The 57,671-nt window shown below is 46.6% G+C and carries 44 protein-coding genes; 20 read left to right on the top strand and 24 right to left on the bottom strand.

Annotated features, from left to right (window positions below; all coding sequences use genetic code 11):
• Positions 1 to 179: 179 nt before the first annotated feature.
• The 8 genes from ACWB0I_RS10645 to ACWB0I_RS10610 all read left to right on the top strand — a co-directional run bounded on the left by ACWB0I_RS10645 (position 180) and on the right by ACWB0I_RS10610 (position 9,376).
• Positions 180 to 1,052, top strand: coding sequence for a hypothetical protein (locus ACWB0I_RS10645; RefSeq protein WP_479388042.1), 873 nt, complete (start codon positions 180 to 182; stop codon positions 1,050 to 1,052).
• The gene (locus ACWB0I_RS10640) at positions 1,049 to 2,149 is read left to right on the top strand and encodes a hypothetical protein (protein WP_479388041.1); all 1,101 of its coding nucleotides are present in this window, start codon (positions 1,049 to 1,051) and stop codon (positions 2,147 to 2,149) included. The genes ACWB0I_RS10645 and ACWB0I_RS10640 overlap by 4 nt, the downstream gene beginning before the upstream one ends.
• On the top strand, positions 2,146 to 3,093 hold the full coding sequence (locus ACWB0I_RS10635; protein WP_479388040.1) for a hypothetical protein: 948 nt from the start codon (positions 2,146 to 2,148) through the stop codon (positions 3,091 to 3,093). Before ACWB0I_RS10640 ends, ACWB0I_RS10635 begins: the two co-directional genes overlap by 4 nt.
• Positions 3,090 to 4,577: an ATP-binding cassette domain-containing protein gene (locus ACWB0I_RS10630; protein ID WP_479388039.1), complete on the top strand. Its 1,488-nt coding sequence runs from the start codon at positions 3,090 to 3,092 to the stop codon at positions 4,575 to 4,577. Before ACWB0I_RS10635 ends, ACWB0I_RS10630 begins: the two co-directional genes overlap by 4 nt.
• Positions 4,578 to 4,579: 2 nt before the next feature.
• The gene (locus ACWB0I_RS10625) at positions 4,580 to 5,410 is read left to right on the top strand and encodes a glycoside hydrolase family 16 protein (protein WP_479388038.1); all 831 of its coding nucleotides are present in this window, start codon (positions 4,580 to 4,582) and stop codon (positions 5,408 to 5,410) included.
• An 869-nt stretch (positions 5,411 to 6,279) separates the two neighbouring features.
• The gene (locus tag ACWB0I_RS10620; RefSeq protein WP_479388037.1) at positions 6,280 to 7,632 is read left to right on the top strand and encodes an alpha/beta hydrolase; all 1,353 of its coding nucleotides are present in this window, start codon (positions 6,280 to 6,282) and stop codon (positions 7,630 to 7,632) included.
• Between the two features lie 247 nt (positions 7,633 to 7,879).
• Positions 7,880 to 8,581 carry a DNA/RNA nuclease SfsA gene (sfsA, locus tag ACWB0I_RS10615; RefSeq protein WP_479388036.1) on the top strand — a complete coding sequence of 234 codons (702 nt, stop codon included), beginning with the start codon at positions 7,880 to 7,882 and terminating at the stop codon, positions 8,579 to 8,581.
• 3 nt (positions 8,582 to 8,584) lie between these two features.
• Positions 8,585 to 9,376, top strand: coding sequence for an RNA methyltransferase (locus ACWB0I_RS10610; RefSeq protein WP_479388035.1), 792 nt, complete (start codon positions 8,585 to 8,587; stop codon positions 9,374 to 9,376).
• Between the two features lie 354 nt (positions 9,377 to 9,730).
• On the opposite strand, the gene ACWB0I_RS10605 is transcribed toward ACWB0I_RS10610, so the two are convergent.
• Both ACWB0I_RS10605 and ACWB0I_RS10600 read right to left on the bottom strand, forming a co-directional pair.
• A complete protein-coding gene (locus ACWB0I_RS10605) occupies positions 9,731 to 11,503 on the bottom strand; it encodes a choline/carnitine O-acyltransferase (protein ID WP_479388034.1) in 1,773 nt (590 codons plus the stop codon).
• Between the two features lie 57 nt (positions 11,504 to 11,560).
• The gene (locus ACWB0I_RS10600) at positions 11,561 to 12,907 is read right to left on the bottom strand and encodes a sodium-dependent transporter (RefSeq protein ID WP_479388033.1); all 1,347 of its coding nucleotides are present in this window, start codon (positions 12,905 to 12,907) and stop codon (positions 11,561 to 11,563) included.
• A gap of 1,189 nt (positions 12,908 to 14,096) precedes the next feature.
• On the opposite strand from ACWB0I_RS10600, the gene ACWB0I_RS10595 reads away from it, so the two are divergent.
• Positions 14,097 to 15,005 (top strand): proline dehydrogenase family protein, encoded by a 909-nt coding sequence (locus tag ACWB0I_RS10595; RefSeq protein WP_479388032.1) that lies wholly within the window; start codon positions 14,097 to 14,099, stop codon positions 15,003 to 15,005.
• Between the two features lie 40 nt (positions 15,006 to 15,045).
• Complete coding sequence (locus ACWB0I_RS10590; protein ID WP_479388031.1) at positions 15,046 to 15,570, top strand: NADPH-dependent FMN reductase; 525 nt, start codon at positions 15,046 to 15,048, stop codon at positions 15,568 to 15,570.
• 604 nt (positions 15,571 to 16,174) lie between these two features.
• Here ACWB0I_RS10590 and ACWB0I_RS10585 read toward each other — a convergent pair.
• Positions 16,175 to 17,986, bottom strand: a complete 1,812-nt coding sequence (locus tag ACWB0I_RS10585; RefSeq protein WP_479388030.1) for a TonB-dependent receptor plug domain-containing protein — start codon at positions 17,984 to 17,986, stop codon at positions 16,175 to 16,177.
• A 200-nt stretch (positions 17,987 to 18,186) separates the two neighbouring features.
• Between ACWB0I_RS10585 and ACWB0I_RS10580 the strand changes: the two genes are divergently transcribed.
• From ACWB0I_RS10580 to mnmL, 3 genes are read left to right on the top strand one after another with little or no spacing between them, the layout of a single operon-like run.
• Entirely contained in the window at positions 18,187 to 19,035 is an 849-nt protein-coding gene (locus tag ACWB0I_RS10580; RefSeq protein ID WP_479388029.1) for an EamA family transporter, read from the top strand.
• A gap of 37 nt (positions 19,036 to 19,072) precedes the next feature.
• Complete coding sequence (locus ACWB0I_RS10575) at positions 19,073 to 19,261, top strand: hypothetical protein (RefSeq protein WP_479388028.1); 189 nt, start codon at positions 19,073 to 19,075, stop codon at positions 19,259 to 19,261.
• A gap of 26 nt (positions 19,262 to 19,287) precedes the next feature.
• Positions 19,288 to 20,253, top strand: a complete 966-nt coding sequence (gene mnmL, locus ACWB0I_RS10570) for a tRNA modification radical SAM protein MnmL/YtqA (RefSeq protein WP_479388027.1) — start codon at positions 19,288 to 19,290, stop codon at positions 20,251 to 20,253.
• A 674-nt stretch (positions 20,254 to 20,927) separates the two neighbouring features.
• Here the strand turns inward: mnmL and lpdA are convergent.
• The 6 genes from lpdA to alaS all read right to left on the bottom strand — a co-directional run bounded on the left by lpdA (position 20,928) and on the right by alaS (position 29,754).
• Positions 20,928 to 22,319 carry a dihydrolipoyl dehydrogenase gene (lpdA, locus tag ACWB0I_RS10565; RefSeq protein ID WP_479388026.1) on the bottom strand — a complete coding sequence of 464 codons (1,392 nt, stop codon included), beginning with the start codon at positions 22,317 to 22,319 and terminating at the stop codon, positions 20,928 to 20,930.
• Positions 22,320 to 22,848: 529 nt separating this feature from the next.
• The gene (locus ACWB0I_RS10560) at positions 22,849 to 23,484 is read right to left on the bottom strand and encodes an NUDIX hydrolase (RefSeq protein WP_479388025.1); all 636 of its coding nucleotides are present in this window, start codon (positions 23,482 to 23,484) and stop codon (positions 22,849 to 22,851) included.
• 9 nt (positions 23,485 to 23,493) lie between these two features.
• On the bottom strand, positions 23,494 to 24,870 hold the full coding sequence (locus ACWB0I_RS10555; RefSeq protein WP_479388024.1) for a sigma-54-dependent transcriptional regulator: 1,377 nt from the start codon (positions 24,868 to 24,870) through the stop codon (positions 23,494 to 23,496).
• A gap of 150 nt (positions 24,871 to 25,020) precedes the next feature.
• Entirely contained in the window at positions 25,021 to 25,674 is a 654-nt protein-coding gene (locus ACWB0I_RS10550) for a class I SAM-dependent methyltransferase (protein ID WP_479388023.1), read from the bottom strand.
• Positions 25,675 to 25,763: 89 nt separating this feature from the next.
• Positions 25,764 to 26,753: a UDP-glucose 4-epimerase GalE gene (gene galE, locus ACWB0I_RS10545; protein ID WP_479388022.1), complete on the bottom strand. Its 990-nt coding sequence runs from the start codon at positions 26,751 to 26,753 to the stop codon at positions 25,764 to 25,766.
• 388 nt (positions 26,754 to 27,141) lie between these two features.
• Positions 27,142 to 29,754, bottom strand: a complete 2,613-nt coding sequence (alaS, locus tag ACWB0I_RS10540) for an alanine--tRNA ligase (protein ID WP_479388021.1) — start codon at positions 29,752 to 29,754, stop codon at positions 27,142 to 27,144.
• Positions 29,755 to 29,892: 138 nt separating this feature from the next.
• On the opposite strand from alaS, the gene ACWB0I_RS10535 reads away from it, so the two are divergent.
• Complete coding sequence (locus ACWB0I_RS10535) at positions 29,893 to 30,252, top strand: response regulator (RefSeq protein ID WP_479388020.1); 360 nt, start codon at positions 29,893 to 29,895, stop codon at positions 30,250 to 30,252.
• Between the two features lie 9 nt (positions 30,253 to 30,261).
• Positions 30,262 to 30,471, top strand: a complete 210-nt coding sequence (locus ACWB0I_RS10530; protein WP_479388019.1) for a DUF2905 domain-containing protein — start codon at positions 30,262 to 30,264, stop codon at positions 30,469 to 30,471.
• 25 nt (positions 30,472 to 30,496) lie between these two features.
• On the opposite strand, the gene ACWB0I_RS10525 is transcribed toward ACWB0I_RS10530, so the two are convergent.
• The 7 genes from ACWB0I_RS10525 to lpxB form a co-directional block, all read right to left on the bottom strand.
• Positions 30,497 to 31,123, bottom strand: coding sequence for a regulatory protein RecX (locus ACWB0I_RS10525; RefSeq protein WP_479388018.1), 627 nt, complete (start codon positions 31,121 to 31,123; stop codon positions 30,497 to 30,499).
• A gap of 43 nt (positions 31,124 to 31,166) precedes the next feature.
• Positions 31,167 to 32,198, bottom strand: coding sequence for a recombinase RecA (gene recA / locus ACWB0I_RS10520; RefSeq protein WP_479388017.1), 1,032 nt, complete (start codon positions 32,196 to 32,198; stop codon positions 31,167 to 31,169).
• A 133-nt stretch (positions 32,199 to 32,331) separates the two neighbouring features.
• Positions 32,332 to 32,901, bottom strand: coding sequence for an RNA 2',3'-cyclic phosphodiesterase (gene thpR / locus ACWB0I_RS10515; protein WP_479388016.1), 570 nt, complete (start codon positions 32,899 to 32,901; stop codon positions 32,332 to 32,334).
• Between the two features lie 31 nt (positions 32,902 to 32,932).
• The gene (locus tag ACWB0I_RS10510; protein WP_479388015.1) at positions 32,933 to 34,180 is read right to left on the bottom strand and encodes a competence/damage-inducible protein A; all 1,248 of its coding nucleotides are present in this window, start codon (positions 34,178 to 34,180) and stop codon (positions 32,933 to 32,935) included.
• On the bottom strand, positions 34,180 to 34,635 hold the full coding sequence (locus ACWB0I_RS10505) for a phosphatidylglycerophosphatase A family protein (RefSeq protein ID WP_479388014.1): 456 nt from the start codon (positions 34,633 to 34,635) through the stop codon (positions 34,180 to 34,182). The genes ACWB0I_RS10510 and ACWB0I_RS10505 overlap by 1 nt, the downstream gene beginning before the upstream one ends.
• Before the next feature lie 2 nt (positions 34,636 to 34,637).
• A complete protein-coding gene (gene pgsA / locus ACWB0I_RS10500; protein ID WP_479388013.1) occupies positions 34,638 to 35,264 on the bottom strand; it encodes a CDP-diacylglycerol--glycerol-3-phosphate 3-phosphatidyltransferase in 627 nt (208 codons plus the stop codon).
• A gap of 176 nt (positions 35,265 to 35,440) precedes the next feature.
• Positions 35,441 to 36,574, bottom strand: coding sequence for a lipid-A-disaccharide synthase (gene lpxB, locus ACWB0I_RS10495; RefSeq protein WP_479388012.1), 1,134 nt, complete (start codon positions 36,572 to 36,574; stop codon positions 35,441 to 35,443).
• Positions 36,575 to 37,087: 513 nt separating this feature from the next.
• Between lpxB and ACWB0I_RS10490 the strand changes: the two genes are divergently transcribed.
• Positions 37,088 to 39,163, top strand: a complete 2,076-nt coding sequence (locus ACWB0I_RS10490) for a thioredoxin domain-containing protein (RefSeq protein WP_479388011.1) — start codon at positions 37,088 to 37,090, stop codon at positions 39,161 to 39,163.
• Positions 39,164 to 39,918: 755 nt separating this feature from the next.
• On the opposite strand, the gene ACWB0I_RS10485 is transcribed toward ACWB0I_RS10490, so the two are convergent.
• The 7 genes from ACWB0I_RS10485 to ACWB0I_RS10455 form a co-directional block, all read right to left on the bottom strand.
• Positions 39,919 to 41,295 (bottom strand): sigma-54-dependent transcriptional regulator, encoded by a 1,377-nt coding sequence (locus ACWB0I_RS10485; RefSeq protein ID WP_479388010.1) that lies wholly within the window; start codon positions 41,293 to 41,295, stop codon positions 39,919 to 39,921.
• A complete protein-coding gene (locus tag ACWB0I_RS10480) occupies positions 41,292 to 43,295 on the bottom strand; it encodes a sensor histidine kinase (RefSeq protein WP_479388009.1) in 2,004 nt (667 codons plus the stop codon). Before ACWB0I_RS10480 ends, ACWB0I_RS10485 begins: the two co-directional genes overlap by 4 nt.
• 959 nt (positions 43,296 to 44,254) lie before the next feature.
• The gene (locus ACWB0I_RS10475) at positions 44,255 to 45,241 is read right to left on the bottom strand and encodes a hypothetical protein (RefSeq protein ID WP_479388008.1); all 987 of its coding nucleotides are present in this window, start codon (positions 45,239 to 45,241) and stop codon (positions 44,255 to 44,257) included.
• A 59-nt stretch (positions 45,242 to 45,300) separates the two neighbouring features.
• Positions 45,301 to 47,097, bottom strand: a complete 1,797-nt coding sequence (locus ACWB0I_RS10470) for an ABC transporter ATP-binding protein (protein WP_479388007.1) — start codon at positions 47,095 to 47,097, stop codon at positions 45,301 to 45,303.
• Positions 47,098 to 47,300: 203 nt separating this feature from the next.
• Positions 47,301 to 48,560: an ABC transporter permease gene (locus ACWB0I_RS10465; RefSeq protein ID WP_479388006.1), complete on the bottom strand. Its 1,260-nt coding sequence runs from the start codon at positions 48,558 to 48,560 to the stop codon at positions 47,301 to 47,303.
• Positions 48,561 to 48,583: 23 nt separating this feature from the next.
• A complete protein-coding gene (locus ACWB0I_RS10460) occupies positions 48,584 to 49,861 on the bottom strand; it encodes an efflux RND transporter periplasmic adaptor subunit (RefSeq protein WP_479388005.1) in 1,278 nt (425 codons plus the stop codon).
• Positions 49,854 to 50,966 (bottom strand): HlyD family secretion protein, encoded by a 1,113-nt coding sequence (locus ACWB0I_RS10455; protein WP_479388004.1) that lies wholly within the window; start codon positions 50,964 to 50,966, stop codon positions 49,854 to 49,856. The genes ACWB0I_RS10460 and ACWB0I_RS10455 overlap by 8 nt, the downstream gene beginning before the upstream one ends.
• A gap of 375 nt (positions 50,967 to 51,341) precedes the next feature.
• Here ACWB0I_RS10455 and acs point away from each other — a divergent pair, with 375 nt between their 5' ends.
• On the top strand, positions 51,342 to 53,243 hold the full coding sequence (gene acs, locus ACWB0I_RS10450; protein WP_479388003.1) for an acetate--CoA ligase: 1,902 nt from the start codon (positions 51,342 to 51,344) through the stop codon (positions 53,241 to 53,243).
• Between the two features lie 270 nt (positions 53,244 to 53,513).
• Here the strand turns inward: acs and ACWB0I_RS10445 are convergent, their stop codons facing one another.
• Positions 53,514 to 54,500, bottom strand: a complete 987-nt coding sequence (locus ACWB0I_RS10445; protein WP_479388002.1) for an AAA family ATPase — start codon at positions 54,498 to 54,500, stop codon at positions 53,514 to 53,516.
• A 459-nt stretch (positions 54,501 to 54,959) separates the two neighbouring features.
• Here ACWB0I_RS10445 and ACWB0I_RS10440 point away from each other — a divergent pair, with 459 nt between their 5' ends.
• The 3 genes from ACWB0I_RS10440 (at position 54,960) to ACWB0I_RS10430 (ending at position 57,580) form a co-directional block, all read left to right on the top strand.
• A complete protein-coding gene (locus tag ACWB0I_RS10440; RefSeq protein ID WP_479388001.1) occupies positions 54,960 to 55,091 on the top strand; it encodes a hypothetical protein in 132 nt (43 codons plus the stop codon).
• Between the two features lie 58 nt (positions 55,092 to 55,149).
• On the top strand, positions 55,150 to 56,205 hold the full coding sequence (rlmN, locus tag ACWB0I_RS10435) for a dual-specificity RNA methyltransferase RlmN (RefSeq protein ID WP_479388000.1): 1,056 nt from the start codon (positions 55,150 to 55,152) through the stop codon (positions 56,203 to 56,205).
• Positions 56,206 to 56,482: 277 nt separating this feature from the next.
• Complete coding sequence (locus tag ACWB0I_RS10430) at positions 56,483 to 57,580, top strand: glycosyltransferase (RefSeq protein ID WP_479387999.1); 1,098 nt, start codon at positions 56,483 to 56,485, stop codon at positions 57,578 to 57,580.
• Positions 57,581 to 57,671: the final 91 nt, after the last annotated feature.

Raw genomic sequence — 57,671 nt, 5'->3', positions numbered from 1 at the left:
GCTTCTTTAAAAAGAACTTAAGGCCCTTGGGAACCGTCTGGCTTGTTTTGCGGTTAAGCATTTTAAGTCCAGAAAAAAATAGAACGTTTTCTATTCATTCAAAATTTACTTTCGCGAAATTATTAGTCGATTTCGCTCTTGAATGCAATGTTTAAAATGATTAATCTTTCTCGGAACGGATGCGTGAAAAGGTACAAATGAAAAGTAAAATCATTTTATGTTTAAATTTTTTGCTGGCCTTAAGCTGGGCGCAAAAAGTGAATTTTTTGATTGTCCAAAGCCCGCGGGCTTTAACCTTGCTCAATTCCTATCGCCAGGAGTTGACGGTCGCCGAAAAGCGGACTCTTGGGCAATGGACGCCTTTTCAGTTGCAACAGGTTGTGACCCTTTCTGATAACGTGACACACGCTTACCGTGTAAAAGTATTGGATAGGGACTATCTGCTTTTGCTGGACAGCGAAGGGCAGCCCTTAAATTTGCATGAAGCAGGATTTAGCACCTATGTTTCCCGTGTTTCATTGATCATGGACACAGTGCGCATTCGACCAGATGCCTCGCTGGAATTGTTGAATCCACAAAGCAAACAGAGAATGCGCCATTTAACCTCGGGTCAAAAGTTGGTGCGCGTTTTTCGCAAAGGCAACGATTACTACGTTGCCGTGCAGGCCAATCCGCCCCTTTTTGGTTGGGTAAAAAACCGTTCGAATCGCGTCTGGGAGGTGGTACGTCAGCGGCACCAGGTCCCACAAAGAGGAAATAATGATTTTCTGGAAAAGCTACAATTTCTGGTGCAAAACAAAAACCAGACCTACCAGCAATTGTATGTCTATTTTAAAGGCCAGCAGACCGGGCAGGATGTTCCGCAATGGAAGATCGTATCTGACCGGAGGAGCATTGTTCTCACCTTCTCCCAGCCGCAATTGCTTAAAAACTGGCCGCAAAGCACCCGGCAGTTTATTGGCGAGGTGCGCGAACTTGCGCGTATCAACGGTTTTGCGCTTACGGTGCAAAACGGCTTTACACTTCACCTGACAAAACGGAGAAAGCCGTGAAGCGGATTTTGACTTTCCATGGTTACAGCGCTTTGCTGGTCAGCGTAATCATTTTAATTCTGGCTCTGGCCTTAAAACCCCGCAACACGGGCCAGCAAAAAATAGCCAGCCAGGTTTTAGCCCTGCAAAAACTTAATTTAAATCCCCACGATGCTTTTCAATCCAGCCTGTTCAAAGAAATGGCCCGGACCTTTGCCGGGGCTGACTCGGCTTATTACCTGTCTTTGTGGAAGCAGTACGCTTCCCTTGGTCAGGAAGATGTCATGGCACAAAAAGAAAGCGCGCAGCGCCGGGCCTACCGAAAACCATTGACCACTCTGCTGTGGATGTACATTAAGTTTTTTCTGCTGTTTTTGATAGTCATGGCCCTGTCTTATTATGGAGTGCAAACCCTGGGCCTCTACCTTTTTATTCGCCACCGTCAATTTAAATCGCCCCAACTTTATCATCTGCTGTTCCTGCTTCTGCGTTTGCTTAAAGCGCCAGACAGGACCCTGTTATTGAACCTATTAAAAACCGGGGGCTTTTTGATCGGTAAAGCCTTGCTGTATTTGCTCTTTTTTGCTCCAGCTTATGTGGTAGCCTATTCCATTAAGTCGGATTTTTCTTCGCAATCTCTGCTTTTTCTCATCCTGCTGGGCGTGTTGACCAATGGCCTGTTGATTACCTACGCCTTCAAGTTTTACCACTTTCTATTACATGAGAGCGAAAAGGGCTACGTGCGCACGGCAATCGTTAAAAACCTGAACAACGAATATGAATTCAAGAGAAGAGGAGGCATTCGCTGGCGTCAACTTCTGGCCTTCAAAAAACGGTTCGATGGCCATGTGCTGCAACACATTTACGTCAATAGTACATTTCAGTATCTGGCTACCTTCAAGGAACAGGCTGCATTTGTCATCAGTAGTCTGGTGATCATCGAAATGGCGCTCAATATTCATGGCCATTTGAGCTATGAATTGTTGCAGCAACTGCTTTACCGGAATTTTGATCTGGCCTTGCTGATCGTGCTTGGCCTGTACCTGATCGTCAAAACTACAGAGTGTGTGACCGATGTGCTGCTTTTTAAACAACAACAAAAACTGGACGCCTTATGAAAGGTAAGCTGAACATGTGCGCCTATTTTGAGGCAGGAGGACAAAGTTTGCGTCAGGGTACGCTGCACCTGCTGCGCAGACTGGATCGCATGGCTATTCTGGCTCAAATGCGCCCCACCGAGAGCTGGTTCATCTTCTGGCTGGCCGGGCTGTCCGCGCTCTGGTTGTGGGATTTCTTTTTCCTTAACCGGCCTGCTTTTCAAAGCTTGAACCAGGCCTTTTTCAATTCGCTCTTTGTCGCCTTTTGTGTGGTTCTTTTTTCTTTTTTGCAGGCCTGGGGCTGGACCCTGCTGATCCATTACCTGCAAGAGAATGAGTGGCCCAGAGTGCTGGCCGGCATCCATTTTTTCCTCAATGTGATCCGTTCTGTGCCGCAAATTGTCGGGATTTTATTGGGATATGTGTTGCTGACCATCTGGATTGAGCAAGAGGCGCTCAGCGCTGAACTGTGGATTCTGGTGTTAATGGCCTTTTTAATCAGTTTGTTTATTTTTTTAGAGGTGTTCGATTTATTACAGGATCGAATACACTACTTTCAGCGTCTCGATTTTTACAATGCCATGCGTGTTTGTGGCATCTCTACCTGGCGGATCATTAATTACGACATCATCTGGAAAAATAGTCTGGCCTACCTGCTGAACAAAGCGGTCGGTGTTTTTGCCTCGGCCATTTTTTTACAATGTAGCGTGGATTTTATTATTTCCGTAGGTTTGTCTTCGCGTGTCAATGCCGTTAATTTACCGGTAACCCTGGGCAGTTTATTAGCCAATATTGACAGCAAGCAGGATATTTTAGCCATCGGTTACACCCTGGGGCATCTGGGCTACTGGCCCAACCTGCTCTTCAGACATTTGCAGGGGATTAGCGTGGCATTTGTGATTATTTTTTCTCTGATCTGTTTGTTTAAAATTACCAATTCCATTGCCAGGCGGATCGAACAATGATTGACCATTACCAGATATCCATCCGAACGTTAAAAGCGCCATTGGTGTACATCGATGATTTTATCATTGAACGGCAGCAAATAACTTTTTTGTTCGGCGAGTCGGGCATTGGCAAAACCCTGCTGGCTCAAACTCTCTTTGGTTTGGTCAGTCCAGATAGCCTGCACATCCGGATTAATGACAGAAGCTATTACCAATATCTCCATTCTCAGAAATTGAAGCAGCTACAACGCGATGGATTTTTTGTATTCCAGGAGCCTTCCACGCATTTAAATCCTTTAATGACCATTGAACAACAGTTGAATGAAGGGAGCCTGGCCCGGAACAGTGACAATCGTTCGCTTCTGGAAAGCTTGTGGGCTGCGCCTTTTGAAGAAAAGATTCAGCCGCTTTTGCACGTCTACCCCAGGCCCTACCGGCCAAGCGGCGGAGAGAAACAGCGCTTTTTACTGGCCATGGCTTTGAAAAAAATGGATCTGCAAAGCAATGGCTCAGGACTTTTTATTTTTGATGAACCCAGCGGTAGCCTGGACAATTATTTTCGTAATATTTTTTTACAGCAATTGTTTCGGCGTTACAGACAGCAGGCGCGCACCATTTTGTTCATCACCCATGATTATTCGATCATCAGCGAAATTGGGGCGCAGCATACCGATTTGCTGCCACACATCCGTTTTCTTGAACTGCGACGCCGGAATGACCATCAGGTGCAACTCTTCCCTTTCCGGCCTGAAGACTATTTGAGCTGGCTGGAAAAACAGCAGCCTCCAAAACCATTGAAAGCCAAGAGGAAAGATATTGTTTTACGTGTCAAAAGCCCGTTCGCCGTATTTGGTAAACATTTCGCTTTTTTTAAAGGCGCCGGACGCCGGTCTACGGAGCTGTTGGTGAAAAAGGGGCGGCTAACCTACCTTAAAGCGCCCAGCGGTCTGGGCAAAACCACGTTGGCCAAGATCATCTCCGGGTTACAAAAGGCTGAAAGCGTGCGCTTTGAACTGGGCGGCATGGCTTTCAACGAACAAACGGCGCCGCGTGTCTGGCGTCAGAACGTCTGGGGCAAAAAGCTGAGTATGGTGTTTCAGCATGCCGATGAAGCGCTAAACCTAAAGGCCAGTGTCCTGCAGGTCTTCAAAGGATTGCCCCTGAGCGAAGAACTTTCCGAAGCCCGATTAAAATCGCTTTTGCAAGATATTTTTGATCAGCCCATTTCATCGCGCTTTTTACACAAAAAGGTTGCCTGGTTAAGCGGTGGACAAAAGCAGCGTTTGAATCTGTTGCGCGCCTTGCTGCTGCATCCGGAGCTGATCATTTTGGACGAACCGTTGAATGGGCTGGATTTTCACAGCATTCAGCGCGTGTTGAAATTGATTGAAGAGAAAATGGTGGCCGGCAGCGGCATTTTGTTGATTTCGCACAATGAGGAAATTTTTGATAGGATCATTCCCAAAGAAGACGTGTACTATTTAAAAAGGATGAACGGGTGAGAATGAAAGGCTGGCATCTGTTGTTGATCTTTGTCCTGGCTGGCGGAATGCTGCCGGGTTGTAATAAAAAAAGCATGGAGGGTACATCGGCTAATCTCCCGGGCTGGGAACTCATCTGGCAGGATGAATTCAACTACCAGGGGCTACCCGATTCTACCAGATGGTCCTACGATGTCGGTGGCCATGGCTGGGGCAATGACGAGCTGCAATATTACACCGAACGTCGGCTGGAAAATGCCCGGGTGGAAGATGGCGTTCTGATCATTGAAGCGCGGCGCGATTTCTGGCAGGGCCATGAGTACACCTCAGCGCGTTTGGTCACGCGCGGTCGGGCCGATTGGGTGTACGGCCGGTTTGAAATTAAGGCAAAATTACCCGCCGGACGAGGAACCTGGCCGGCCATCTGGATGCTTCCCTCGCGAAACATTTATGGCAATGGTTCCTGGCCAGACAACGGCGAAATTGACATCATGGAGCACGTGGGGTACGATCCGGGTAAAATTTACGGAACCATTCATTGCCACAATTACAACCACAACCTGGGTACGCAAAAAGGGGGATCGATTACATTCTCCGATGTGTCCGTTCATTTTCATGTCTATACTCTGGAATGGAGTCCGGAAAAACTGGATTTTTTTGTGGATGACAAGCGCTATTTTTCCTTTGAGAATGAAAATAAAGGCTGGCAAAGCTGGCCCTTTAATCAAAAATTTTATCTGATTTTGAATTTAGCCGTTGGCGGTAGCTGGGGAGGAGCGAAGGGCGTTGACCCACAGATATTCCCACAACAACTGGTAGTGGATTATGTGCGTGTTTACCGGGCCAAACTCTAAGGCAGCTAAGCCGCAACCTATAAAAAACCACAGAAAGCACTGAGGAGTCACAAAGGACGCCCGTCTGGTCGAGGCAGCCGGACAGGCAAAAAATTAATTTTAATCAAAAATTACGAATTATTTTTTAAGAAAGGGCAAGGAGATGGGTATGAACAAGGCGCAGCCTGTTGTAGCGAAGCAAAAATCCCTATTCTCGGGGAGAGGCCATTAAACAATTCAACAATTTTTTTTCTCACACAGCAAAAGAATTTTCGCCACCCGCCATGGCATGACAGATCCTTTGAGGGAGGTATTCTAAAACGGAATAGGTGTAAATGAATTACCTACTTAGGATTTGGTTTGTTCTGTAATCTTACTTAGAATACTTCCTTCAAAACATCTAATGCTTTAGCGTGCGAAAATTTTATGTAGTGTGAAGAAGCAAAACTGTTGAATTGTTGAATTGTTGAATGGTTTGATGTCCCGTCCCAGAGAATCGCAATTTCCGCTGCGCTCCAACAGGCTAAAGCGGCCGGACAATTAAGAAAATTTCCCACACAAGTCTTCCCCCTCTCCCAGATTTTTATTCTGGGAGAGGGGGATCGAGGGGGTGAGGGCTAATTCGTGAAATAACTTCTGCTGTTGGAGAAGTAAAGTTAAGAGTATATGAGTGTAAGATTTAAAGGGTTCCGAGGCACCCGCCTGTCATTTTTTAAAGAAGTTTTTTGGTTGCGGCTCTGCTGCCTTAGAGAACTTGCTCTGTGAATCTTCTTTACCTACTTTTTACAAAACATTCTCCTCATTTTTTGAATAAAAATCAGCTAAGGTGATATTTAAAGTAGATATTGTTTTTTGTGGAAGAATTTTACATCTTTATTCTGAAAGGAGGAATGATGAACAAACTTATTTTGTTTTTAATTGCCTGGTTGATGGTCGGCGCAAACGTAGACGCTCAAAAAGTCGAACCGAGCGTTGAATGGCAAAAACCTGTGGCCCTGGCCCAACAATTTGTCGATTTCCTGGCCCAGGCGCAATTTGACAGTGCAGTCAGTTATTTCGATGCCACCATGAGTAAAGCGCTACCAGCAGAAAAACTTAGAAGCACCTGGCAGTCGCTACAGCAACAAATGGGCCCATTTAAGTCGCGTGCTGGTCTGCGCACAGAAACCATTCAAACCTACCGCGTGGTTTACATCACCTGCAACTTTGAAAAAGGTAAGCTGGACGCTAAAATTGTTTTTGATCAGCAGAACAGGATAGCAGGTTTGTTTTTTGTACCTCACCAGCAGGCACAGGGCTGGCAACCTCCGGATTACGTGGATGCAGAGGCCTTCACAGAAATCGATACTTTAGTCATTCCAACGACCTGGCGATTGCCAGCCAGTTTAAGTTTACCCAACGGTCCAGGACCTTTCCCGGCCGTTGTTTTAGTTCATGGTTCCGGTCCCAATGACCGCGACGAAACCATTGGCCCAAACAAGCCCTTTCGCGATTTAGCCTGGGGACTGGCCTCTAAGGGGATTGCTGTACTGCGCTACGAAAAACGTACGCATAAGTATCCTGATATTGTCGATTCTCTTAAAGGCCAGTTTACCCTAATCGAAGAAACAGTGGAAGACGCTCTCTCCGGCGTTTCTTTCTTGCGGGATATTGCCGAAATTGATCCCGAGCAAATCATTGTGCTTGGTCACAGTTTGGGCGGCTATGCCATTCCCCGCATTGCCCGATATTACCCCAGACTGTCCGGGTTTATCATCATGGCCGGTTCCGCCCGACCGCTCACCGATTTATTGCAGGAACAATACCGCTACATCTTTAATCTCGACGGACAAATTACGTCTCCGGAACAGCTCCAACTGCAAAAGATTGATTCACTGATTGCCCTGACAAAAAACCAGAGCTTTTTGAAACAGGCGGAGCCAACTCAACTCATTCTCGGCGCGCCGCCGGCCTATTGGTTGGATCTGAATCAATACGACCCCTTAAAACTGGCCGAACGTCTGCGCAAACCGATTCTGGTTTTGCAGGGGGGACGGGATTACCAGGTGACCAAACGGGATTTCGATTTGTGGAAAGAACATCTGAAACATAATCCCGGCGCCACCTTCAAATATTATTACAATTTGAACCATCTCTTCATGCCAGGCAAGGGTATGGCCACCCCCCAGGAATACGAGGTACCGGGGCACGTCGCCAGACAGGTGATTGAAGACATTGCAGCCTGGATTAAAAAGAATTTCTAACGGGTTGTTGTAAAAAGCGCTCCCCAAAAACACCCCCTTTTTGTTCTCAGCTTCTATTTGCTAATGACCTGGAAATTCTTAAATTCCCTTCTTTAATTAAGTTCAATAGGGCCAGTAAATTTGGCCATCGCCGGCGTTAGTTACTGGAAATCACTCCTCTTGTTTGATCAAAGTGGTTTGTTCCGGTAAAGCGGGCCGGTATGAACATGAAGTTCGTTGTGCAGCAAGCTAAAAAAGAGAAGGGACAATGAAATTTGAACAATCCTTAATAGCAGGGAAATTGATCCGGCGCTACAAGCGTTTTCTGGCTGATATCGAATTGGAAGATGGGCGTGCAATTACCGCGCATTGTCCCAATTCGGGCAGTATGAAATCGTGCGATCAACCAGGCTGGGAAGTGCGCCTCAGTCAGTCGGACAATCCCAAACGCAAATATAAATACACCTGGGAAATGATCCACAATGGCACATGCTGGATTGGCATTAACACCATTCTGGCCAACAAGATCGCTGTGGAAGGTGTGCAAACAGGCGTGATTGAGGAATTACAGGGGTACAGCGCTTGGCGAACCGAAGTGAAATATGGCCAGAATAGTCGCGTTGATCTGTGGTTGTCCAAAAACAGCAAGCAGTGTTTTGTAGAGATCAAAAATGTCACCCTGGTAGAAGAGGATGGCTACTACTACTTTCCGGATGCTGTGACCACGCGCGGTCAAAAACATTTAAAGGAATTGGCCGAAATGGTCAACCAGGGCCACCGGGCAGTCATGCTCTTCCTCATCCAGCGTAGCGATGGCACTGTGTTTAAGCCGGCCGATCACATCGACCCTCAATATGGTCGTTTGTTACGGGAGGTGTACAAACAGGGGGTAGAAATTTTGCCCTACCGGGCCGAAGTTTCACCAAAAGAAATAAAGGTAACACAAAAAATTGATTTTGATCTGGAGTAATCGATGACACAACGGATGCCGCTCAATGAAAAATTTAAGGTCATTCGTCAAAATCTACACTTTGTTCTGGTGGAGCCTGAATCGCCGGGGAATATTGGCTCCGTAGCCCGCGCTCTGAAAACGATGGGTTTTGAAAAGTTGATTTTAATCAATCCCTGCAATCTGAACAACGACGAAGTAAAAATGATGGCCCACCGATCGCTGGACATCGTTCGCCAGGCAAACATCTTTTCCGATTTTGAATCGGCCATCAAAGATATGCGACTGACCGTAGCCACTACCATGCGTAAGCGCCATTTTAAGTTTCCCTTTTTTTCTCCAGAACAAATCGCTGATCGGCTGCTAACGGCTGCCCTGCAACATCCTGTAGCCATTGTCTTTGGCCGGGAGAGTTCCGGATTAACCAACGAAGAAATTTTAAAGTGCCAACTGCACTCTACCATTCCAACGGCCACGCAAAACCCGGCTTTAAATCTCTCCCAGGCCGTAATGATCTATTCTTACACCTTTTTCCAGCACATTCAAAAAACAGAGTTGCAATACGAATACGATCTGGCGTCGCAATACGAACTGGAAAAATTTTACGAACACCTGTCCCGGGCAATTGAGCTGGTAAAGTTTGTTCCACGCGACGGGGTAGATAACTTTGTAACGCGTTTCCGACGTTTAATCGGTCGCTCCATGGCCGAACACCGCGATGTACGTTTGCTGCACAAATTGCTGCAGATTTTCGAAACGCGCATTCAGGATCTGGAAAAAATGAGCGGAAATCCACCCAAACGCAACATTTATTAGAACCACTTTTTACAGTACCCTCCCCTGGATTAAGCTTCGGTAGCTATCCCCTAGTGCATTGTCGGATGGGAAATACAGTGAGTGTGTTGAATATTTCGTTTTCTTAAGATTAGAATACTTAACCTTAAAAGATATAATGCATTAGCGTGCTAAAATTTTTGTGCTGGAGATCCTAACCCCCCGGCCCCCTTCCCTTCTTTTAATAAAGGGAAGGGGGAGCAAATTGTGCCGCTTTTCTGAGTTTTCGCCTTTCATGTCAATAAATTTCATTTTTTTTCGAAATCTTTGTGCTCTCTGTGGTTGATTTTGGTTGCGGCTTTGCTGCCTTAGATTTTTAGGAGAAAAAACATTTTTTTAAACGTTTGATGTAGCAGGATGGCTTTGCTCAATAAACTGCTTTAATTTAAACAGGTTTTCCTTTAAATGACGAGTAATTGTTTCATTTGGGATTTTCCAGCGCAGAGCCGGCATGTAAGTGATTACAATGTGCTCTGGCCAGATTTGATAATGTAAGCCCAAATAGCTCACATAGGGTAAACGAACGCCTGGCCGCCCTACCAGCGGTACCTCGAGATAAATGGCGGGATGGGAGATGAGCACCTGGCGATTTTCCATTGTAATAAGATGAAATTTTCTCAAAAGACGCAACATGGGGAAGATTAAGGTCTGGGCCCACATTCTTTTGATTCGCGTGCTGTTTAAAAAAAAGAGTGTGAGAATATCTGACAAAGCTAATTTTTCACGCGCTTTTTTAACGACCTCTTTTTGCGATTGCAGGGCCTGTAAAAATAGCTGCGCCAGGTTCTGGTCAAATGAAGTAGAGCTTAAAAACTGATCAACAAACCGCTTAACAGGTTCTGTGGAAACAACGGCCGTAGTCAGATCCATGTAACGGTAGTGGGCTAGAGAGACAAATTGATGGATGGCCGGATATTTGTCCAAAAGCTGTTTCATGGTCATTTGCAGAGCAAGCACAAAAACAGGCACGGCGCTCATTCGGTGTGCTTTAAAAAATTGGCGGCCTAATTCTTCGATGACAAAGGTAGCCGGCTGATCCCTATCTTTAATTCGTTCCAGATCATTCTTGCCCATGGTAAAAAGTTTGGGGGGAATGGTCCATTCTAACTTCCTGCACGGTAACCTGCGCTCTTTGGTTTGCTGTTTCATGTTCAGCCCAATCCGGGCTGCTCTCCTCTGAATTTCTGCGCTGCCGCGCATCATTACATTGCCGTCTAAATAAGCGCTGAAATTGCCAATAGCGCAGGCCAGCCCATTGCTGTAAATAACAAGTTGCAGGCTGCTAAACCACCAGCGATTGGCAAATTGGCTATGAGCCCATAAAAATCCCTGTTGCAGTGATGAAGGCGCCGCATCCGGCTCCAGGCAAAGAGTAACAAAGGTGTGTTTCAGCTGGTCCAGATTGGCGGCGTTTTGAGGAGAACGTCTTAAAATTTTGAAAATTTTGCGTTGTAGTGGAGCCGAGGGAGCGCTTAACAAGCCAACAGGGGCTCCTTTTATTTTGCTCTGATCTAAAACATATTGCAAGGTGCTGGCCAAACGCGCATCGAAATCGGGCGCCTGCCAGTCTTCCACCTCAACCAGGTAAAAGTGATTTCGACACAAAACCAGAATTTGATTTTCCTGCGTACTTTTAAAAAGTTCTACGCGTTTGGCCTCAATGACCACGTTAGTGGAAAAAAAGTTGGCATATTGCCCCATTTCCAGGGGCTGGTCGTGCCAGTAATCCTGTTTTAGACGGCCCTGTTTAATATCGATGTAAAATGAGCGGCAGGCTTTGATCAAAGCGATGCTGCGTTGAATGAGATCGTTCTTTTGCGGATCATTTTGTAAAGCCAGGGTGGCAGACACAACAGGGAAAAACAGAGCGCGGCTACGCATATCTGTATGTTGCAGGTAATCTTCCAGATTGCGTTTAAGTTTTTGATAAAATGACAGGAATCCGGTGAGCTTTAATATCGAACGTACAACAACCTGAGCCAGAGCGTTTTGTTTAAGATTTACACTTTCCAGCGAGATCAATTCTTCGCCTGTGGGCAAAGGGATTAGAGGCGGTTTTTTGTAATCAGGATGTTGCTCATAAATATTTTTTGAGCGTACAGAGGCCATGATTTCCCCACGCTCCTAAAATAAACTAATAGAAGATAATACGATCGTGTTACAAAATCAATTAAAAATTCCAAAGAGATTCAGTAAAATAATGAAGATTGACAGGGGGATGATGTAACGCATCATGAAAACCCATAGGTTGAAAAATTTTTTAAAGTTTTGGGAGCCGAGTACCAATTCCTGTCCGGCAATTCTGGCCCCCCAAACCCAGCCAATAAAAATAGAAAGCAAAAGCGCACCAAAAGCCAGTGAGAAATCGCCAAACACAAAACTCATCTGGCTGAGAAAGTCAGGGTCTGCCAGACGTTGTGGAATGATCCCAAAATGGCTAAAGAAATCGTTGGCCCCCTGAGAAAGGGCAGAAGGCAGACCGAGTAAAAAGGCAATGCCGGCTACAATCCAAACAATCTGTTTGCGGTGGGCTCTTTTCTCGTCAACCATAAAAGCAACGGGCACTTCTAATAATGAAATGGTGGAAGTAAGGGCTGCCACAGAGAGTAAAATAAAGAATGCCCCTCCAATTAGCCTACCGGCAGGCATATTCATGAACAATTCGGGTAAAACAACAAAAACCAGCTTCGCTCCGACTTCCGGGTCCTGCCCATTGGCAAACAAGGCCGGAAAAATAATCAGACCCGCCATAAAGGCGATTAACGAATCAAAAAAGACGATGTAGCCGGCAGAGGTGAACAAATCTTCACTTTTGGAAACGTAACTCCCATAGGTAATCATCAAACCCATTCCTAAACTTAAAGAAAAGAAGGCCTGGCCCAGGGCAGCCAGAATAACCGATCCATCAATCTTGGTAAAATCGGGCATTAAATAGAACTTTAGCCCGGCGCCGGAACCGGGTAATGACACGGCATAGACGATTAAGATTAACATTAAAATAAACAAAATGGGCATCAAAATCTTTGACCAGCGCTCAATGCCGCCAGAAACGCCCCCATGGACAATGGCCGCTGTGATTAAAATAAAAAAAGCAAAAAGCAGAGTAACCTGAAGAGGATCAGAAATAAAAGAGAGGAAGTCCCCTGGATTTCCGGCTAACATTTTAAAAATATAGCCTACTGTCCATCCGGCAATCACCCCGTAAAAAGAAAGAATGCCCAGTCCGGTCAGCACTCCTAAATAGCCAACCCCTTTCCAGAGAGATTGGGGTTTGATAGCATCGATGGCGCCCACCGGGTTTTTTTGAGCCGAGCGTCCAAGAGCCAGTTCACCCAACATGTAGGGAAGACCAATTACCACAACAATGAAGAGGTAAATAAGCACAAAAGCAGCGCCGCCATTTTTACCAACAATGTAGGGATAGCGCCAGATATTGCCCAATCCAATGGCCGAACCCGAAGCAGCTAAAATAAAACCAAGTTTGGAACTCCATTCGCCTCTTTGTTGTTGCATAACGGTCCTCCCGATCAACAAGGTTTAAAATGAATGCTTAAATATAAAAAAAATGCCAATTTAATTACAAAATAATATTTGTTCGGTTTTTTTGCCTGGCAGGTAAGCCAATTCCGGGGGATTCTGCAACATTATTAGTTTATGCCTGTAGAGTTCTACAAATCGCGCCTACATGCTATTTTTAATCCTAATTCATCGCGATGAGAAATTTTCTACGCCGTCAAGTTGAATTTCCCCCTCTCCCGATTTTCGCCAGAGGGTGAGGGCTAATTTAAGAAATCCTTATCCCTGGCAGGCAATTTGCAGGCGCAACGTAACTCGAGCTTCAGCTCGAGACTTTGGTAAGGGCAAAGCATTCACAAAGTGCACAAAGATTGCAAATAGAAAATCGCAAAATATCTTAACATATCAGAGTAGAAATCAGCAAAGCTGCACAATTTGCTCCCCCCTTCCCTTTATTAAAAGAAGGGAAGCAGGCGGGGGGATTAGAATACTTCCTTCAAAAGATCTAACGCTTTAGCGTGAGAAAATTTTAATGCTGTTTTAGGGAGGACGTGTTGAAGAGTTGGTTTAAATTATTTTTGCGAATATCTGCGAAATCTGCGTGAAAGATAATTGTGATTAAAACAGTTTCTTGCACTTTTGGTTGCGGCTCTACTGCCTTAGGATCTTCAGCACACAAATTTTCGCATCCCGCTGTGGCGGGACTAGATCTTTTGAGGAAAGTATTCTAAAAAGGTCTGCTTTTCACTTATTTTGTGAAAAAGGTACCGATTTGGTTGAATCTATTATTTTAACCCATTAAATTAGCAGAGCATGGTTTTTTCTTCTGGAAGAGAAAGAAACAATCGTGCAACAGCTTAGGCCTAAAAAGGGGTGTGTCCGGTTTTTTTTACTTTTAGCACCCGGTTTAAAATGAAAGGAAGGCTGGCAGCAGGCCTTTTATTGTCATCAGATAAAATGACAATTTAGGGCCATTACGGCGGGAAGCAGCCAAAGGTCTTTGAGATTAACGCATTTTCTTCCAAAAAAGAACATGACGTTGAATAAAATGTTGAGTTCGGTTTGCAGTTCTCATTTTAATCATGCTGTAGTTTTATTAAATCATGATTTTGATCGAAAATTCAGCCTTATGCAAAAAGAGGAATGAATTAAGAACGGATTAAGTTAAAAACCTGGTGAGGTGCTTATGAAATGGTTAGATCAAATGATCGTCTGGAGTTTACCTTTGGTCCCCAGGCCAATCGTAAAATTCTTTTCCAGAATTTACATTGCTGGTTCCACTTTGGAAGATGGCGTAAGAAAAGTTAAGCAGTTAAATGCTCAGGGAATCATGGCCACCATGGACCTGTTAGGCGAATTTAGTACAGATGAAAAAACCTGTCTGCAGGCAGCCGATTCCTATATTGAGATGTTGCAGACCATCCAGAAAAAGCAATTGGATTCCAATGTTTCGTTAAAGCCCACGCACATGGGCCTGCTCATCAGCGAAGATTTTTGTTATCAGAACATTCGGCGCGTAGTGCAGGAAGCACAAAAGTTGGGCAATTTTGTCCGCATTGATATGGAAGATCATACCACAACTTCGGCCACCATAGAAATGTATTTGAAGCTCAAGGAAGAATTTGGCAGCCAGCATGTTGGCACTGTGATTCAGGCCTATTTGAGAAGAACCATCGATGATATTAATCATTTGATTGAACACAAAGCCAATTTGAGACTGTGTAAGGGGATTTATGTTGAACCCCGAGAAATTGCCTTTAAAGACATGGCGATTATTAATGAGAGTTACAAATACAATCTGGATAAACTACTTTCCAATGGCTGTTACACGGGCATTGCCACCCATGATGAAAAGTTAATCTACCATGCCCTTACTGTGATAGATCGCCTCAAACTGAAAAAAGAAGATTATGAGTTTCAAATGCTTTTAGGCGTCCAGGAAGATTTACGCGATATTCTGGTTAAGGCGGGCCATCGCCTGCGCGTGTACGTTCCATTTGGTAAGGACTGGTACGGTTATTCCACGCGTCGCCTTAAAGAGAATCCACGCATGGCCGGCTATGTTTTTAAACGGATTTTTGGTTTAGGAAAGTAAGGAGCGAAAACTGTCATTGAAGTCAATCAGGAAAGCTTGAATGGATATTCTGATCATTAGCGCCAGCCTGAACAAGAAGAGCCGCAGTTATGTCTTAGCCAGGGCCGCCCATGAGCTTTTTCTCGCTCAAAAGCAAAGGGTTAAGCTCATTGATTTACGCGACTACCAGTTGCCCCTATGTGATGCTGGCGCTTCTTTTGCCCATCCTCAGGTAAAGCAGATACGCCAGAACATTGAGCAGGCAAAGGCGCTAATTGTGGCCGTGCCTATCTACAACTATGATGTCAATGCTGCTTTAAAAAATCTTTTTGATCTGACCGGTTCGGCCTGGGAAAACAAACTGGTCGGCCTGATGGCCGTTGGCGGGGGAAAAGGTAGCTACATGGCGCCCATGAATTTTTTAAATGATTTAATGTTGAATGCCCGTTGTCTGATCATTCCCAGGTACGTTTACGCCCTGGAAAGCGACATCGCCGGAGAAAGCCTTCAAAATGCAGACCTTGAACAGCGCATTGCCGAACTGGTAAATACAACCATCCATCTGGTCGGGCGCCTTTACACATGAGCCGATGGCTTTTTCATCGAACCAACAAGTGCTTCAATCCTTAAAAATCAAGAAAGATTAAAAATAGGCAACTCCTGGGCAGCAGAGCCGCAACCAAAAGACATTTTCACAGGAATTTATGTAACCACAGAGCGCACAGAGAAGCATTTTTAAATTAAAAATTACTAATTAATTTGCGAAGGGGCAACTTATGCCCAGGCGGTGAGGAACCGTGCCGGCATGTCATTCTGAGAATCCCATACATTGGCAGACCATTCGAAAGAGCAATGTAACTCGTGCTTCAATCCGCGACTTTGTACGGGCGAAGCATTTATGGCGAGCTTTTGTTTTAAAACCCATCCCCCCGGCCCTGTTCCCTTTAAAAAAGGGAAGGGGGCTGGGGGGTTAGGATCTTCAGCATAAAAATTTTCGCACGCTAAAGCATTAGATGTTTTGAAGGAAATATTCTAAATTCCAGCCTTTAAAAGAAATTAACCGCATCATCATTTACCCCATCCGAAGTCCAAACCCTGGCTACCCGCGATATCTCTCTACTTTCTAATTGATTGCAAAAACATTCTGACCAATTTGTCTTACCGAAAGTTCGGTCGCTCTCTGAAAACAGTTAAAAGACCTTGAATTGCAGGCCCAGTTTAAACCACCTGCCCGGCTGGGGAATTGAAACAAAATCCTGATACGTTTGATCCAGTAGATTGGTAATCTGGCCAATACATTTTAGTTTATTGAATTGCCAGCTAAATTGCACATCGGCTAAAAGATAATCCGAATAATTAACGCGATTTTCATAGCGCACTTTCCATGACAGGGTAAACATAGGTTTTAAAATGTACTGATCCAGGCTAACAATGAACTGCTGACGTAGATAATTGAACGCATATTTCGACACACGGGCCTGACGAGCTTTGTCAGAATTCAGGTAGCAAAAATCAAAGCGAATCTGTTTGAGCCATCGACTACCTGTGGCCATTTGCGATGAGATTTCCAGGCCTCTGGTTGTTACTTCTAAAACATTTTCAGCCTGCCAGTACGCACCGTCTTCTTCAAACAACCAATCGATCCAATTGGAACCAGAACGGCGAAAGAGCGACAGGGTGCTAAAAGTTCGCTGGGTACGAAAACGGGCGCCAATTTCCGCGTCCCGGCTACGCTCGGGTTTGAGTTGCGGATTGCCCCGGTTGGCCGGACTGGAATAATACAATTCGGTAAACGTTGGCGGTCTAAAACCTGTTGACGCTGAAATGTAAAACGTAAAACGGGGATTAAATTGAAAGCTAACATCCAGGCTGGGATTGATCTGCCATCCCCAGCGGTTAAAGTAGTAAAAAGAACTTCCGAAAACGATGAGCCAGCGCCGGAGAGTAAACTGATGCTCTGCAGAAAAGCCGGCCATATTTCGCTGGTGATTGTTCAAATTGTTGCTGCGAATTGCATTCCACTGCAATTCGGCCTGCAACGCCGTGTGGCCCAGACGACTGGTAAACCGATCGAGCAGCTCAGCGCCCAGAACATCGGTTACATGGTTGTTATGGTACCAGTCAGGCTGTTTGTAATCCAGCCAGAAGTCATCTGTATGGCGCCGCCAGTAGATTTTTGGGGAAAGTGTTGAACATCCCGCGGGCCAGTTAAACTGACCTGCCGCGCTCAAAAAAAGGGTCCTGGTTTTTTCCTGCTGGTTAGGATACGCCGGGTGGTAAAAACGGCTAGCCCCAAAATCTTTAGCCTGGTACGCAGCGGTAACCAAAAAGTCATTTTGCGCCATCTCAACACGGTTTTGGTAGGTCAATGTGCTGATGGTAAAGCTGGTGTTGGGCCGATAACCGGCGCTGTTGGAACGGCTCAGGCTCAACTTGTGTATGGCTTTTAAGGCCTGAAAGTTGTAATTCATGTTCAATTCATTGTAGCGGAAGTCGCCCCCAAACAGCGAAAATTCAAGCCGCTTCTTTGCCGGTTTTTTGGTAACGACATTAATCACCCCGCCCATGGCGCCCGGTCCGTACAGGCGTGAAGCAGCACCCTTTAAGACTTCAATGCGCTCCACATCCTGCAAAGAGATGGCAAGATTCAGGTTGTGATGACCGGTCTGCGGGTCGTTGACCTTTACGCCGTCAATCAAGATGAGGGCCTGTTCGTAACCCGCGCCACGTAGATTGACATCGGCCTGAACGCCCTGGCTGCCGCGTTGTTGCAAATCGACTCCACCGATGTAAGCCAGGGCTTCCTGCACAGAATGCACCGGCATTTGGGCAAGGGCACCCGAATCCAGAACAGAAACCGTACGGGCCGCAAGCATCAGCCTGGAAGGCGTTCTGGAAGCGGTGACCACAATCGGGAATTGCAGTGCAAAAACAATAGAATCATTCTCCTGACTAAACAGGACTGAAATCACCGTAAACAGTAAAAATACCAATCGTTTCATAAAGGACAATCCCCTTTTATTCTAAAAACCAAGATTCTTCGTCGTCCCAATGTTGTTGTCTCCTTACCTTGACAGACAAGTCGTAATTTTGCGGAACTCTATTAAAGGCTGCGAAAGTAAGCAAAAGTAGAGCGCGAATCAATTTTTTTGATTGTAAGCCTAAAAGTTTTAAATTCTGCCCTTTTAATCGTGGGTGAGCTATGATCTATTTGTTTTTGGTTTCATTACTCTGGGCTTTTTCGTTCGGTTTAATTAAAGGGCAGTTAACCTCGCTCGACCCGATTTTTGTGGCTTTCGTCCGTTTACTGCTCTCTTTCTTCGTCTTTTTGCCCTTCTACCACTGGCGACGCATGAAACAGCACATGCCATTAATCCTGATTGGCGCTGTCCAATTCGGATTGATGTACATTTTTTACATCTACTCCTATCAGTGGTTGATGGCCTATCAGGTGGCTTTGTTTACTATTTTTACACCCATTTACGTCACTTTGTTAGCCGATCTTTTTCAAAAGCGATTTCAGATGGTCCATTTTCTGGCGGCCTTACTCTCTGTAATAGGAACCGGGGTCATTTTCTGGCGGGACCTGGGTCAGAATCACTTTTTTGCAGGTTTTGTGCTGGTGCAGCTCTCCAATCTTTGTTTTGCCCTGGGGCAAATTCTTTACAAAAAAATGCGTTCAAAAAGCCAGCATCTTTCTCAGGAAGCTGGCATCTTTGCTGCCCTCTATCTGGGCGCCGTGTTGATCACTGGTCTGTCCAGCGCCTGGAGTACAGACTGGGCCCATCTTTTGCTAACAAAATTTCAAATTCTGACGTTAATATATCTGGGAATAATAGCCTCCGGATTGGGGTTTTTTCTTTGGAACGTCGGAACATTAAAAGTTAACGCCGGAACTCTGGCTGTTTTTAACAATTTAAAAATACCCCTGGCCATCCTAATTGCTGTTTTGATATTTGGAGAAGCAGCCAACTGGGTGCGTTTAGCAATCGGAGGCAGCTTAATCGGCCTGGCTTTATGGTTTAATGAACGATTTGCCAGCGGTAATTAAATAAAGACTGAACGGTTTAATCTAAAAGGATGGGGTAATGCGCTACTATCTTACCTTTAAGCGGCGTTGTCCAAAATGTAAGCGGAATTCTCTGACACGTATTAAACGCCATCAATGGATGCGTTATTTACCGAACAGCAAACATTACGAGTGTGATTTTTGCCGGAGTAATATCGTGTTTCTGGATATTTTCAAAAAATACGCCAAAGAACCGGCTGATTACTAAATTAACCCATAGCATTTGCGAGTTTCATGAACATCAAGATAAACAACAATACCAAAAACGTCTTTCCCTGGGGCACAACCTATCGCTACAATCGATTTGTCGATTTTCAGCGTAGATTGTACGGTCAGCGCGTACAAAAAGTAACGGTTGATGCAGGCTTTACCTGTCCCAATCGCGATGGCACGGTAGCCAGAGGCGGATGCATTTATTGCAACAACGAAAGTTTCAATCCCGGTTACAATTCGGCTTCCAAATCCATTCGGCAACAAATTGAAGAAGGCATCGCCTTCTTGAAGCGGCGCTACAAAAATGTGCAGAAATTTATCGTTTACTTCCAGCCTTACAGCAACACCTACGCTCCGCTCGAAACGCTGCGTCGTTATTACGAAGAGGCCTTAAGCCATCCGGAAGTCATTGGTTTAACCATTGGCACGCGTCCGGATTGCGTGGATGAAGCTAAAATCGCTTACCTGGAGAGCCTGGCCAGAGAATATGACATCACCATTGAATATGGGCTGGAATCCATTTCTGATGAAACCTTAAAAAAGATCAACCGCGGTCACGACGTTCAGTGTTATCTGGACGCTTTAGAATTGACTAAAGACCGGGGGATCAAAATATGCACACACATGATTTTTGGGTTTCCCTGGGAGGATGAGACACTCTGGCTCCAAACGGCTAACTGGCTTTCAGACAAACCGTTTGACTTTTTAAAGATTCATCAGTTGCATGTGGTAAGGGACACTGCCCTGGAAAAGATGTACCGCAAAAATCCGTTTCCGTTGATGGGAGCGGAAGCGTACATCGACTTAATCATCCGCTTTCTGGAAAGACTGAATCCGCGCATCATTATTCAACGCCTGTTTGGAGAGGCTCCGCCCCACACTCTAATCGCTCCCCATTGGGGTGTGCGTAACACCCAGCTTACACAAATGCTGGAGGCCGAAATGGAAAAGCGCAACACCTGGCAGGGTAAACATTGGAACAGTTAAGCTTAAACTTCAATTTTTTTGATGAAGATCCTAAGGCAGCGCAGCCGCAACCAAAAACATTTACGGAGGGATTTAATCAACCACAGAGGGCCCAGAGAAGTCACAAAGTGCGCAAAGAAGGTTTAAATTAAAAATTAATTCCCCTCATCCCCTAACCCCCATCTCAAAAATAAGGCGAGAGGGAAATCTATGCTGGCGGTAGGCTCAGGCTTAACGCTTGCTTTTTAAGCGCACTAACTGTCATTTCACGGAGCGAAAGCGACGGGCAGAGCGGAGAAATCTTTTTCAGGCGTAAGGGCGAAGCATTTTCCTGAAGGTTGTTCCAATCAGCGCAACCTCTTTGTGTATAAGTTAAAATCGCCCTTGAAAAAGACTTTGCCAAAAATGCTTCGCCCTTACAACGTCTCGAGCTGAAGCTCGAGTTACGTCTGCTTAGGAATTGTTTGCCAGTGAAAGGGATTCCTCCCCTGCTGAAGCGGGGAGGAATGACACTCGGTACGGCCCTTCGCCTTTCAGGGCACAACTTGCCCCTTCGCAAAATAATTCGTAATTCGTAATTTTTAATTAAAATTGCTTTTTTGAGCCCTCTTTGACTTCTCGGCGCTCTCTGTGGTTGCTTTAATCCCCGCAGAAATGTTTTTGGTTGCGGCTACGCTGCCTTAGATAAAAAAGCCTTAAATATGAATGGCCCGTTCCTGAGCATCCGCCGCCGCCTCCATAATCATCTCTGAAAGGGTAGGATGGGCATGAATGGTATTAAACAATTCATTGGCTGTGGTTTCCAGGGTTTTGGCAATGCCCAATTCGGCAATCAATTCCGTGGCCTCTGCGCCGATGATATGGGCGCCTAACAACTCTCCGTAGCGCGTATCAAAAATCAATTTCACCAGGCCGTCTCGTTCGCCAATGGCCCGCGCCTTTCCTGATGCCGTGTAAGGAAATTTACCGACTTTTATTTCGAAGCCCTGCTCCACCGCCTGTTTTTCAGTCAATCCAATGCTGGCAACCTGAGGCTTGCAATAGGTGCAGGCCGGGACACTCTGATAATCGATGGCATGAGGATTAAGACCGGCCAATTTTTCTACACAAACGATGCCCTCATGCGAAGCCACATGGGCCAGCAGGGGCGCGCCGATAATATCGCCTATGGCGTAAATGCCCGGCACATTGGTCTGGTACCACTGATCCACCTTTATGAAGCCCTTTTCCAGCTCAACGCCCACAGTCTCCAGATTGAGCCCTTCGACATTACCCTGAATGCCAATAGCCATTAACGCTTTCTCCGCTTCCAGAGCCTGTTCTTCATCGCCTTTTTTAATATGGACGCGTACCCCTTTATCTGTTGGCTCTATTTTTGTTACCATGGTAGAGGTGTGAAACGCTATTTTGCTCTTTTTGAAGCTGCGCTCCAGAATGGTCGAAATTTCTTCATCTTCCAGGGGCAGTAGATGGTCGAGCATTTCTACCATGGTAACGCGGGTTCCGATGGTGTGGTAAAAATAGGCAAACTCCACGCCAATTGCCCCAGCCCCAATAATGATCAACGATTGCGGTTGTTCTTTCAGAGTCATGGCCTGCTTGCTGTTGATGATTTTCTGGCCATCGATTTCTACGCCAGGTATGGTTCGCGGTCGACCGCCCGTAGCCACGATGATGTGTTTAGCTTCAATCTCAGTATTTTTGCCCCGGGCATCGGTGATCTGCAGCCGATTAGGACTTTTAAAACTGGCCGTACCATAAACCACGTCGATCTTGTTTTTTTTCATTAGAAATTCAACGCCTTTGGAATTCATATCCGCCACCTGGCGACTACGTTTAATGATGGCCGGAAAATCGGTTTGCAGCCCATCAACACGGATGCCGAAATTTTTAGCCTGTTGCATCTGTTCAAAGAGCTCAGCGCTCTTTAATAGCGCTTTGGTGGGGATGCAACCCCAATTGAGGCACACGCCTCCCAATTTGTCCTTTTCAATTAAAACAGTTTTCAGATTTAACTGCGCGGCGCGGATGGCAGCCACATAGCCACCAGGGCCGGAGCCAATGATGGCCAGATCATATTTACTCATTCTATTTTCTCCTGTTTTTGTCTCCAAAATAAGTACAAACTTAGACTTTTATTAAAATAAATGCAAGCGCCGCGGGCTGTTCTTTGCCACAAATGGTCAGTAAAAAAATTCAATGGCGACATTGGTGAAAGGGAAATGTCAGTTGCGGTTTCTAAGGCAGCAGAGTCGCAAGCAAAAACACTACCGCAGGGCTTTAAACAACCATAGAGGGCACAGAGAAGCATTTTTAAATTAAAAATTACGAATTACGAATTAATTTGCGAAGGGGCAACTTATGCCCAGGCGGTGAGGAACCGTGCCGGCATGTCATTCTGAAAATCCCTTACATTGGCAGACCATTCGAAAGAGCAACGTAACTCGAGCTTCAGCTCGAGACCTCCCCTGGCGAGGAAAAGTGTATGTGTGTAATAGTTAATTAGTTGAATGGTTGAATCGTTAAATGGTGCTTAATGTGATTCTGATTCCGCTTTAGCGGAATGAGTAATCTTCTACGCTGTCAAGCTGAATTTCCCCCTCGCCCACCTACAAATTACCGCATACAACAGATATTCCGTTCCAGATCAAACACAATACTAAAAAAGTTGCTAAGCAAAAAGCCGGTGACTCCCCAGATCACCTCTTCCTTAAAAGTGTAGTAGTGCAATATCCAGGTTACCCCATCTCTTTGCACCTTGCGCATTTCAAAATTTGCCTCATCCAACAGATGCAAAAGGGGCACTTCGATCAAGTAGTCTATTTCCGCTTCATTAATTTTAAATTCACAGGGAAAGGGAATGGTCCCCACAAATGGCGTGACCAGATAGAGCGTATTGGTTAAAAAGAGATCGGTTTGCCCCAGAATCTGCACTTTTCCCGCCTCTACGCCAATCTCTTCCTCGGTCTCACGCAGAGCAGTCTGTAAAAGGTCCACGTCTGCTTCATCTTTACGACCGCCGGGTAAAGAGATTTGATTTTTGTGGTGTTCCACTTTGTCGGTTCTCCTTGTAAAGAGCAAATAGGGTTCTTGATCTTTAAAAAATAATGGAAAGAGAACGGCGGCCGGATAGCCCTGCACTTTTTGGGTAAACAGAAATTTTCGCGGTTTGTGGACCGTTAAGCGTTTTTGAATATGCGAGATGAGTTCCCTTGGAGAAGAACAGAGTGCCTTAATTTGTTGATTGGTCATTTGCGCCTTTTAACTGGATTGGTATTCTTCGTCTTTAATGTGGTAATCTTCAATTTTGTTGTACAGCGACTTGCGGCTGATGCCTAAAAGTTCAGCGGCTTTCAGTTTGTTTCCGCCGACCATTTTTAATGTCTTTACAATGGACAGCCGCTCGATTTCCGGTAAGGACATGCCCGCGCGTAAATGGATCTCTTCCGGACCGGGGGTCAATACAAAAGGCGGTAGATCCCTGACCTGAATTTGGTCTCTGGCCTGAATCATGGCATTTAAAACCACATTGCGCAATTCGCGCACATTGCCGGGCCAGGCGTAATTTTGCAGAATAGCCAGCGCTTCCTTACTGATGCCTTCGATCTGCATGGCGTACTTGGCATTAAACTGTTGAATAAAATAATCCACCAGCAGGGGAATATCCGAAGCTCTCTGGCTCAGGGGCGGCAGATCAATGCGGTACACATTTAAACGGTAATACAGGTCTTCGCGAAATTTGCCCTGTTCAATTAGTTCTTTCAGATCTTTATTGGAAGCCGCCACAATCCGCACATCCACATCGATGGAGCGGGTGCTGCCCACGCGCTCAATCTGGTGTGTTTCCAGAACACGCAACAGAGCAATCTGCGTGGCTTCATTCATAGTGCTGATTTCGTCCAAGAACAGCGTACCTCCATGGGCCTCTTCAAACTTTCCTTTACGGGCTTCGGTGGCCCCGGTGAAGGCTCCCTTTTCGTGTCCGAACAATTCGGAAATGATCAAATCTTTGGAAATGGCGCCGGTGTTGACGGCAATGAAGGGCCCTTCACGACGCTGTGAGGCCTGATGAATGGCCCGAGCCACCAATTCCTTACCCGTGCCGCTCTGTCCGGAAATAAGCACTGGAACGTTGATATTGGCAATTTTCCTGATCCTCTGCACAACCTGTTTAATGGCTCTGGATTGGCCCACGATCTCGCCAAAATGCGTTGGAATGGCTTCGGGCTGCGGTTGTTTCCAGCCCTGAACCTTGAGCGCCCGCCGGACAACCTCTTTTAGTTTTACCGGATCGATCGGTTTGGGCATGTAATCAAATGCCCCCAGGCGCAAGGCTTCCACGGCATGTTCAATCGAACCATATCCGGTTACCATAATCACTTTCAGCATCGGATCGAAATCGTTGATCAGCTTAAGCAACTCCATGCCGTCTATTTTTTTCATCTTGTAATCGGTAATGATTAAATCGTAGCTCTTCCGGCGAATCAACTCCATGGCGCTCTCTGCGCTGTCGGCCTGATCCACGCTGTAATCTTCATCTTCTAAAAGCAAAGCCATCCCTTCGCGGTGAGCTTCGTCATCATCGATGACCAACAAGTTCGGCCTTAGTTTTTCCTCGCTCATTGAATTACGTCTCATGGTTTACGATTCATTCCTCCAAAGATGACCAATGGAAACCGGGTGTAACGGTTCCTGCTCAAGCAGCACAAATTGTTTGTTCCGTCTCTTTTGAACATTTCTTTTGCTCATTTTCTACCTTGATTTCCAGAAATCCTGCCAGCCTGCCATTCAGTTTCTGCCAATCACATAATTGTAAACCTGAATGGTTTTACCGTCCTGTACAACCGGAATAATGGTAAAATCGTACGAATAGCCAAAATTCATTAGCATTTTAAAAAATTTTTTAGCGACCGCCCGATTCGGTTCGGCAATAATGACCCTGCCACCAAAGGACAGATATTTCTTAAACAAAAACAGCAAGGGCTTAAAAAAGCGCTCTTCGTACAGAATGTCAGAGGCCACAATGCGATCAAAAATTTGCTCCAGATTGGGCTGACGCCAGTCCAGAAGCTGAACCTGAGGACGAGCCAGACGGTTCAGTTGAAAATTCTGTACGGCTAACTCCAGGGCCTGGGGCTCGTAATCGGTCAATAACAGATGGGCCGGCTCCAGCGACTGTAAGACCAGAGAGGTTAAGCCCAGCCCCACGCCCAACTCCAGAACACGCTGCCCTTTGATTAACTGTGGATTACGCATTAAAAACCGACTTAATCCAATGGCCGATGGCCACAATTCAGCCCAGTAAGGCAAACGTTCGTCCTCAGCAAAAAGTTCATCGGTCACCTGATCCACCAGCGTATCTAAATTTTTCACTCTCTTTAAAAGAAATGAACGGTCGCCGAATTGATATTTGTTTATTTTGAATTCAATTTTTGGGGTCATGAAAATGTTTCTCTTGTATTACCCATTTTGTTTCATGCTCGTCCTCTACAACTGCAAAAGACGGAAATGCACAGTCGAGAAAATGGCCTTTACTGATTTGCCTTTTCCAGATACACGGGAACCATGGAATTAAAAATGGTTTCCAGATCAGAATATTGAGCCTTCCAGCCCAACAGCTCATAGGCCAGATCACAACTGGCCACCAATTCAGGCGGATCGCCCAGGCGCCGACCGACGATTTCATAATTCACTTTTCTGCCCGTTACCTTCTCGGCGGCCTGAATCACCTGCAGCACGCTGTGCCCTTTACCGGTTCCCAGATTAACAACCAGATTCTGATTATTTCGAAACAAATACTCCATGGCCAGAATGTGCGCCGAAGCCAGATCGTTTACATGGATGTAATCGCGAATTCCTGTTCCATCGGCTGTGGGATAATCATTGCCAAAGACCTGCATTTTTTCGCGCTCGCCAGCCAGTGTTTCCATGACCACTGGCGAAAGATTGGCCGGATTCTTTTCCCTTCCTCTTACGCGGCCTTTAATATCATAACCGGTAGCATTAAAGTAACGCAGAGCCGCGTACTTCATGCCCTTCAATTTACTGTACCACTGCAAATTTTCTTCTATGGCCAGCTTGGTGTAACCATAGTAATTAACGGGTTTTGTAGGATGGGCTTCATCAACCGGCAGATATTGAGGATCGCCATAAACGGCAGCCGAAGAAGAAAATACAAAATATTTTACACCATACCTGACGCAGGCATCCATCAGGCTAAGCGAACCGCAAATATTGTTTTGCGCATATTTGGAAGGTTTCAGCATCGATTCGCCGGCGGCTTTCCAGGCGGCAAAATGAAAGACCACTTCCACGTCCCCGACCAACGCCTGCTTTAAATCCTCTTCATTGCCAACATCTCCCTGGATGAAGCGCGCCTGAGCCGGAACATTTTCTTTGCGGCCCAGCGACAGGTTGTCAAGAACAACAACCTGATGACCGGCTTCTACCAAATCGTGCACCAGATGGCTGCCGATGTAACCAGCCCCGCCTGTAACGAGAATGCGTCTGCTGTTGGACATGAAAGCTCCTTTTTTAAGATTTCGCGGATTTAGCCCGTTGCCCTGAATTCATCATTGAAACACCTGAAAGGGTACTGAAAATTCAGGGGAACAGGACATTGGGCATCGCATTTTTGAATGAATTTTTTACTATTGACCAGGCAACAGGTTCAATTTTTGCTTTCTACTGAAATCGTCCAATTCTGCATGATCTTTAAGAGATTGCCTGTTTATAAAAAAAGTTTGCGGAGCAAAGTCGCCGCAAACTTTTTTCGTTGAGCAACGAGACCCATCGGAGCTTGCTTTTGTACAGAAACCAGCTGTTTTTTTCTCAGACATCAAAACATGAAGGTTCAACGCCCTGTTTCTGCAGAAAGGATTTGCCCCTGGCAATGGGAACAGCCAGCGATTACTGTTCAGACACCAACTTTTTGAACAGGGCAATGGCTTTATCCTTATTAGCCAGTTGCTTGCCCCCTGCCGTAGCCAGATGAGTGCGTCCGCCACCGCCTCCGCCAACCTGTTTGGCCACTTCGCGCACAATATTTCCAGCATTCAGCTTCCTGGTCTGGATTAAATCATCGCTGACCACACAAACCATATTCAACTTTTCATCCTTTTCCGTTAGGAGCAAAGCAGCCAGTTTTTTCGACTTTTCACGCAGTTTATCGCCTAAAGATTTTAACTGGTCCATATTTACATCAGGGAATTCATGAACCAGTACCTGGACGCCGTTCACCTCCTGTGCTGTGGCCAGCAGTTGATCCACGCCAGCCTGCAGATTGGCAGCTCGCGCTTTCTGCAGTTCTTTTTCCAGTTGTCGTTTTTCAGTGAGCAATTGTTCGACTCTAGTCGTTAATTCTTCATCCGTAGCATTGAGCTTTTCACTCAGTTGTTGCAGGATGTGTTTTGATTTTTGAACATATTCCACAGCCTTTTCACCGGTTAGCGCCTCGATGCGTCGGACTCCGGCGGCAATCCCCGCTTCGTACACAATGATAAACAGCCCGATCTCTCCCGTTGCTTTGACGTGGGTGCCGCCACACAGCTCAAAGCTAAAATCATCGATCTTAATGGTGCGCACAATGTCGCCGTATTTTTCGCCAAACAGCGCCATGGCTCCCTTCTTTTTAGCTTCGCTAAATTTTTCGTACGAGATTTGCAGAGGGATGTTCTGTTGAATTTTACGATTGACGATTTGCTCGATCTGGCTGACCTGTTCAGGGGTCAGCCGATCGTAGTGGTTAAAGTCGAAGCGCAGGCGATCGGCTTCTACCAGAGAGCCGGCCTGGGTCACATGACTACCCAGCACCTGGCGTAAGGCTGCGTGCAGCAGATGCGTAGCCGTATGATTTTTTTGCGTGTTGCGACGCTCCGAAGAGGTTACTTCAGCTAACACCTTGTCTGACTGTGGATTAAAATCCGATACCGGCCGACAGAAATGAACGATGCGTTCCCCATCCTTTTTGGTATCAAATACCTGCAAGGTAAAATTTTCCCCCTTGATGGTCCCTTTGTCTCCCACCTGGCCGCCGGATTCAGCGTAAAACGGCGTCTCTTTCAAAACCACCTGCAGGGCATCGTTCGTAGGCCGGTAGCGCATGATGTGTGTTTCGATGGCCAGTTCATCGTAACCTACAAAGTGCGAGTCTGCGCCTTCATTCAAAACCACCCACTCCTGTTCGTCCTGAGCCATGGCGAATTTAGAAGCTTTTCTGGCTAACTGGCGCTGGGCCTCCATTTGTTCCTCAAAACCGGCCATATCCAGGGTCAATCCGTTCTCTTCGGCCAGAATACGGGTTAAATCGACCGGAAAGCCAAAGGTATCGTAGAGGCGGAACACTTCATGTCCAGGAATCTCTGCCTGGCCGCGCCGTTTTAAATCTTCTTTTATTTTTTCAAAGATTTCCAGCCCGCGATCTAGGGTCATGTTAAAACGCTCTTCTTCGGCGCGAATGACCGCCATGATGTGTTCCTGCCGTTCACGAATTTCCGGATACACATCGCCCATCATCTGCACCACAGTAGGCACCAGCTTGTACATGAACGGTTCGTGCATGTTCAAATTGCGCCCGTAACGGGCTGCCCGGCGTAAAATGCGCCGCATGACATACCCACGCCCTTCATTGGAAGGAAGACCGCCATCGGCAATGGAAAAGGTCAGCATGCGAATGTGGTCGGCAATCACGCGAAAGGCCATCTGCTCCCTGGATTGATGGTAATCCTGGCCCACCAGCTGACCAATAGCCTGCAAAATGGGCATAAACACGTCGGTATCGTAATTGGAATTTTTACCCTGTAAAATAGCCACCAGGCGTTCAAACCCGGCGCCTGTGTCCACATGTTTGGCCGGTAGGGGATGGAGCGTTCCCTGTTCATCGCGGTTGAACTGAATGAACACCAGATTCCACAGCTCGATGTACCTTCCGCAATCGCCGTTTACTCCGCAGGTGTGTTCCTGGCCTTTCATATCACAAAAGGCTTCTCCCAGATCGATATGAATTTCCGAACAGGGGCCACAGGGGCCGACCGGTCCCATTTCCCAGAAATTGTCTTTATCTCCGAAACGCAACACATGTCCAGGCGCAATATCGGTTACCTCTTTCCACAAAGCCTCTGCTTCATCATCGGTGTGATGCACCGTGGCATAAAGTTTTTCCTTCGGCAGCTTCCAGACCTCGGTTAAAAGTTCCCAGGCCCACTCGATGGCTTCCTTTTTGTAATAATCGCCAAAAGACCAGTTGCCCAGCATTTCGAAAAAAGTGTGGTGGTAAGTGTCGCGCCCCACTTCTTCCAGATCGTTGTGTTTACCGCTTACGCGAATGCATTTCTGTGAATTCACAGCGCGTGTGTAGGGACGCTTCCCCTTGCCCAAAAAGATATCTTTAAACTGATTCATACCGGCATTGGTGAACAGCAGGGTGGGGTCGTCCTGCGGAATGACCGGTGCGCTGGGCACAAATGTATGTCCTTTGGAAACAAAAAAATCAATAAACTGTTGCCTTATTTCATTGGCTGTCATCCTTTTTCTCCGTAATTATTGGTTAGTTGCCAAATATATAAGCAAAATGCGTTTATTACCAATAAAAATTGATTGAAACATATAGCGGAATGTGCCTATATTAATTATTCAGATGGACAAACAAAAAAAGGAAAGCGTGTGGCCTCCATATTATTTGTGGACGATGATACTCAAACTCTGATTTTAGCGAAGTTATTTCTGGAAAAGGAAGGATTTACTGTGCACGGGTGCCCGGACACGCAAAAAGCACGCAGGGCGCTTGCCAATCACGCCATAGATTTAATCATTACCGATGTTGGGCTGCCTGGTGAAAACGGCCTGCAATTCTACGACTGGTTGCAGACACAGGAGGCTTACAAAAACATCCCGGTGTTGTTCGTTTCGGCTCATGCCGTGGGCTTTGACGAACATTTAACCAAACATCGCGATCGCTTTATTGCCAAGCCGCTCTTTTTCCCGGATTTGATTACACGCTTAAAAAAAGAGTTGAATCTGTAGGAGTTCCCAATGAGTGTCTGGCAAAAAATTTTGCTCTATGCCGGAATTCTCTTGATTATTCTCAGTTTTCTCTGGCCCTATTTAAGCAAATTACCGGTGGGGCGCTTACCTGGTGATATTTACATCGACAAACCGAACTTTAAGCTTTACTTTCCAATTACAACTATGCTGCTTCTGAGCGCCATCATTTCCTTTATCTTATGGCTTTTCAAAAAATAAAACACCAGGATCGTTGGAAGGTCTTTCATTCGTTAAACAGATTTTCAAGCACAGGCTGGATGATTTCCCAGCTAAACCCCCGCTGTTGTAAAAATGTCGACAGTTTTTGGCGCGCTTTTGTACTTTCAAGATTCTGCAGCGATTTGAGCTTTTTAAAGGCCAATTGCTTACAGGTAGCGCTCTGCACTTCCTGAGGGTAATGTTGCTCAAGCGCCTGATCAATGGCCTGGCCAGGCACTCCGCGTTCCAACAATTTGCCTTTAATCAGATTGGGGCCGTACTGTTTTAAATGCACGGCCTCCCGGATAAATTGGCCCGTTAGTTCTAAATCGTTCAGATAGCCTTTTTGTTCAAGATATTCCACTGTTCTTTCAATGGCTGTTAGGGGAAAGTTCTTCTGGCGTAATTTGCGTTCCAGCTCTTTGCGGAAGTGGTTACGGCGACTCAAGTAGCGATAGGATTGTTGTAAGCAACGCTGCCACTGATCGTAAGCAAAGATATCATCCTGTAAAGCATCGCTCAGTTCCTGGCCTTTTCGCAATTGAAAATGGAGCAGCGTTTCTTCGCTAATGGTCATCAACAGAACATCGTCAGCGTAAAGATGGTACAGCGCTTTACGCTTCGAAAGGCGTTCGATCTTTGTGATTTGCATGATGAAAGTTTACCAACAGCGCGTTCAGGGATGGGACAAAGGATTATTTTTCTTCGTTTGCAACCGTTTCCGTTTCGTCCTTTACCAGGCCCAGTTTGATGCGCACCTGTTTTTCAATTTCCTGAAACACTTCCGGATTTTCTCTTAAGAAAGCCTTAACATTTTCGCGTCCCTGGCCCAGGCGCAAATCATTGTAAGAAAACCAGGTACCCGATTTTTGCACAATGCGGAAATCGACGGCTTTGTCCAGGACATCGCCTTCTCTGGAAATGCCCTGATCGTACATGATGTCGAACTCGGCTTCGCGAAATGGCGGGGCCATTTTATTTTTCACCACTTTAACGCGTGTACGGTTGCCCACCATTTCATTACCCACTTTGATGGTAGCAATACGCCGGATGTCCAGACGGATGGAAGTGTAAAATTTAAGCGCCCGCCCCCCGGTCGTTGTTTCCGGGTTGCCAAACATGACGCCTAATTTTTCACGAATCTGATTGATAAAAATAACACAGGTATTGGATTTACTCACGGTACCCGTAAGTTTGCGCAAAGCCTGAGACATTAACCGCGCCTGCAACCCCATGTGCGAATCGCCCATCTCGCCTTCGATTTCGGCTTTGGGAACCAGAGCAGCCACAGAATCGACCACGATCACATCCAGCGCACCGGAACGCACCAGGGTTTCAACGATTTCCAGCGCCTGCTCCCCATGATCGGGCTGACTGACCAGCAGGTTAATGGTATCTACGCCTAATTTTTTTGCGTAGGAGGGGTCCAGTGCGTGTTCGGCATCGACAAAAGCGGCCAGCCCCCCGCGTTTTTGTGCTTCGGCAATAATGTGCAGGGCCAGGGTTGTTTTACCGGAAGATTCCGGCCCGTAAATTTCGGTGATGCGACCGCGCGGAACGCCTCCAATGCCCAGGGCCGCATCCAGCGAAACCGAACCGGTTGGGATGACATCCACATCCACTTTGGCCCGGTCACCCAAACGCATGATGGCGCCCTTACCAAAATTGCGCTCAATCTGTGAAACAGCGATCTCTATGGCTTTGGCTTTTTCCTGATTGTTACTCATACGTGTTTTCATCTCCTTCAAATTGTAGTTTCATAACAACAATAAATATAGCCACAGAAAAGCAAAATACAAAGTGTTTTAAGCAGGGGCGACGATTTTTTTCCTGCTCCGTCTGACCGACGCCGGCCCGATTCTATCTCAAAGCGTAGGTTTCAATGGGTCGGTACTCGGCGCCCTGAGGCTTTAAGATGCTGCGCATCAAAACAATTTCATGCACAGGAAAGGTGTAAGGCTCAAAGGGCTGTTTCTGTACAAAATGCCACAGGGCCTCAAAAGAAGCCGGTTGTTTAACGCGGGCCAGGGTGAGGTGCGGAGAAAAGCGCCTCTTTTCTTTGGCAAAACCCAAACCGTGCAAATCATTTTCGATAAACTGGAACAACTGGTAAAGGGGCTCCCGCGGTTCGCTGATTACGCCCAGCCACAAAACGCGCGGATTGCGTTTACCCGGAAAAGCGCCAAAATCCTTAATGGTTAAATGAAACGCAGGCACCACGCCCTGCACATGATGCAGATTTTGTTGCACACGCTCAATCAACTCCGGCATCTGTTCGCCTAAAAATTTGAGGGTGATGTGCAGCGCATTGCTGTTCACCCAGCGCGTGTGTTTGCACAAAGGTTTTAACTGCCGTTGGTAGGCATCAATGCGTTTTTTTAACGCCTCCGGTAATTCGATGGCTACAAAGCTACGGATTTTGTTTTCCATTGTTGGCCTCGTTCTTTTTGCCTGTAACTGGCTATTGAATGCCCAAAAGCAATCGACGTAAGAGTTCCAGAGCGGCGATTGCTCCGCGTCGTTTATTCATCAACCGGTCGTTACCAAACTGAAACTTTTTACTGATCTGCTTTTCCTGAACGCGGGCCGCAATAAAACACAAGCCCACCGGTTTACCTGGCGTTGCACCGGTTGGTCCAGCAATGCCGGTGGTGGCAATGGCGCAATCACTGTTAAACAACTGCTGCACTCCCTTAACCATCTCCAGGACCGTTGCTTCACTCACAGCGCCGTAAAGGCTCAGGGTCTTTTCATTGACCTTTAACAACTGTTTTTTGCTCTGGTTGCTGTAAGCGACCACATCGCCCAAAAAATAGGCCGAACTGCCGGAAACATTGGTGAGCAAATCGCCAATCAAACCGCCGGTAAAACTTTCGGCCACAGAGAGGGTAAAGGCTTTTTCCTTTAAAATTTGACCAATGACCTCTTCCAGCTCTTTTTCTTCTTCACTAAAGATGTATTTTTGCAATCTTTGTCTGACTTCTGCAATAAAACGGTAAAAGGTTTCCGAGTGTTGAGTCTGGTTGGCTGGCAGTGTAAAACGCAAATCGACCCCTCTGAAGCGGGGCAGAAAGGCCAGCCGAAACTGAGGATACTGCTGGACAATATTACCGATCCTGTCGATCAATTTGGATTCCGGAATGCCGGTGGTGCGCAAAAGATGGGTCGTGATCGATTGCAGCTGGAACAGTTCGCGCAGAAGGGGAAGAATATCCTTTTCCGTTAAATGATAGACTTCACTGGGCACGCCTGGTAAAAAGAAGAAATGTGTTGCTTTTCTTTGAAAATACAAACCGGGCGCCGTGCCACGCTGATTTCTTAAAATACGATCGCAGCGCGGAATTACCGCCTGCTGACGATTGGCCTCATTCAAAGCGATCTGACGATGGTTTAAAAACCTCTGTACATCTTCGTAAGCTTCGGGGCTGAATTGCAGATCAACATCAAAAAAGGTACACAGGGCCTTTTTGGTAATATCATCGGGAGTGGGCCCCAGGCCTCCCGTACTGATCACCACGGCCGCTCTTTTTTGCGCCCGACGCAGAGCCTCCACTATTTCATCGAGTTCATCGGGAATCACCGTAATCCTTTTTACTTCAACCCCGATGGCCTGTAGCTTTTGGGCCAGAAAGGCAGCATTGGTGTTGATGGTAATGCCTGCCAGTAACTCATTACCGATCGAGATGAGTTCAGCTGTGATTGCTTCCATTAATAAAATATCCCGCTGCGTAAAACGATCTGCAGAACGATATTGGCGTAAATACCGGCCAACACATCGTCAACCATAATGCCCCAGCCGCCTTTTAGTTTCTGGCTATGATCAATGGGAAAAGGTTTCCAGACATCGAAAAAGCGGAAAAGCAAAAAAGCGGCGCCGGCCGTTTGCCAGTTAACAAGAGGTAAAAAAATGAGGGCTAACCACTGTCCCACAACTTCATCGACCACCACCAGCGAGGGGTCTTCCCCCTTCTCTTTTTCAATCGCCGTAGCAACCGGCACGCCAAGCACAAAAAAAATAATGGCCAGAATCAGCCAGAAAAACGAACTGTGAGGCCAGAGCAAAAACAGAACCAGGGCCAACAAACTGCCTGCCGTGCCAGGCGCAATCGGAGCATAACCACTACCCAGTCCGGTTCCGATCAGATAAATGAATCCTTTAAGCAAAACTAATCTCCCTTACTTTGAAACGATTTAATGATAAAGCTGAACGCGCGCTTTACCAATTCCAGAGCATGAGAACGGTTGACGATTAAATACTGCACACCACTAATGATCGTTAAAACCACAATCGCGTACATCACCAACGACGTCCAGACCAGGTAGGGCTTTTGTACGCGATCCAGACGAATTTCAGGAAGGCCTGGAATATTCAGGTAAATTAAAAGGGCAAAGATAAAGGCCATTTGCAGAAATGTTTTCCATTTAGCCAGTACCGAGGTAATAATGGGCTTGCCAATGTACAGGGCAAAAAGACGCAAACCGGTCACCAGGAAATCCCGAACAATAATCAGAATGACCAGCCACCAATTTAAATAATGTTCGTAGGCAAAAACCACCAGAGCGGAAGAGACCAGAATTTTATCGGCCAGCGGGTCCATGAACTGCCCCAGGCGCGTAACCATGTGCATCTTGCGCGCAATGTAACCGTCGTACCAGTCTGTGAGAGAGGCCAGCAAATAAATCAGGCTGGCCAGCCGAATGTGGCCTTCTCCACCTTTAATAAAATAAAAAACAAAAACCGGCGTCAGCAAAATCCGAATGATCGTTAATTGATTTGGAATCGAATAGCGCATTTCTGAAACTTTTGTATTTTAATGAGTAACGATTTTAAACAATTTAGTGAAAAATTTCCAATCTTTCCAATCAGCGCCTTTTTCCCAGCGAAAATGAAAAAGCTGGCGATGGGAAATGCGATGCAGTCTGAGGGCACTGCTCCGTTTCATTTCGGCTGTGTCATTCAGAAAAATGTTCAGACCGACCGGTCGGTTAAAAATTGGTGTACAAGTTCAGCTGCCCGCAGCGAGGCGCCTGGTTCTCCCAATTTTTTTCGGATGATCAGCATCCGCTGACGCAATTGTTCATTGATCTGGGGATTTAACATCTTGCTTAAAAGATCAGCGGCTTTTTGCGGGGTAAATTGGTGCTGAATCAGTTCCGGCGCTATTTCCTCTTCGGCCACAATATTGGCCAGACCAATGTGCGAAAGTTTGACCAACAGACGGCCCAGCCAGTAGGTTAAGGCGTTGACATGGTACACAATCACCATGGGTACGGCGTAATAGGCCGTTTCCAGGGTAGCCGTTCCGGAAGCAACCAGGGCGGCGTCCAGAGAAGGCAGAAATTGCTCCATGGGTTGTGTAACGAGCTGGATGGCCGGTGTGCTAGGGTTCGAAAACCGTTCGTAAAAGGGCTTTTCAATATGAGGCACTTTGGCAATCAGCGCCTGTTGAATGACGCCCGCTTCCAGCAACAATCCTGCCGTTTGCACCATTTTAGGCAAAAGGGTTTTAATTTCATTTTGCCGACTGCCCGGCAGCAATCCCAGGGTAACAGGCCCTTGCCCCACCTTTTTGAAGGCCTGGGGCAAAAATCGGTGATGACGATCGACCAGCGGATGCCCTACATACTTCACATTGACGCCATGCTGTTCGTAAAAGGTCTTTTCAAAGGGAAAGAGGACCATCATTAAATCCACACATTGTCGAATGGTTTTAATGCGCCCCTTGCCCCAGGCCCACAATTGGGGGCTGATGTAATAAATAACCGGAATGCCCATTTTTTTTAAAGCCCTGGCCAGACGCAGATTAAAGCCCGGGTAGTCAATCAAAATGGCCACATCGGGCCGCTGGTTTTGGGCCCTTTTGGTAATGGTCTTCATGACCGTGCGAATGAAGGGCAGATGGCGCACCACCTCGCCCACGCCTAAAAAGGACATTTGCTGCAGGTGAAAGAGCAGCTCCATACCCTGCTCCCGCAAAGCGTCACCTCCGATGCCCCACAAGGTAAAATCAGGCTGGAATTGTTTCAGAGCGGCAATCAGGCGCGCCCCGTGATGATCGGCCGATACTTCTCCGGCAATGAGCAAAATATTTTTTCCTGTCATGTCTCGTTTCTTGGTTTTTGAATGCCTGCTCAAACATAGAAAATTACCGCATTAAAAGCAATGAGCTCAGATCTTTCAAAACGTAATTTTAAAATGAAACCGGCCCCGCAGAGCCCCAAGCAAAAGATTTAAACAACCACAGAAGTCACAAAAAGCGCAAAAAAGCAAGTTTAAAATTAGTTGCCCTCCCCCCTTCGATCCCCCTCTCCCAGAATAAAAATCTGGGAGAGGGGGAAGAGCTGTGTGTGAAATTTTCTCACCTGTATTGAGATTTTTTCTTATTGGCCAATTCACTACTAATGAGCATTCGGTTTGTTGAGTTTAACTTTACCATTCATTGGGCCCACGGCAGCCGGAAAGGTTTATCCGGCCGAAAGTTGCGGCTTTGCTGCCTCAGGAATTTTTGGTCTGTATTTTTAGTCTTAACTTATTCACAGATCAGGAAAAACGATGAAGTACCTTTGGATTATTTTTTTCGGATTTTTTATCTTAAAATGCAATGGAGAACATTCCATGTCCAGATACACCAACCATTTAATACATGAAACCAGTCCCTATTTATTGCAACATGCGCACAATCCGGTGGACTGGTATCCCTGGGGCGCAGAAGCCTTCGAAAAGGCCAAAAAAGAAGACAAACCCATTCTGCTGAGCATTGGCTATTCGGCCTGTCACTGGTGCCATGTCATGGAAGAGGAGTCCTTTGAAGATGAGCAAACGGCGCAAATAATGAACGAACTTTTCGTCAACATCAAAGTGGATCGTGAAGAGCGACCCGATGTAGATCACCGCTACATGAAGTTTGTGCAAATTCTAACGGGTTCGGGCGGCTGGCCTTTAACCGTGTTTTTAACTCCCGATGGCGAACCCTTTTACGGTGGCACCTATTTCCCTCCAGAGGACCGCTACGGAAAACCGGGATTCAAAAATTTGTTGAAAACCGTAGCCGATTTCTATCACCACAATAAAACGCAGTTAAATGAAAACCTGGATCAGATTCGCCAGGCCCTGAACAGAGCCCAGCGCAAGATTGACGGCCAAAGCATTCCAGACGAGAGCGAATGGCAAAAGGCCGTCCAAAAACTGACTCAGTATTATGATCCTGTGCATGGTGGCATGGGCCAGGCGCCCAAGTTTCCTGCTGTACAGGTCTTTTCGCTTTTTTTGCGCCAATACGCCCGAAGCGCTGATGACCACTATTTGAACATGGTGGAGCATACCCTGCAACGGATGGCCGAAGGAGGCATTTATGATCAATTAGGCGGCGGATTTGCCCGCTATTCTGTGGATGAAAAGTGGCTGGTGCCCCATTTTGAAAAAATGCTGTACGACAACGCTCAGTTGATTACGCTCTATGTCGATGCCTACCAGGTCACCAATCAGCCCTTTTATCTGAACATTGCCCAGCAGAGTGCGCAATTTGTCTTGCGCGAACTAACGGATACCCGGGGCGGATTCTACAGCAGTCTGGATGCTGACAGCGAAGGCGAAGAAGGCAAATTTTACATCTGGTCTAAAGCAGAAATTTTAAAAGTGCTGGGCCAGGAAAGGGGCGAACTGTTCTGTGCCCGTTTTGGCGTAACCGATCAGGGTAATTTTGAAGGCAAAAATATTCTCTTTGTCCATAAAAGCTTTAAACAATTGGCCCAGGAATTCAATAAACCCGAGCGCGAAGTTGAGACCATCATAGAACAGGCGCGAAAAAAATTGTTTGAAAGGCGCGACAAACGCACCCATCCCGGCCTCGATTTTAAAGTGCAAACTTCGTGGAATGGGCTGATGCTCTCCGCTTTAAGCCACTTGTACCAGGTTACTGCCAGGCCAGACTATGCCCGGGCCATTCGCCGCAATATCGATTTTTTAAAAGAGCGGCAATACGAAGACGGCCAGTTAAAACATGTGTACAGCAAAGACCAGAGTAAAATTAATGGATTTCTGGATGATTATGCCTACCTGGCGCAGGGACTGATTGATGCCTATGAAGCGCTTTTCGAAGAACAATATCTGCGTTGGGCCAGAGAATTGACCGAGGAAGCCAACCGGCGCTTTGCCGATGAGCAGGACGGAGGGTATTTTTTTAATCAGAGTGCAGCGCCCGGACAGTCCACAGAACAATTGAACCATGAACGGTACAAAGAAGAAAGCGATGCCTCGCTGCCTTCTGCGGTGGCCATCATGATAGCCAATCAATTACGACTCTACGCCTTTTTTGAACAGGAAGAATTTTTACAAAGGGCGAAAAGTCTGTTAAAGAAGTACGGAAACCAGGCCATCCAGCAGCCCTATGCCTACGCCAGTTATTTAAACGCGCTTGATTTTTACCTGCGGCAACCGACCGAAATTGTTTTGTTAAAAGGCGATGAAACTAAATTTGAAACCTTACGTCAGCACATTTTTTCACTCTACTTACCGAATAAAGTGCTTCTGGTAAACGATCCTGCTTCTAAAAAAGAGCCGATTGGCAGAGCTCTGTTGCGCGGCCGGAGACTGGTGGGCGGCCAGTCCACCGTTTACGTTTGCCGGGGACAGAGCTGCTCTTTGCCGGTCACCACACCTGAGCAGCTGTTCCGTGTGCTCAAGGAGCGCTAAGGTACAGTGAATGAAACGGTGTTCTTAGAATACTTCCTTTAAAACTTATAATCCCGCCACAGCGGGATGCGAAAATTTTTATGCAGTGTGAAGAAGCAAAACCGTTGAATTGTTGATTGGTTGAATGGTTGAATGAGCATTGGGCTGACATAGCGAATTCCCATTGTTCGTGAATGGTATTTCCAATATAGGTGAGAAAATTCCCCCACCTTGCCCTCCCCCTCTCCCCGATTTTTATTCTGGGAGAGGGGGATCGAGGGGGTGAGGGCTAATTCGTGAAATGACGTCTGCTGTCGCAGGGGAAGAGTTAAGAGTATAAGAGTATAAGAGGTAAATGGTTCAAGGGCACGGGCCTTTCATTTTTTAAAGAAGTTTTTTGTTTGCGGCTGTGCTGCTTTAGATGTTTTGCCTTATGGAAATTCTATTCCGTTGTTAGTCATTTTTTTTTTTTTGGCTCTATCGAGCAAACGCGACTCTGGAGAGTCGCGCTACGGGATGCAAAAATTTTTGTGCTGTGTGAAGAAGGGAAATAGTTAAATGGTTGAATGGCCCGTCCCGAAAATCGGGACGATGGGGAATTCAGTCAGTCGGTATGCGCAGGCTTCATGCCAGCGATTGATGACTACTAAATGTCATTTTGACCGCTACTCAGAGTGCATAGGGCAGAGCGGAGCAATCTTTATTTAGCGTAAAAGATTCTTGTTCCCGCTTTTCGAGAATGGAATGACAGCTCTGGGGGTAATGCCCCTGTAGCCTTAGGGCCTGGTGATGCCGTATTTGGCCATTTTGTAGCGTAAATTGCGCTCACTGAGGCCCAGTGTGCGGGCAGCCTGACTTTGATTGTAATGGGCGCGCTGCAGGGCGTCCAGAATCAAATCTTTTTCAAAGGCTTCGATTTTCTGGCGGAAATTACCTTTGTAATAATCGATGGGCGGCGCTGCTTCCGTTTGAGCCAGGGCCCGCATCTGTACAGGCAAGTCATCGGCTTCGATGATTTCTGACCGGGAGAGCACCACAGCGTGCTCAATCACATTCTCCAGCTCCCGTACATTGCCCGGATAATCATATTTCATTAAAATATCCATGGCTTCCCTGGAAATTCCCTTAATCTCTTTTTCGTTTTCTCTGGAAAACTTTTTGATAAAATGATCGATTAGCAACGGGATATCTTCCTTGCGGCTGCGCAGGGGGGGCACTTTAATATTGATGACATTCAGGCGGTAATAAAAATCTTCACGAAAGGCATTCTCTTTAATCATACTTAACAGATCGCGATTGGTGGCGGCAATCAGGCGTACATCGACCGTCAGGGTCTGGTTGCTACCCACGCGCTGAAATTCGCCAAATTGCAAAAACCGCAGCAGTTTGACCTGAACCGAAAGGGGAATGTCGCCCACTTCATCCAGAAACAACGTACCCCCGTCGGCTTCTTCCAGGCGTCCTTTGCGCGATTGTACGGCGCCGGTAAAGGCTCCTTTCTCATGCCCGAACAATTCGCTTTCGATCAGATTTTCGCTGATGGCCGCGCAATTGACCACAATGAGCGGTTTGTTCTTTCTGGGGCTGGCAAAGTGAATGGCCCGCGCAATCAGCTCTTTGCCGGTTCCGCTTTCGCCCTCGATCAGCACAGAGGCCCGGCTGTTGGCCGAACGGGCGGCCATATTCAACACCTCTTCCATTAAAGGGCTGGCGCTGATGATATTGGTGAAGCGATGTTTTTCTGAAAGTTTCTGACGTAATTCGGCGTTTTCCTGGGTCAGCTGTTTGAATTGCAGAGCGCGATTGATGAGCAGCTCGACTTCATCCAGGTCCAGTGGTTTGGTTAGGTAGTCGTAGGCTCCGTCTTTCATGGCTGCTACCGCTTCTTCTACTTTGCCATAAGCGGTCATGATGATCACAGTAATTTCAGGATTAAGCCCTTTTATGGCTTTGAGCAGTTCGTAACCCGATCGGCCGGCCATTTTAACATCAGTTAAAACCAGATCAATGGCATTGTGCTGAACGATCTGCAAAGCCTTGTCGTAATTTTCTGCTTTAAAAACCTGATAGCCACGTTTGTTTAAAAAACCGGCCAGAGACTCGCGTTGAATTCTTTCATCATCTACAACGAGAATGGCAAAGGATTTTTTCACGGTTTACCGTCCTCCTTTTTTACAGGCAATTCGATAATAAATCGCGTACCTTTAATGCGTTGCTTCTGTTTCTGGTAGGGACTTTCAAAGTGGATTTGTCCGCCGTGCGCTTCGACGATTTTTTCCACAATACTAAGCCCGATACCCGCGCCCTGATCTTTGGTCGTGAAATAGAGATCAAAAATTTTGTCTTTAAGTTCTTCTGGAATACCCCGTCCTTGATCTTCAATAAAAATCCGGGCTCGTTCATCTTTAACGTTTACTCGGATTGTAACGGGTTTTGGCTCAGAAGAGCTCTCCATGGCGTTTTTAACCAGATTGAGCAAAACCTGCTTAAACTGATCGTGATCCAGCAGCACGGCGGCGTCTTTTTCTATTTCAATATTTAGTGGCGCGTTTCCGCAGGCCTGCAAAATGGTCTTCAGCTCTGCCAGATATTTAGAAAGTTGTGTTTTCTTAAAATCCATCTGTGGAACGCGGGCGTAGAACAGAAAGGAGTGTACGATCTGGTTCAAGCGCTCGGTTTCCTGGCGAATGGCTGAAGTCATTTGCCGGAATTCCTGCTGATCGTTCTGGGGTTTAAATTCTTTCTGCAAACGCTGAGCCAACATGGCAATGCCATTGAGCGGATTGCGGATTTCGTGGGCCACGCGGGAAGCTAATTCGCCCATGGCCAATAGTTTGCTGCGTCGAGTGCGTATTTCGTTTAATTCTTTCTGCGAAGTAAAATCGCGTACAATGAGCAGGTAAATGCGCTGTACAGACTCGTCAGAATGGTCGAGCCACACATTCTTGCCGCTGATCAGTAGAAAACATTGGTTTAGTTCCAGCGAAACATTTTCAAATTCTTCAAAATGTTTAATTCTATTTTTCAGTTCTTCCGGTAAAAAGGACAGAGCTCCTTCCAGATTGCTGACATCATCGGCCGTGGTCAGTTCTTTAAAAGCGTGGTTCGAAAATTCAATTTGATGACGGTCATTAAAGGCCAGAATTCCGTCGCTCATGTTACGCAAAATGGAGACGGTGTAAAGCTGCATCTGGTTCAATCGTTTTTGCAAAAAGGCAATGTTCTGGCGACTTAAAATAAAGCGCAGGGCCAGAAAACCAAAAATGAGCAACAACAGGGAGTTGAGGGCCAGCCTTTGGATCAGATTATTTTGCAAATGGGTCAGCGCTTCTGTAATTAGCCCGATGCGGATGGTCATTCTGCCCGGGGCGGGTTGCCAGTAATCAAAAATGGTTTTGTCTCTGATTTTTAAAATATTCCAGGCTGGATTGAGATGGGTAAATTGTTCAGGCGGCTGATCCGGAGCCAGATTCAATACTCCGGCCTGCACTATGGGGCGATTGTTTTTCAGCAGCTGTACGTAGAGTATGTCAGGCGCATTGACCAATTCGGAAAGCCAGTTTTTAAACACCTGAAAGCGGGCCAGACGATTGCCCGGCGCCAGGCGTAACAGAGCCACGATGTAACCTCTGTTTGCCACACGGCGTGCGATGAGCAACGGAGGCGCGGGTTTCTTAAATCGATTGGGCCAGATCAGGCTGACCAGCGAATCTTCGGGGAAAGCGTGCAAGGCTTTAAGCACAAAATCGGGGGTGCGTTCAAAATCCGGCCGATGCATTTTGGGCATTCGGGGCAAAGCCAGAGGCTGAAGCGAAGCCGAAAAAAAAAGGATTCGGGCTTTAAGGTTCATGTGGGCAAACATGAACACGGGGCGCATATCGGGGTAGTTCAAGCTGTCCAGGTGTCGGAGTGTCAGCCCGGCCTGTAAGAGTCTCTCTTTGTGTTGTCTGAGTATCTGATCGTCAAAGCGCATCATGGTGCGGCTGCTGCGCACAATGGTTTCGGCCAGCAAACGGCTTTGATCCTGCCACAGTTTGACCAGATCCTTTTTAGTGGAATGGTACTCCAGTAAAGCCGGCAAAAAAATGATTAAAGCCAGGGCTATAAACAGCAGACCTCCCCAGAGGCGAATATTGTTAAAGATTTTTCTCATCCATTTCTCTCCGATTTTGCCCTCTGATTAAGTTACAAAGATTGTGCCAATGAAAAAAGCGCTTATGAAAAGGGAAACCGTAATTTTTTAGAATACTTCCCTCAAAAGATCTGGTCCCGCCACAGCGGGATGCGAAAATTTTTATGCAGTGTGAAGAAGAAAAACTGTTGAATTGTTGATTTGTTGAATGGTCGAATAGGCATTAGTCTGACATTCCGAATTGACATTGATCCTGAATGGAGCCATGAAAGAAAATCTCCAACACAGGTGGTAAGCCTTCCCCCTCTCCCAGATTTTTATTCTGGGACAGGGGGATCGAGGGGGGGAGGGCTAATTCCGGAAATGACTTCTACTGTTGGAGGGGAAGAGTTAAGAGTATAAGAGTGTAAGAGGTAAATGGTTCATGGGCACCGGCCTGTCATTATTTTTATTGGCTCTATTGAGCCAAAGCGACTCTGGAGAGTCGCGCTACGGTATTACAAAAATTTTTGTGCTGAAGGTCCTACCCCTCCCGCCCCCTTCCCTTCTTTTAATAAAGGGAAGGGAGAGCAAATTGTGCAGCTTTGCTAATTTCAAATCTGATATGTTATGATATTTTACAATCTTTGCGCACTTTGTGAATGCTTTGCCTGTCCGGCTGCGCTTGCCAGACGGGCCTGTCAGGCTGGTGCTGCCAGACGGGCCTTTCCCCGAGAATCGTGGCGATGGGATGTTCAGTCTACCAGTGGAGATCTCGAACTGAAGCTCGAGTTACGTTGCGTTTGCGTGTTTTCCAATGGAAGGGATTCTCAGAATGACTTGCCGGCACAGGCCTTCACCGCCTGGGCACAATTGGCCCCTTCGCAAAATAATTCGTAATTTTTAATTTAAATTGATTTTTTGAGCTCTCTGTGGTTGCTTTAATCCCAGCGCAGAAATTTTTTGGGTGGCGGCGATGCTGCCTTAGGGTTATTTCTTCCTTATTCCTCCTGCAAGCGCTCCTTGCGCTTTTCTTCCAGGTAACGGTTGTTCATGGCTTCAATTTTTTTAATGGTTTCCACAATCTCTTCTTTACTCTTGCCTGCCGTCCAGTCTTCCATCAGGTATTTATCGGGATGTTCAATGGCCAGCTCCACAATATTGGAAAGGGGAATCATGTAATAACGGTACAACTGATCAATTTTGGCACACTGCACGTCGAAATTAATGGTCGATTCGTGCTGGTAATTGGTTTTGACCACAAAATCCTTGTCCAGTCGCCCTTTGTTGCGGATGACCTGAATGGCCATGTGCAGGTTGCCGATCCAGCTCCCCACATTGTCGAAGTTCAAAATCTTGTTGGCGGCCCGCGTGGTAATGCTCAATCCGGACTGGAAATCGGGTTTACTGTTCAACACTTTCAAATCGGACAAAAAATAGATGTACATGTTCTCCAGGTCTTCCATGGCCCAGCGGTTAATGGGATATTTTTCTGTATCCAGACTGCGCGGATGGCGCCGGGGGTAGGTAATGACGATTTCATCCGGATCGGCGTTGGCGATGTGGTGGTCGTATACTCTGCGAATCTCAGAGTAACTCAATTGAAAATCGGAATCACTCACGGCCAGATGTTCGGCATTCAGAGCATTGGCAATGTACACCAGCAGTTCCAGCGGATAAGTTAACCCCAGAGGGTTTTCGTTGTAGTGAATGATCTGAACACGCTGCGTTTTGTGAATACTTTTGGCAAAGACGCCGGCCACTCTTTTAGCGCTCTCTTCCCAGGGCGCGTAATCATAAAAGGCAACTCGGGAACGCAGGCCCTGTTCTTCCAAAAAATCGCGGGGATTGTCGCCACAAACAGCTACAATGGTTAAAAACCCTTTCTCCGGAGGGAAAAATTCGTTCTGGCCATTAATGATGTGTTCTAAGTCCTGGTACGACTTTGCCGAATGCAGGTACTGTCTGAATCCAAGAATGTATTTCATTGCAAACCCCAAAATATTTCCGTTTGTTCAGTAATCGTAATAAGCCGGTTATTCTTTAATTAGCGAACCATCGGTGTTGAATGGCTTGCCAGTATCTGATCTTTGTATTGCAACCGGTACAAATGGAAATAAATGCCCTGTTGTTGCAAAAGCTGTTGATGGGTGCCACTTTCGCGCAAACGGCCTTTGTGAAATACCAGAATGCGATCCACGTGCTGGATAGTGGAAAGGCGGTGGGCAATGATGATGGCCGTGCGATTTTCCATTAAGCGTTGCACGGCTTGCTGAATCAATATCTCGGTCTCCGTGTCAATATTGGAGGTCGCCTCATCCAGAACCAGAATACGCGGATTGACGACCAGGGCACGGGCAAAGGACAATAGCTGACGCTGGCCCAATGAAAGAATGGTTCCCCGCTCGTTGAGCCGGGTCTGGTAACCGTTGGGTAATTGTTCAATAAATTGATGGGCATTAACCTGCTGGCAGGCTTCTATTACCTGTTTTTCGGAAATGGATTGATCGTGTAGCCGAACATTTTCTAAAATGCTACCGGAAAACAAAAAGACATCCTGTAATACCACGGCCATGCTTTTGCGCAATCCGCCCAGATCCCACTGCCGGACCTCAATATCATCAATGAAAATTTCACCTTTCTGAATATCGTAATGACGGGCCAGCAGATTGATTAAACTGCTCTTCCCGGCTCCGGTGTGTCCAACAATGGCAACTTTTTCCCCGGGCTTAATCTGAAAGCTAACCTCTTTTAACACATATTCCGGTTCATTGTAGGCAAACCAGACGTTTTTGAACTCAATCTTGCCCTGCACCGGATCGCTCCACCGTCCGTTCGCTGGGCTGCTAATTTCCGGTTTGGTATCCAGCAGGTTAAAAATACGTTCCGAAGAAGCCATGGCCGATTGGAGTACATTGTACTTTTCAGAAAGATCGCTAATGGGCATGAAAAACATTTGCGCATATTGAATAAAGGCTACCAGAGCCCCATAGGTCGTTAACTCTGCGCTTTTTAATATTCCGCCCTGCCACAAAACAATGGCCAGAGCAATGGCGCTGATTAATTCCACAGCCGGGTAAAACAGGGCGTAATAGAAGATCATCTTCACGTAGGCTTCTGTGTGGTGCCAATTGATTTTTTTAAACGCTTCGTAATTTTTCTGCTCGCGATTAAACACCTGCACAATACTCATGCCTGTGATGTTTTCCTGAACGTAGGAATTAATCTGGGCCAGCCATTTTCGAACACTGCGAAAAGCGGCGCGCACTTTGCGCTTAAAAATTGTGGTAATCATGAACAGAACAGGAATCACCGTAAAGGTGAACAGAGCCAGGCGCCAGTTCATGCTCAGCATAATGACGACAATACCGGTAAGCAGGAACAGGTCCCCAAAAATACTGACCACGCCCTGGGTAAACATGTCGTTTAAAGCCTGCACATCAGAGGTAACGCGCGTCATTAAACGGCCCACGGGATTGCGATCAAAAAAGCGAAAAGAGAGTTTTTGCAAATGGCCAAAAATATCGGAACGTAAATCATACATCACCTTCTGGCCAAGCAGCTGGGTAAGGTAGGCCTGAACATAACTGACCAGAAAATTGGCGCCTAAAATGCCCACGTAAAGCGCTGCCAGCATCTTCAACTTTTCAAATTGTCCGCTTTCAATGAAATCATCAATGGCCAGTTTGGTCAGGTAGGGGCCTACAATGCGCATTAGCGATGACACGATGATCAGGAGCACTCCGCCCAGAATCAGATGCTTGTAGGGCAGGCCATATTTTAACAAACGAAAAAATAGTTTGCGGTCGTAAATTTTGCCTTTTATTTCATCACTCTGAATCATTACGCTCCTGCTGTTTTTTAGCACTCAGGCCAGGGCTTCCAGATATCTCTTGAACCACTTGGCCCGACTGCCGGGCTTGAACACTGTTCCAGCACAATGGCCGGGATTGCTTCCTATGACCAATGACTATTTTGAATGTTCCTTTACATCTGCTCATTCAACTTGCTTAAAACTTTGTCTGCAGGCCTCTTTATTCCGGCTGGCTATTCGTAACGCAGGGCATCGATTGGATTGAGTTCAGCTGCTTTGCGCGCCGGGAAAAAGCCAAAAGCAATGCCCACGCCGGCGCTTACGCCTACGGCCAGCACAACCGACCACCAACTGACATAGGTTTCCCATTCCGAAAGGAACGTGATCCCATAACTGAGTAAATAGCCGATGAAAATACCAACCAGGCCGCCGATCACACTCAGCAGAGTGGCTTCCAGCAAGAACTGGCCCAAAATATCTTTGCGTCTGGCGCCCAACGAACGACGGATGCCGATTTCACGCGTACGTTCCAGAACCGAGGCCAACATGATGTTCATGATGCCAATACCGCCAACCAGCAGAGAAATTCCCGCAATGGTTCCCATCACAATATTAAACAACCGTTGCGTTTCCGCGCTTTGTCTGAGCAGCTGTTCGGGCACAATCATCTTGAAGTCTTTCTGGTTCTGGTGTCGCCGGGCCAGAATCGATTCCACAAATTGAGCCGTAGCGACTATTTTTGTCTCATCCGGCACATGGACCACTAATTGCTGGAGCTGGCTGCTACGGGTTGGCCGGTCAAAGCGCACGTACAATGTTTGCAGGGGCGCAAAAATCTGGCGATTGTAATCCACTTCGGTTGCTCCTACCGTACTGACCGGCTGGCGGGCCAGTACGCCAACAACCCGAAACCAGAGCTTACCCAATTTTAGCAACTTGCCCAGCGGATTCTCGGTTAAAAACAGATCGCGGGCCACTTCGGCCCCCAATACACACACCTTTTGAAAACGTTGATCATCCCAGTCTGTAAACAGGCTCCCCTGTTCGATCTGCAAATGCATCAGGTCAAAAAAGCGTGGGCTGGTGCCGGTAAGGGAAATGGTTTTGCTCCGCGTCCGGTAATAGGCTTCCACCTCGTACTGGATGAGCGGAGCCAGGTCATCAATGGTTGGCACAACGCGTTGCAGGGTGTTCAGATCGCTGAAGCGGATATGACCTTCTGAACTGAGTTTGTCATGGCCTTCCGTACTCTGAATGATGATATTGTTCAATCCCAGAGCGCGGATTTGTGAAAGGGTTTGTCTTCGCGCCCCCTCGCCAATAGCCAGCATGGCAATAACCGCGGCCACGCCAAAGATGATGCCCAGCATGGTCAAAAAAGATCGCAATTTGTGCTCCAGAATGCCCTGTAAACCAATCCTTAACAGCTCTTCATCAATGCGTAAAAAGCGATGGAGCCATCTGTTCTGCAGAAGCCTGTTTTTCCAGCGCATGGTCTTCCCTGCTTTAAAATTCCTCATCTAATAATAATGACGCGTCTTGAAACGCTGTTTTTCTTTTTCTTTTTGGGTTTAACCTGTTCCTGCTGGCCAATGGTCGTTGCCCGCAGTTGAATGCGATCGCCTTCTTGAAGCCCTTCGGTAACCACCACAAAATCGCCGTTGCTTTCACCGGTTTTGATGGGAATCAGATCGCCGTCCGCAGCGACAACATACGATTTGCCCTGTTTAATTTGAACCGCATCCATAGGCACCTGCAGAACATCTTCGATTTTTTGCACCAGAATGTTACAGCGCGCGGTCATGCCCGGCTTCAGGCGCGGATCGGTTTCATTCATCAAAATTTCGATATCGAACACATTTTTTTCGCTTTCATCATCCTCATGCGCCAGGGTGGCAATTTCGGTTACCGTTCCGCTAAACACCGTGTCTTTGATGGCATCCAGAAAGATTTCCACCTCCAGACCTTTGCTGACGCGCGAAATTTCGTTTTCGCTGACCGAAGCCATCACTTTCATTTTGCTCTGGCTGGGAATTTCGATTAAGGACTGAGAGCGCCAGGGACTGTAGCCGACTTTCAGCTTGGTCATGCCGCTGCTCTCCCACACCTTTTTGTAAACCACCATGCCGTCAGCCGGTGAATAGATGGTTAGACTCTTCAAGTCTTCTTCCCTTTGTTTCACTTCCAGCCGGGCCTGTTCTACTTCCAGCTCGGCCTGACGTAAACGCGCTTTGTGGATTTTTTCCAGCGACTCTTTTTTCCTAAGGAGCTGGGCGTAGCTGAGTTCGGCCTTTTTTAAATTAAGCTCGATTTCCCGTCGTTTATTCTCCGCTTCGTAAATGGCGTTTTTGGCCTGCAAGCGGGCCTGTTCCAGGGAATAGCTTTCCATTTTGATGTCATTTTCCAGCTGGGCCATTTCATTTTGCATGTCGGCCTTTGTACTGGCCAGATTGGCCAGCGCTGTTTCCAGCTTGTTTTTGGCTTCATGAAGCCGTTGGGCCTGTTCGGAGGTGTCGAACTGAATCAAAAAATCGCCTTTTTTTACAATGGAGCCCTCCGGTGCCAGTTTTACAATCCGAATGTTGCCCCACACATTGGAAGGCGCCTTTACCACAAAGGATTCCACAGCCTGCAATTCGCCCTCCACAGGAATACTGATCAGCAGATCCCCCCGTTTAACCGTGTAGAGCAGCGCTTCGTCCTGGCCCGGTAAAATCCAGAACAGGGCCCCGACAAAGACGAGCAATAACAATACCCACCGGAATTTTCTGGATTTGAACCATGATTTACTCATAGGCTGTCCTGTTCGATTTTAAAACCATTCCTTCCTGCAAGGCTCCACGAACGTACGAAAATCCATCCAGGCGATAAATCAATTCCACTGGCAGACGGGATTGTCCCATAGGTTCAACCCACCACTCTTTCTGCCTGTGGAATACACACCAATCCGGAACGCGAAAGGTGTTGTGGAGCGTGTCCAGGATAATGCCCGCCCGCACCGAAAGACCGGGTCGCAGGCGGTAATTGGCTTTTGCATTCAGAAACACGTCGATCGGATAGACCTTAACCGTTCCCTCTTCCCGCTCCTCGCTGGCAACGCGCGCAATGCTGACCACTTTGCCTTTAAAAATCGTGTCTGGATAGGCGTCTACCGTCAATCGCACTTCTTGCCCTTCGCGGATCAGCGAGCGATCGACCTCATTGATCTTGACCACGGCTTTCATACGCTGCAAGTTGGCTATTTGAATGACCGTTCTGCCCGGCAAAACCGTTTCTCCTTCTTTAATTTTAACCTTACCGGCCGAAGAGCGGTAATAGGGATAGATAACGATGCCCGCATGTTCAGAGATCAGCTTCATTTCCTTTTTCATCAATAGCACCCGTTCCAGATCAATCTGGGCCTGTTCGATTTTGATTCTTGTCAGGCGCTCTTTATTGGCATTAATAATTTTTTGAGATGCCAGATTTTTTAAGGCACGCTCCAGCTGCAAGCGTGTTTTTTCCAGCTCCAGGGCAAATTGTTCCTGCGTAATTCGGGATTCAAAGCGGGCATTGGCCAGCCGCGTGCTGTCCAGCTCGTACTGCATTTTTAATCGTTCAATGGTTTTCAATTGTGTCTCGATGGCCAGGGCGTTTTGCTCCAGAACCTGATTCAATTCCTGTTTTACTTTTAACAACTCTTTTTGGGCCTGAATCAGTCGATCCTGTAAAGGCTGCATGTCAAAATACACCACCGTATCCCCGGGCTGAACAAAACTTCCTTCGGGCGCCAACTGCACAATTCTGTACTCCAGATTCCAGCGCATGGGCGTGTTAATACTATACGTTTCGATCGATTGCAGTTGACCTGTTTCGTACAAAACGGGTAGAGAATCTCTTTGTACAGTATTAATTTGCACAAAACTCTTTTCCACTGGACGATTACAAGTGAAAAAAATACCAACTTGCATTAAAAATATCATTGTTTTATAATATTTTTGAAAATAGAACAGAACTCGGTTCATTTTTTCCTGGAATTTATAAATTACAAATCTTGTTATAAAAATTCAGATAAATTTCAGGAAACATCTGATAAATAAAGGACTGTTTCATGCGATTCATATGGTTACTCAGTTTCAATTTAATGTACCTGAATGTTTCGGGGCTAAATCACTTTTTGCGTTTCAACCCTATCGTTTTTTGTTTGAATAAATGTAATCAATTTTTACGAAAAAAACAGCTTTCAGGATTCAAAAATTTAAAAAAAACGGTTCACCAACAAAAGGAGTCACCCTATGAGCAAATTAGAAGGCGAAGTATTTTACCCTTCAGAAGAAGTGATTGCCCAGGCCAATATCAAGGATTACGACACGCTTTACAAGCGATCAATTACCGATCGCGAAGGTTTTTGGGCCGAAGAAGCAGAAAAGCTGGAATGGTTCAAAAAATGGGACAAAGTTCTGGATGACAGCAACAAACCATTCTACAAATGGTTTGTGGGAGGGAAGATCAATATTGTGCACAATGCCATTGACCGCCATCTAAAAACCTGGCGGCGTAATAAATTGGCTTTAATCTGGGAAGGGGAGCCTGGCGATTTACGTACCTTTTCTTACCATGCCCTAAATCGTGAAGTAACTACCTTTGCCCGTATTTTGCACAGCATGGGTGTGCGCAAAGGCGACACGGTAACCATCTACATGCCGCAAATACCAGAGCTGGCATTTGCCATGCTGGCCTGCGCTAAAATCGGCGCTGTTCATAGCGTGGTTTATGGCGGCTTTAGTGTAGAAGCCCTGGCCGAACGCATTGCCGATGCGCGCAGCCGTGTAGTGGTTACAGCAGACGGGGGATTCCGGCGGGGTAAAATTACCGATCTGAAAAAAACCGTGGATGAGGCTATTAAACGCTCGCCCACCGTTGAAACTTGTATTGTGGTTAAACGCACGGGCCACGAGGTATACATGGAAAGCGGTCGCGATTTCTGGTACCACGATCTGCAACAGCTACCCATTGCCTGCCCCGATGGCCAGCAATGTAAGACCGAAAAGATGGACGCCGAAGACCCGCTCTTTATTCTTTACACTTCGGGAACTACCGGCAAGCCCAAGGGACAGGTACACACCCATGGCGGCTACGCCGTTTACACTTCTACCACTCACCGCTATGTGTTTGACATCAAAGAGGAAGATCGCTGGTGGTGTGCGGCCGATCCAGGCTGGATTACCGGCCACAGTTACATCGTGTACGGTCCGTTGATCAACGGCGCTACGGTAATGATGTACGAAGGTGCGCCAAATTATCCTTACCCCAACCGCTGGTGGAAAATGATCGAAAAATACGGCATTACCATTTTGTACACATCGCCTACCGCCATCCGCGGCCTGATGCGTTTTGGGGATGACTGGCCCAAACGCTACGACTTAAGTTCCTTACGCCTATTAGGCAGCGTAGGCGAACCGATCAATCCCGAAGCCTGGCGCTGGTATTACGAAGTAATTGGCCAAAAACGCTGCCCGATTATGGACACCTGGTGGCAAACCGAAACCGGCGGCTTTATGATTACGCCTCTGCCCATCACGCCTTTAAAACCAGGTTCGGCAACCAAGCCGTTCTTTGGCAATGAAGTGGCCGTTGTAGATGACGAAGGCAATGAAGTCCCGCCGGGTGAAGAAGGCAAGCTGGTCATCAAAAATCCCTGGCCCGGAATGGCCCGAACGATTTACGGCGATCCGGATCGCTACATTGAGACGTACTGGAAGGATTACCAGAAACAGGGCTGGTACAAAACCGGCGATTCAGCCCGAATCGACAAGGATGGTTATGTCTGGATTATTGGTCGCATCGATGATGTGATTAAGGTGAGTGGCTATCGTCTGGGCACTGCAGAAATTGAAAGCGCGCTGGTCAGCCATCCGGCCGTGTCCGAAGCGGCGGCCATTGGTCTGCCCCATGAACTGAAAGGAAATGCCATTCATGCTTATGTGATTTTAAAACACGGCGTAACCCCTTCGCCACAACTGGAACAGGAATTGAAAGACCATGTGGCCAGCGAAGTTGGTCCCATCGCCCGACCGGAAGAGATTAAGTTTGTGGACAGCCTGCCCAAAACGCGAAGTGGCAAAATCATGCGTCGCGTTTTAAAAGCCAAAGCCCTGGGTAAGGACGTGGGCGACTTGAGCACCCTGGAAGATTAAACTCAGATAAATCCACCAAAGCCGTGGGGCACGTTATTGCTTCACGGCTTTTTTATTTTTTGGTGATTCTGAACCAGGATTGCGTGTTTTGAACCAGGATTTGCTTGATTGCAGGATTACCAGGATTGGGTTTTCTTAAGCCGGGAATCTGTGACCGATATTTGGGAAGTCGATTTTCTCTGGAGCATTAAAATCAAGGCAATCCCTAAAACCCATCAATCCCGGTTCAAACCCCGCCCCGACCTTGATTTGGTAATTTTGCGCATGAGATCAAGAATCCTCAATCTGCTTTAACAGATAGTCCACAATTTCTCTGGTTCCCAATCCTTCCGCCTCGGCGCTGTATGAGGTAACCAGGCGATGGCGCAGAACTGGCAGGGCCAGCTGGCGAATATCGTCGATTTCTGGAGTAAAACGATTGTGCAACAAAGCGCGCACTTTGGCGCCTAAAATCAAATTCTGCGAGGCGCGCGGCCCGGCTCCCCAGCGAATCCATTCACCAATCTTCTCGTCGGCTGCTCTACCCGGTCGGGTTAAATTAACCAGTTTAACCGTAAACTCCACCACATTGTCCGCCACCGGCACCTTTCTTACCAGTTTCTGAAATTCCAGAATATCCTGCTTATGAACTACAGGTTCAAGACTTTGCACCTCTTCAACTGTTGTGCGTTTAACGATCTCTACTTCCTGTTCAAACGAAGGATAGTCCAGCCACAGGCTGAACATAAAACGATCTAACTGCGCTTCGGGTAGGGGATAGGTGCCTTCCTGCTCAATGGGATTTTGCGTGGCCAGCACAAAAAAGGGCAGGTCAAGGCCAAAGGTTTGTCCGGCTGCCGTTACGCGATATTCCTGCATAGCCTCCAACAAAGCCGATTGCGTTTTGGGCGGTGTGCGATTAATCTCATCGGCTAAAACGATGTTGGCAAAAACCGGCCCCTTAATGAATCGAAAGGTTTTTTGACCGGTCGTTTTATCCTCTTCCAAGATTTCCGTGCCTGTAATATCCGAGGGCATTAAATCCGGTGTAAACTGAATACGCGAAAATTTTAAATCAAGGACTTCGCCCAATGTTTTAATGAGCAATGTTTTGGCCAGTCCCGGCACTCCGATTAACAGGCAATGGCCGCGGGCAAACAGCGCAATCAGTAATTGCTCGATGATGTCTTCCTGCCCTACAATAATGCGACCCAATTCTTTTTGAATGGTCTGAAAGGCCCTGGCAATGGCTTCTGCGCGTTGAATATCTTCACCCATGATTTTCCCTGTTGTTATTCCTTCTGCAATTCAGTAAATTGGTAACGAATGTTGAGTTTACAGAACATGCGGATTAAAAGCAAGCGGGAAAAAGGGTTGAAAGGTTGATTGGACGACACATCATTGCTCCGGCGTTCTTTTACAAAATGCTAAATCTGCATCTCAAATGCGAATTTTTAAATAAGCTCAAAAGAGGTAATGCATTAACATGCCAAAATTTTTGTGCTGTGTGAGGGAATAAATCTGTTGAGCTGTTGATTTGTTGATTTGTTGAATGAGCATCGAGTTGACATAGCAAATTCCCATTGTTCGTGAATGGTATTTCCAACATAGGTGAGAAAATTCCCCCACCATGCCGTCCCCCTCTTCCAGATTTGTATTCTGGGAGAGGGGGATCGAGGGGGTGAAGGCTAATTGGTGAAATGACTTTTGCTGTTAGAGGAGTAAAGTTAAGAGTATATGAGTGTAAGAGTTAAAGGGTTCCAGGGCACCGGCCTGTCACCTTTTAAAGAAGTTTTTGGTTGCGGCTTTGATGTTTTAGAAATTCGTATTTCGGCCTCAATTGAATACCCCGATGGTTTTGAACCATAATACATAATTCGTAATTTTTAATTTTTAATTAAAATCAGGTCTATTTTAGCGGAGTAAAATGAGAAATATTTTAAACTTAAAGATAGATGAATTGCAAAATTACTTTGAAAAGCTTGGTGAGCCACGGTTTCGCGTGAGGCAGGTTTATCAGGGGCTTTACCAGAAAGGCTACGAGAGTTTTGACGATTTCACAAATCTTTCTAAGACATTACGCAGACAGCTGGCCAGCGATTTTACCCTGCGCGCCCTTAAAGAGCTTGAACGCATTACCTCCCCGCTGGATGGCACGACCAAATTGCTCTGGCAACTTTCAGACGGGATGAAAATCGAAAGTGTGATCATTTACGAAAAGAAACGTGTTACCTTTTGCATTTCATCTCAGGTGGGTTGCGCGCTGGATTGTAAATTTTGCGCCACAGGCAGGATGGGCTGGTTGCGCGATCTGACGGTAGGCGAAATCGTTGAGCAGGTACTGCAAATGAAAAAATTGACCAAACGTCCGCCAACCAACATCGTTTTCATGGGCATGGGCGAGCCCATGCTCAATTACGAGCATGTCATGCGTGCTGCAGAAATTCTGGCCGATGAAGAGGGATTGAATTTTAGTCGCAAAAAGATCACCATTTCCACCAGCGGCATCATTCCGGGCATTCTGCGCATGGCCGATGAACAACGGCCTTTTCGCCTGGCCATTTCTTTGAATGCCGCCGATCAGCAAAAGCGCCTGCAGGTCATGCCCATCGCAAAAAAGTACTCGCTCGATCAGCTTTTGAAGGCAGCTCAATATTACTACCAGAAAACACGCAAACGGATCACCTTTGAATATGTGCTGATCGCCGGATTTAACGATTCGCTTGAAGACGCCCGAAATCTGGTAAAAATTTCGCGCCAGGTGCCCTGTAAAATCAATGTGATTCCGGTGAATTCCATTGATGACCATTTTCCTGCTCCTTCAAAAGAATCGCTTGAACGGTTTGAAAACGCCATTCAGGAGAGCGTTTACGCGGTCACCATTCGTAACCGCAAGGGGTGGGATATTCAGGCCGCCTGCGGCATGCTGTACGCCAGCAACGAACGTAAAAAGCAAAAACAACTATTAAGCTCAAACAACTAAACATGAGATTCCCGTGCAAAACGATCGATTGGACAAAAGATGAGGGCTCGTGCCAGCTGCCAATCCGATCCCAGATTTATTGGGATCCGGAAGGACACTTGCAGCCAGTCTTCACCTATCAGGCACAACTTGCCGTTTCACAAAATAATTCGTAATTCGTAATTTTTAATTAAAAATACTCTTTTGTGCATTCGTAGCTCTGTTGTGTTTTTTGTGGTCGATTGATGGTGGCAGCTGTGCTGCTTTGAATTTTAATTCATAAAGCTTGGAACATGAAATGGATTTATTCTTAGCCCTTTTCTTACTCATCGCGCTACTTTACTTTACCATTCTTCATTTTACCTTTTGGGGACTAAAAAAATTACCTCTAAAAGAAAAAAGTACTTTTCCGCAAATCTCCGTTGTTATTGCGGCCCACAACGAAGCCGGGCGCATTCGGCCTCTTCTACGCTCTCTTGAACAATTGGATTATCCTGCAGAGCGTTACGAAATCATTCTGGTAGACGATGCCTCCACCGACCAGACGGCGGCCATAATTGAGTCTTTTTTGCCCAAACACGCTCACTGGCGACTCATTCGTCTTAAATCGCAGGACGGCTTTTTAAGCGGGAAAAAACGGGCCCTTAAAGAAGGCATTGAACAGGCCCGCGGTGAAATCATCTTTACCACCGATGCCGATTGCACCGTCCAGCCCCAATGGTTGCGCTACATGTCGGCCTATTTTGAATCTGATGTGGACATGGTGGTTGGTTATTCTCCCCTAAAACGCCTGAAAGGTTGGTTAAACCTAATTTTACAATTTGACAATCTGTTTTCGGCCATTGTGGCTTCGGCGCCAACGACCTGGGGTCTGGTTTTTACCAGCGTGGGTCGTAATCTTGCATATCGAAAAACGGCTTATCAAAGAGTTGGCGGATTTGACGCTTTGAAAAAATACCGCAGCGGCGACGATGTGTATTTAACCGAGCGCTTCCGTCAAAAGGCAAAGGGTAAAATCGTTTTTTGCCGCCATCCGCAAACTTTTGTACCAACCCTTCCGGTCAACGATTTCAAAAAATTCTGGCATCAGCAGATCCGTAAAAACAGCAAAACTCTACGTAAAAACCTGAGCAACACGCTGTTTTCCTTTTTTGCTTTTTTTATTTACTCTTTTCTCTGGTTCTTCCCATTGATTCGGCCGCAATACCTGATGATCTGGCTAGCTGTCATTACCTTTAAATTGCTCCTGGAATTCATCACCCTACGGTACGCAACCCATCTCTTTAATCGTCGCTGGCTAATTCCCTCTATTCCGCTTTTTCAACTCTTTTATCCGTTGTACATTAGTTTTTTTACCTTCTTAGGAACTTTCCAGGTTTATCAATGGAAAAAATAAAAAGAATTCCCTAAATTGCTGGGGCAGGCATAACCAGAGCAATAAAAAGCCAATAGCGGGAATATGAAGAATATCATCAAACAAAAATTAA

It is taken from the genome of Caldithrix sp. (assembly GCF_056497305.1).
This window is presented reverse-complemented; position numbering and strand designations above follow the sequence as displayed.

Coding starts and splice junctions, on each gene's coding strand:
- alaS (WP_479388021.1), bottom strand. CDS start 29,754: ATGACAGCCAATGAAATAAGGCAACAGTTTATTGATTTTTTTGTTTCC.
- ACWB0I_RS10610 (WP_479388035.1), top strand. CDS start 8,585: ATGACACAACGGATGCCGCTCAATGAAAAATTTAAGGTCATTCGTCAA.
- rlmN (WP_479388000.1), top strand. CDS start 55,150: ATGAGAAATATTTTAAACTTAAAGATAGATGAATTGCAAAATTACTTT.
- ACWB0I_RS10620 (WP_479388037.1), top strand. CDS start 6,280: ATGATGAACAAACTTATTTTGTTTTTAATTGCCTGGTTGATGGTCGGC.
- ACWB0I_RS10510 (WP_479388015.1), bottom strand. CDS start 34,180: ATGGAAGCAATCACAGCTGAACTCATCTCGATCGGTAATGAGTTACTG.
- ACWB0I_RS10555 (WP_479388024.1), bottom strand. CDS start 24,870: ATGAGACGTAATTCAATGAGCGAGGAAAAACTAAGGCCGAACTTGTTG.
- ACWB0I_RS10490 (WP_479388011.1), top strand. CDS start 37,088: ATGTCCAGATACACCAACCATTTAATACATGAAACCAGTCCCTATTTA.
- ACWB0I_RS10600 (WP_479388033.1), bottom strand. CDS start 12,907: ATGCAACAACAAAGAGGCGAATGGAGTTCCAAACTTGGTTTTATTTTA.
- ACWB0I_RS10475 (WP_479388008.1), bottom strand. CDS start 45,241: ATGAAATACATTCTTGGATTCAGACAGTACCTGCATTCGGCAAAGTCG.
- galE (WP_479388022.1), bottom strand. CDS start 26,753: ATGTCCAACAGCAGACGCATTCTCGTTACAGGCGGGGCTGGTTACATC.
- pgsA (WP_479388013.1), bottom strand. CDS start 35,264: ATGCGCTATTCGATTCCAAATCAATTAACGATCATTCGGATTTTGCTG.
- thpR (WP_479388016.1), bottom strand. CDS start 32,901: ATGGAAAACAAAATCCGTAGCTTTGTAGCCATCGAATTACCGGAGGCG.
- ACWB0I_RS10630 (WP_479388039.1), top strand. CDS start 3,090: ATGATTGACCATTACCAGATATCCATCCGAACGTTAAAAGCGCCATTG.
- ACWB0I_RS10470 (WP_479388007.1), bottom strand. CDS start 47,097: ATGATTCAGAGTGATGAAATAAAAGGCAAAATTTACGACCGCAAACTA.
- ACWB0I_RS10550 (WP_479388023.1), bottom strand. CDS start 25,674: ATGACCCCAAAAATTGAATTCAAAATAAACAAATATCAATTCGGCGAC.
- ACWB0I_RS10635 (WP_479388040.1), top strand. CDS start 2,146: ATGAAAGGTAAGCTGAACATGTGCGCCTATTTTGAGGCAGGAGGACAA.
- ACWB0I_RS10430 (WP_479387999.1), top strand. CDS start 56,483: ATGGATTTATTCTTAGCCCTTTTCTTACTCATCGCGCTACTTTACTTT.
- ACWB0I_RS10525 (WP_479388018.1), bottom strand. CDS start 31,123: ATGCAAATCACAAAGATCGAACGCCTTTCGAAGCGTAAAGCGCTGTAC.
- ACWB0I_RS10460 (WP_479388005.1), bottom strand. CDS start 49,861: ATGAGTAAATCATGGTTCAAATCCAGAAAATTCCGGTGGGTATTGTTA.
- ACWB0I_RS10595 (WP_479388032.1), top strand. CDS start 14,097: ATGAAATGGTTAGATCAAATGATCGTCTGGAGTTTACCTTTGGTCCCC.
- ACWB0I_RS10445 (WP_479388002.1), bottom strand. CDS start 54,500: ATGGGTGAAGATATTCAACGCGCAGAAGCCATTGCCAGGGCCTTTCAG.
- ACWB0I_RS10590 (WP_479388031.1), top strand. CDS start 15,046: ATGGATATTCTGATCATTAGCGCCAGCCTGAACAAGAAGAGCCGCAGT.
- lpxB (WP_479388012.1), bottom strand. CDS start 36,574: ATGACAGGAAAAAATATTTTGCTCATTGCCGGAGAAGTATCGGCCGAT.
- ACWB0I_RS10465 (WP_479388006.1), bottom strand. CDS start 48,560: ATGCGCTGGAAAAACAGGCTTCTGCAGAACAGATGGCTCCATCGCTTT.
- ACWB0I_RS10575 (WP_479388028.1), top strand. CDS start 19,073: ATGCGCTACTATCTTACCTTTAAGCGGCGTTGTCCAAAATGTAAGCGG.
- ACWB0I_RS10585 (WP_479388030.1), bottom strand. CDS start 17,986: ATGAAACGATTGGTATTTTTACTGTTTACGGTGATTTCAGTCCTGTTT.
- acs (WP_479388003.1), top strand. CDS start 51,342: ATGAGCAAATTAGAAGGCGAAGTATTTTACCCTTCAGAAGAAGTGATT.
- mnmL (WP_479388027.1), top strand. CDS start 19,288: ATGAACATCAAGATAAACAACAATACCAAAAACGTCTTTCCCTGGGGC.
- ACWB0I_RS10440 (WP_479388001.1), top strand. CDS start 54,960: ATGAGTGTAAGAGTTAAAGGGTTCCAGGGCACCGGCCTGTCACCTTTT.
- ACWB0I_RS10645 (WP_479388042.1), top strand. CDS start 180: ATGCGTGAAAAGGTACAAATGAAAAGTAAAATCATTTTATGTTTAAAT.
- ACWB0I_RS10580 (WP_479388029.1), top strand. CDS start 18,187: ATGATCTATTTGTTTTTGGTTTCATTACTCTGGGCTTTTTCGTTCGGT.
- ACWB0I_RS10560 (WP_479388025.1), bottom strand. CDS start 23,484: ATGACCAATCAACAAATTAAGGCACTCTGTTCTTCTCCAAGGGAACTC.
- ACWB0I_RS10480 (WP_479388009.1), bottom strand. CDS start 43,295: ATGAGAAAAATCTTTAACAATATTCGCCTCTGGGGAGGTCTGCTGTTT.
- ACWB0I_RS10605 (WP_479388034.1), bottom strand. CDS start 11,503: ATGGCCTCTGTACGCTCAAAAAATATTTATGAGCAACATCCTGATTAC.
- lpdA (WP_479388026.1), bottom strand. CDS start 22,319: ATGAGTAAATATGATCTGGCCATCATTGGCTCCGGCCCTGGTGGCTAT.
- sfsA (WP_479388036.1), top strand. CDS start 7,880: ATGAAATTTGAACAATCCTTAATAGCAGGGAAATTGATCCGGCGCTAC.
- ACWB0I_RS10530 (WP_479388019.1), top strand. CDS start 30,262: ATGAGTGTCTGGCAAAAAATTTTGCTCTATGCCGGAATTCTCTTGATT.
- ACWB0I_RS10625 (WP_479388038.1), top strand. CDS start 4,580: ATGAAAGGCTGGCATCTGTTGTTGATCTTTGTCCTGGCTGGCGGAATG.
- recA (WP_479388017.1), bottom strand. CDS start 32,198: ATGAGTAACAATCAGGAAAAAGCCAAAGCCATAGAGATCGCTGTTTCA.